Here is a 56,200-nt window from a genome sequence, read left to right as displayed (position 1 = left end):
TCACACATTTACGTCCCGGTTCATTTTTTACCAACCTGTATAGTTTTGTGGGCATGATCAAACATGCAGGATTTATTGGTTCTAATTATGGTGGTGATGATAAGGTAGTGATGGTACATCCAAGAGATATTGCCACTGTTGCGGCAGAGGAGTTAGTGAAAAAAGAAAGCGATCTGGTACGTTATGTAGCCAGAGTAGATATCACTGCCAGTGCTGCTGCAAAGGCCATCGGTGCAGCAATCGGGAAGCCTGATCTGCAATGGGTCACTTTATCAGATGAGCAGGTAACAAAGGCGCTGTTAGAACGAGGGATGCAACCCTTTCAGGTAACACCATTGGTAGAACTGGGTGCAGCGATTCACAGTGGTGCCATGAGGTCTGATTATGATCTGCATCCACCAAAGGAAATGGGACGTACAACTATTGAAGAATTTGCGAAAGAGTTTTCAGCTGCTTTTTAAAAGTAGCTGAAAACTCTTTCGCAGAGGGGGCTTTGTAGATTTGTAGAAAGGGAATCTTTATGTAGACAACCTTTTGAAGAAAGCAACTATCTCAGGTAATATTTATCCCCAGCAGTATACTGGTAAGCAGGCTACTTTAAAAGCAAATATCCGGATGGCATAAAAAATTTTATTTTTATGGTATGAAAGGATGTCCAATACAGACAATGCTCAGTTCGAACAAGGACTGCAACCAGCAACTGGGAGTCGCACACGACATCCTGGATGTGCTGAATGGCAAGTGGAAAATGGAAGTGATTCTCCAGCTCTTACAACATGAGAAACGACGTTTTAAAGACTTACAGACAGCTATTCCAGGTGGGGTTTCTGCCAAGGTATTGTCTTCCGTGCTGAAAGATCTGGAAGAACATCATATTGTAAAACGCGGTCTTGACGATGTCACTGTAGAATACGAACTGACGGAGTATGGACGGTCGATGAGAGGAGTGATTACAAACCTTGTAGAACTGGGGGTAGCGCATAGAAAAGAAGTAATTGGAAAAACAGAGGTTGTGGTCTTTGATGTACCACAACCTCTGTTTTTTTAGAAGCTCCACATGCTGGTTTCCTCTTTCAGATAGAAGTCCTTTTTCCTGTGGTACTTCAATATGTACTTTGGGCCTGGTTCAGTGGTAAAGGAAATGAAGGTGGAATTTGTAGGGTCAGATGTTGACTCCGCCTATTGAATGGGGGATGAGGTCGGTGGTGATATCGATTATTTATTTGGGTGGGTATTCGATGCCTGCTTCCTGGATCAGGTCAAATCCATATTTCATAATTGTTTCGATAACGGGGATGGCTTTCATTCCTTTTTCTGTGAGGGTATATTCTACTTTGGGTGGTACACCTGCATACAGGGTGCGGGTTACGAGTGCTAGCTCTTCCAGTTCTCTCAGTTGTGTGGTAAGCATTTTGTCGGTAATGTGGGGAATATCTTTCTTTAATTCACCATAGCGTAGGGTTTTGTTTTGTAAGCGCCATAGTATCGGCATTTTCCAGGTACCGCCGATGTGTCTGAGTGCAAACTCAATAGGCGTATAATATAGTTTGCTGTCGTGAAAGAATTCAGGCATGTTGTTATTGGTTTACTTTCCTAAAAGTAAGTAGCATACTAAAAAGTATATACGATCAGTTGGGTGATTGTTTCCTGCAAATTTGCGCAAAAAATATGTAAGCGCATGAAAGGGAAATTATATCTATTAGGATTGGGGGTATTGGGGATCACTACTACGGAGTTTAGTGTGATCGGGATATTACCGCAATTAGCAGCGGCGTTCAGGATAGGAACGGATAGGGCTGGGTGGTTATTGAGTGCGTTTGCATTGGTGATTGCATTGTTTGGGCCGTTTATGGTGTCGTTGTTTTCGGGGTTGAATCGTAAGCATGCGATGGTGATGGCATTAGGTGTGTTTGCAGTATCCACATTTTTGTCGGCATGTACGCATAACTTTTATGTTTTGTTGTGTTTGCGGATGTTGCCGGCGTTTTTGCATCCGGTGTTTTGGTCGATTGCATTGACGATCGCGATTAAAAGTGTGCCGGAGCAAGAAGCGCCGAGGGCGGCGGGGATTGTGTTTGGTGGGTTTACGATAGCGAGTGTGTTAGGCGTACCGCTGACTGCTTACATGGCTACTTTGTTTAGCTGGAAGGCAGCGTTTTTGTTGTGTGGAGGTGTGAATGTGTTGTCGATGTTGGGTTTGTGGGTGTTGATGCCTTCTATGCCGGTGGGTGTCAGGCAATCGTATGGCGCACAACTGGCCGTGTTAAAGAGTGTGAGGATGTGGAGACAGTTTGTATTGGCTTGTTTGATGATAGCGGCGATGTATGCGACCTATGGGTATTTTTCTGTGTATTTGAAGGAAGTGACGGGAATGAATGAAATGTGGATAAGTGTGATGTTGTTGTTGTTTGGTGTGGTGGGGATTGGGGGGAACTGGCTTTCCGGAAGGTTATTGAGTAGGAGTATGGAGAAGACTACCTTAGGGTTTATTCTTTTGTTAGGGGGTGTGTTGGGGTTGGTTTATTTTTTCGGAGGGAGTATCTATGCGATGGTGGGGGTGGTGTTGTTATGGGGATTTGTGCATACGGGGGGATTTTTAATATCGAATATGAATGTGATATCGTCGGCACCGGAGGCGCCGGAGTTTATAAGTAGTGTATTTACTTCCTGTGGCAATCTGGCAGTCACAATCGGTACGACGGCAGGCGGCATGGTGATTGTCTATGGAGGGGTACATGCGGTGGTTTGGGTGAGTTTGGGGTTGTTAGGCGGGGCGTTTTTGGTAGGGGTTTATTCGAACAAGCGTCGAACTAGCGTCGAACAAGCGTCGAAGAACACTCGAAGCGGATTCGAACAACACTCGAACAGCATTCGAACAACACTCGAACAACATTCGAAGAAACTGTATAATTAAGCAGCTATTTTGGATTGGATAAATGCCAATTCTTCGGGTGTGAGCAGGTCTTTATCGAAAAGGGTACCATTGGTTCTTGTTGTTTTGAAGAAAAGAAGGTGCTTCATTACCTTCACATTACGGATGGCAGACCATTTTAATTCGGTTTTGAAGTCTTCGCCCTGGATAAGTATGGCTTCGTCGGTAAAGGTATATTGTAATGGGGCGTAAACGTACCTTTTTACGCCTGGTTTCTTCAAAGTGAGGTATATCATCAAACTAGGGAAAATAACGCTGAAAATGATAAAATAAAACTCAAATGAAGGGATACCTGCGGTATCATTTATGATACGGGTCAGAAAGTAGAAAGCAAAGAGGTAGAGAACGAGGATCGTTGGCTTTTTATAGAATTGAGCATAGAGGAATTTTATGTAGGCTGCAGGGGATATTTTAGAAGTATGTGAAAAAGACGTCATTCAAAATATTTTTAATAAAGGTAGAGAATTATGACAGAATTCTGGGAAAAGAGTTTTAATGAAAAGCAGGAGATGTGGGGCTTTGAGCCTGCTCAATCGGCTATATTGACAAAGGAACTCTTCCTGCAGCAAGGGGTGAAAAAAGTGTTGGTACTTGGGTATGGTTATGGCCGGAATGCGGAGATCTTCAGGGAGAATGGGATGCATGTGACGGGGATTGAGATCTCCCAGACTGCCATTGATATGGCGCGGAAACATTATGGAACGGCCATGACGATTTATCATGGTTCTGTTACGGAGATGCCGTTTGATAAAGAGAAATATGACGGGGTGTTTTGTTATGCACTGATTCATTTACTGGATGGTAGTGAGCGGGCGAAATTGATCCGGGATTGTTATGAACAGCTGGAACCGGGTGGGTATATGGTGTTTACGGTGATTTCGAAAGCTGCGCCTACTTATGGGCAGGGGACCAGGTTGAGTGAGGATAGATATGAAATGTTTGGTGGGGTGAATCTGTACTTTTATGACAGGGAGTCTATTCAGGCGGAATTTGGGAATGCGGGGTTGTATGAAGTCAATGAGGTAACGGAGAACTATCCGTTTTACCTGATAAAGTGTAAGAAATCATAGTTTCTTTCCCCGGATCATACTGAGGAATGCGGGTGTAATGCCGAGATACGAAGCGATTTGTTTTTGGGTAATTCTTTGTTCGATGCCGGGGTATAGCTGACTAAAACGGGCATATCTTTCATCGGCTGCCAGTGATAGATTGGAGGTGATACGCCTTTGGTACATGCTGAAGCCGTTTTGAATTAATATACGGAAAAAGCGTTCGATCTTTGGAACGGTGAGATAGAGTTGTTCTAATTCATCATGAGTGAAGTAGAATATTTCTGAATCTTCCATTGTACTGATGCTATAGAATGCAGGTAGTTGTCCCGAAAAACTGGTGATGTCTGTGATCCACCAGTTTTCGGGACAGAATAAAATATTGTGATCTTCACCTTTGCTATCTGTGTGGAATAATCTGATACAGCCTTCATTGACAAAATAAAAATGTCTGCAGATGTCTCCTTCGCGCAGGAGGTAGGTATTCTTTTTTACCTGCCGTGAATGGAGTTTTGCCAGGACGAGGTCTGTTTCAGATGGATCCAGGGAGATGTGTAGTGCTAAATTGGTGAGGAACCGGTTGTGCATGTAGCCTTTTAATGCAAAAGATATTAAAAAAAGCTGACAAGGCGGGTGATCTGGAATTGGTCATTGAATTCGAAATAGTCGAGGCCTTGGCGGGGGCCTTCCGGTAGGGCAACGGTCCAGTAATATCGGCCACTGTTGTGGTGGAAAACGGGCCGTTTGAGGATGTTGAATATTCTGCCGGGGACTTTGTTCCAGGAGGTTTGGGCGAGGTCGGCGAGGGCGTCTACACCCTGGATGTGGGCATGGTTGGGGTCGGTGTAAATGGCGTCCGGCGCCCAGCAGGAGGTGAAGCCTGTTTTGTAGGCGTCGAGGTGGGTCGCATTCCAGGTGTTGACGTATTGCTCTATCATGGTTTCAACTGATGGTATCATGTGATGTTGATTTTGTTAGGGCAAAGGACGGGAATGCGGAGGGGGAAAATGTTTAAGTAGTTGAAGGGTTTTATGACAAAAAGGGTTATACTAACAGATCTTCTATCTGGCCATGTGCCACACTATAAGTTTGATATTCTGTAAACTCAAATGGTGGATTGATTAAAGGATCATTTATTTCAGCTACAAGTGGTATAGGATCGCCAATATGCATAAAATGTCGATAGATGATCTGGTCATGCATACCATAGCCCGTGATAATTTCGAAATCATCTGTTGGTTCAAATGATGTCTGCATATTCACCAGAATAATCGTGTCATCTGTTAATTGAAACAAATATGAGTCACCATCACCAAACTGTTCTCTCACTTTTAGATATCGGGTGGCGCGGATGGGGAGTACTGTGATTCGATTTTTTTGTAAGAAACGCCTGACTTCCCGGTAGTGAAAGTTGATGAAAAACGTGAGCCACGTACCCATTGCCAGAAAGAAAATAATCCCTTGCCAGGCTTGTGTCAATATACCTATTAATATGCCTAGTAATGGCCAGATGGCTATTCTGCAATAGTTGCGGTGTCTTAGTCTGCTTTTAAAGTAGGCTTCTTCCTGTTCGTTTAGTGGCCGTTCATAAGTCATCTTTCATTCATGATTTCTTTGATGGCGTCATGCAGATGTGGGCTTTTTATCCGCTGAATCACCTGCGTTTCATATCGTTGATCTTTGCGCCTCAAAGCTATCAAATGTTGTGCGTAATATAAATGTGATTCATATCGCATGTCACCCAGATTAGAATCAATTTCATCGATGATCTCTGCCCCTAATTTGCCATCCATATAGAAGCGGGTCAGGAGGTCGAGGGCATTTGCCTGGATCCAGTCGTATTCGCCAAAGGCAATCTCTTTCAGCATAGGAACTGCCGGGGTGCCAATATGATAAATGACTTCGAAAATGGTGTACTGACAGGCGGATAACCATCCTGTGAGGCCCAGTTGTGACTGATCTACACCGTCGGGAACGGGTAAGTCCGAATGGAGGTGACTACGTAATAAAGGGAGTGTTTGAGGAGACATTGTTGCTGCGACCGCTTTTGTCTGGGCAAAGAATTTGTCGGGGGCAGTAAACATCAAACCGGTCAGGTGGGGGATCACCTGATTGATGACAAGATTGTTGCTCATAGGAATAGGTCTTTATAGGGATAAATATATAAAAAAATGTAATACTGCGCAAAAAAGCTGCGCAGGAGGGGTGGATATTTGGGTATTAAAAATTGAATAAGATGAACAAATTTGAAAGATTAAAGAGTGAATTGGCCCAAAATGGGACGGGAAAGATGAAAGCCTTTGGGAGTTCGATGTTACCGATTTTGAAGAGTGGGAGTACCTTGACGTTTGTGAGAGCGGAGGGATATCAGATTGGAGATATTGTGTTTTGTAAGGTGAAAGGGAGGTATATTGATGCGCATAAGGTGATTAAGATGGATGCGCATAAGGGGTATTTGATTGCGAATAATCATGGGCATGAGAATGGGTGGACGAGGATTGTGTATGGGAAGGTGGTGCTGGGGGAGTATCAGCACCAGGTGATTTACAGGAGTGAAGTGACGGGGGCGAAATAGCTATTGGGTTATTTACACAGAGCTATTAACTACCAGCGCGTTTCTGGAAATTTACAGGGAACCAACACCATTCCGCTATTCCAGGAATTCTCTCAGTAAAAAGCACTACTATTCCAGGAATTCTCTTAACAAACTCACCACGGCTACCGGCTGTTCTTCCGGGATATAATGCCCACAGTCCGGTATCACCACAGTCCTTCCCGCTTCTGACAACTCCTTTGCTACTGCCCGCATATTTTCTCCTACTGCATACTCCCCTCCTACAGCCATTACCGGTATCTTCAATTTTCTTAGCTGCGCCTTGTTTTGTTCTGCACTTGTATTGAATGCCCTGTAATAATTAAAACCTGCTGCCAGGCGCTCCTTTCCTTTGTAGGCTTTGTAATAGACTTCATTGTCAATCGTACCTTTTACATATGATTTGTGACTGAAATACCAGTTTAAATATTCCTCCTCCTTGCCGATGACCAATATTTCGGGAATATCAGCTACCGCATGGAAATAGAACTGCCATACCTTTCCCGCATTGCCGGGTTGGAACATCTGCAAAGGCATCAATCCGGGAATTCCTGCATCCATCACTGTCAGTGATAAACAGCTTGATTCAAATTGTAAGGCAAAGGCGACGGCTACCCAGCCACCGATATCATGGCCTACTATATGACACTGTTGTACCTGTTCGGCATCGAGATAATCTTTTATTAATTGAGCGATGTGCCCGGTATCATACTGTGTCGCAAAAGGACTAGTGCCTAGTCCAGGCAGATCTGGTGCCAGTAGATGGTATTGTGTAGAAAGGGCAGGTATCACATGCCGCCAGATATGCGAGGTCTGCGGCCATCCATGTAGTAAAAGAATTGTATCCATGTAGCAAAAGTAGAAGGAATGATTGGGTGGCAGGAAGACAAAGAACCTGCAATTCCTGCCAAAATGGTTATTTTTGTGTTCGTAAGGGGGATTGCCGGGTGGGTAATTTTGTGTTCGTGAGGGGCATTTCCGGGTGGGTAACATTGTTTCTGTGAAGGATGTATCTAAGCAGGTAACTTTATGTTAGTGAGGGGTATTGTCAGTGGGTATCTTTGTTTCTGTGAAGGATGTATCAGAGCAGGTAACTTTATGTTCGTGAGAGTATTGCCGGTGGGTAACATTGTTTCTGTGAAGGATGTATCTAAGCAGGTAACTTTATGTTAGTGAGGGGTATTGTCAGTGGGTATCTTTGTTTCTGTGAAGGATGTATCAGAGCAGGTAACTTTGTGTTCGTGAGGGGTATAGCCGGTGGGTAATATGGTTTCTGTGAAGGATGTATCTAAGCAGGTATCTTTGTGTTCGTGAGGGGTATAGCCGGTGGGTAACATTGTTTCAAGCAGGTAACTTTATGTTCGTGAGGTGTATTTCCGGGTAGGTAACATTGTTTCTGTGAAGGATGTATCTGAGCCGGTAACTTTATGTTCGTGAGGCATATTTCCGAACAGCTACATTTGTTTTTTGTGAAGGATATTTCCAACCAGTTACTTTTGTTTTCGTGAAGCACATTGTCTTTTTGATTACGCACAATTCCACCCTGCTGGATTTTGCCGGGCCGCTGGAAGTATTTACCAAAGCCATCGACAAGGCAGGGGCGATATACCAGACACATATTGTATCATTAGAAGCAACGAACCAGATCCGGACTTCATCGGGTATGCATATTACTTGTGAGCATAACTATGCTACATTTCATCAAGCGATCGATACTTTGATTATAGCAGGCTTGCCTAAAGACCTGCCAGCAAATATCCATCCTAAAGCGATTGAATGGATTCAGCAGCAAGCCCCCCGGATCAGAAGAATTTGTTCTGTCTGCTCTGGAGCTTTTATCCTTGCGGAAGCTGGGTTATTAAATGGTAAAAAAGCTACTACCCACTGGAGCTTGTGTGAGCGATTAGTGGCAGCTTATCCTTCAGTTAACGTGGATATTGCGCCGATTTTTGTCAAAGATGGAAATGTGTATACTTCAGCGGGGATTACTACTGGAATGGACCTCGCACTGGCATTGCTGGAAGAAGATATGGGGAAACGGTTTGCTTTGGAGATCGCCAGACAAATGGTGTTGTTTTTAAAAAGACCCGGTAACCAGGCGCAATATAGTACGGTACTTGCTGCGCAGGCAATCGATCATGCCCCTGTGCGGGAGGCGGTAGATTGGATCATGGATAATTTGCAGGTGGAAATAACTGTGGAAGAATTAGCGGAAAAAGTGTTGATGAGCCCAAGGAATTTTGCCAGGGTGTTTGTGAAGGAAATGAACATTACCCCTGTGAAGTTTATGGAAAAGATGCGTGTGGAGGCAGCGTGTCGAAGTTTGACAGCGCAACATCTGACACAGGAAGAGATTGCTGCTGCTTGCGGGTTTAAGAATGCAGAAAATATGCGCAGGGTGTTTTTGAAGGTATTTGATGTGACGCCGTCCGAATACAGGAAACGTTTTCAGACGGCGTTATAAGCGGTACACTTCATCAATACTGAAATTCAAACAGTGCTGTAAGCGGTATACTTCATCAATACTGAAATTCAGACAGTGCTATAATATTTACACCTCATCTTTATTAATCCACTTACCCACCGCAGGTGCCACATAATTCTTCATCTTATCCAACAAGGTATCAATATCATCACTCACCAAAATCATATCCTGATTGATCTCTTTCAAAAACCCTTTATCCACCATAGTTTGCACCAATGTGATCATCGCATCATAATACCCGTTAGTATTCAATATGCCAATCGGTTTTCTATGCAGACCTAACTGCGCCCAGGTGAGCATCTCAAAAAACTCCTCCATGGTACCATACCCACCTGGCAGCGTTATCACCCCTTCGCACAGTTCATTCATCTTCGTCTTACGGGTATGCATACTATCCACAATTAATAATTCTGTCAAACCTGTATGCGCAATTTCTTTTGCTCTCAGAAAGTCGGGAATCACCCCCGTCACCCTACCTCCGGCTGACAGTGCACCATCTGCTACTGCGCCCATAAGGCCTACTTTTGCTCCTCCATATACCAGTCCGATATTATTTTCTCCAAGTGTTTTACCCAGCTGAAATGCTTGTTCCATAAAGATGCTATCTGAACCAGCACTGGATCCACAAAAGACAGTTATACTTTTCATTATTTTGATGGGTTTGATGTTGCAAAGGTACTGGGATTTGTTGTATTTTAATCCCATTAAAAATCATAACTTATGTCTGGAAGAATTGTTATCGTTGGCTACCAACCTAAACCCGGAAAAGAAAAAGAGTTGGATACATTAACCCGTAAACATTACAGTTTATTAAAAGGCGCAGATCTTGTTTCTGACAGAACTCCCATTATCATGAAAGCAAAAAATGGCACTGTCGTTGAAGTTTTTGAATGGAAATCTGATGCTGCCATTGAACAGGCACATACACATCCGGTCGTATTAAAATTATGGGAAGAATATGCCGCTGTATGTGAATATGTACCCGTAGGCGGACTGGAAGAGATGTGTAACCTGTTTTCAACATTCACTCCTTTTGAATAGTAATAACCATGGCATAGTTTCTGCGCTTATATAGTATAGTCCAGTGTTTACTGAAACAAGTAATACTATGCAACGTCTCTTTTTTCTTGCCATCATTATCTTTTATTTACCTGCATTTGCGCAGAATACGCCACAACTCTTTCATGTTACCACTGCTGCTACCGCACCCGGGGAAACTGTGTTAATAAGAGGAGAAGGTATTGACCTGATTTCAAAAATTGAAGTGGGCCGACTCACAGATGACCGGGTGGATAACTCTCCTCCTGCATACGTGCCATTGCCGGAACCAGATCATTTACCCGATTCCAAAGGAAGTAGGATGATCGCCGGCGAAAGAATGATGCCTGTGGATAAGATACAGCAAAATGAAAAGTCTGTTAAAGTAATTATACCCGATGCTTTGCAGCAAGGGGTGTATTGTGTGCGTATGACAGACAATAAAGGTGCTGTCAGTGGCTTTTATGTAAATGTGCCGGTTGTAAACTGGGTGATTAGTGAGGATGGATATAATGCAGCTGCTGCAGGAGATGTATTGAGGATACAAGGGAAGAACCTGTTTCGCAAAGGTGGTAGCGGACAAGTGGTATTGGTTAGCAATGGGAAAATGTTTAAAGTAAAAGTAGATAGCATCTACGATGATTACTCTGTGAAAGTAACCCTCCCCGCTACTATCCAGCAAGGTAAATACCAGTTATTTTATCACAATGGCCTTGGTGGCAAAACAGCATGGAGCACACCGCTCACTGTCAATATCGTGAACAAAGCAATGTGGTCTACGCAGGCCTTCAATGTAAAAACATATGGTGCAAAAGGGAATGGCTCGCAGGATGACACCGAGGCTTTTAAAAAAGCATTGACTGCTGCACATGATGGTGGCATTGTAAATGTTCCCGCTGGCAACTACATATTATCAGAGGGATTAGTTATCCCCAATGGGGTGATGGTAAAAGGACAAAAGGGAACGGTCATCAATTTTGGACCTGTTGCCGCTGCAACCCTTATCAGTGGAGCCGATCACTTTGGTCTCACGGATCTTACTATTCGGGCATCCCGGGCACTGGGCATCATAATGAATAGTGGCGATGGTCATGTGATTTTAGAAAGACTCATCGTACAACAAGACATTGGCAACGCCCTCGCTGAACTGGATAGCAAATGGAATAAGACAGGGATTCAGTTAAAAGGACACGATATCAGGGTAAGAGATTGTGTGTTTAAAACCGCGGGGATGTTTTCATTTGTAGGTGTGAGCGGATTTATTCAGCGTTGTAGATTTGAAAAAGCAGGTGGTAGTGTAAAGACGTATATGAAAATTCATCCGCAGGGGTTGATCTTCGAAGACTGTTATAAACAAACTAACGGCTATGGATATGGAGCTACCATCAATGAAAGCTATGATCTGTACGAAGCCAGAAATGTAACCCCCTTCAATTATATCAATGACCGGGAAGTGATGACGCTGGATGGTGGCAGCGGCGGGTATTTCGGAAAGGTGGGCGGTGCCAGTGGCAACCGTATTTCTCTTAGAAAAGATGGCAGTACCTTTCAATGGGCTGCTAATAAATGGATTGGTGGTGGGCTTTTTATCATCGATGGCAAAGGGTCGGGACAATTCAGAAGAATCGTACAGCATACCATGGACCAGATCGAACTGGATGAACCATTTCTTGTGCAACCAGATACCAGTTCAGTTATTAGTATCACAACGATCCGCGATCATTTATTTTTTGTGAATAACACCGCTACAGATGCAGGTGCTTTTCAATTTTATGGCTCAGCCCAAAACTGTGTGATAGCAGGATTAAAAATGCAACGTAGCGCAGGTATCATAGGCAAAGGCTCTTATGTGAATTATGGCAGACAACCGAATTGGTACATTGACATCGTGGATTGTGAATTAAGTGACGGCACCTATACTCCACAGGTAAATCAGAAAGATAGATTCCGTGGGGATCAACAGATTAACATAATTGGTTCAGGACATTCCGGATTAAACATAGGATCTTTGGTCAGGCGAAATGTCTTAAGTGGGAAAAGCTATATCCGGGTATCTCCGGGGGGCGAAGTGAATGATGTACAGGATGCGATTATAGAGCGAAATAAAGTAAGTGGAGCAAAGAATGGCCTGGCCGTTTACGGCGTAGGTCGGGTGGTGAATAATTTATTTATACATGATAATCAATTCGGTACGATGGATATCCAGAAAGCCTTGAAAGCAGAGGGGTACCAGGTGAGGTAAACTGACAGATTTAAGAGTTGATATTATGTGGGTGAAACGTATGTACCAGACATTACTTTTAAAATAACAGGCAGGGTTACCCATATAGGTGGAGTTATAAAATAAATAATTTTAGAAAGGGCGCTCGTGTGCCTTTTTTTTGTTTATTTGTGCAAGCAAATGCTTGCGTATTTATGGAAGCCAGAAGAGATGTGTTTCAGGCAATAGCAGACCCTACCAGACGGGAAATCATTCACCTGATATCCCGCGAGCCCCGTCATCTCAACGCGATTGCGGAGAACTTTGATGTGAGCAGACAAGCTATTTCCCTGCATATAAAGATCTTAGTAGAATGTGGTTTGATTGAAATCAGGCAACAGGGCAGGGAGCGGTATTGCGCGGCCCGGTTGGAGAAATTAGAAGAAGTACAGGAATGGATCCGTCAATATGAATCGTTCTGGAAACACAAGATGCAGGCATTGAAAAACTTTCTTGAAGACAATTCATCACCCCATAAATCCAAAAAGAAATGAGCAGCCATGTTATTGTAATTGAAGAAACATTCAATGCGCCTGTGGAAAAAGTGTGGGAGGCCCTTACAGATAAGGATAAGATGAAAGAGTGGTATTTCAACCTGGATGATTTTAAAGCAGAGAAAGGCTTTCAATTTAGTTTTCCGGGACAGGGGCATAAGGGTGAACAATACATTCATCTTTGCGAGGTGACGATTGCAGAGCCGCTTCAGAAATTACAATATAGTTGGCAATACAAGGATTATGAAGGTTACTCTACTGTGACGTTTGAACTATTTGATGAAGGAGATCAGACAAGATTAAAATTGACGCACGAAGGATTGGATAGCTTCCCGCAGCATCCTGATTTCGCTGTAGACAGCTTCAGAGGCGGATGGACCCATCTCATGACCATCTCTTTGAAAGACTATCTGAATAAGGTAAGTTAAATTATCATTAAACTTTCAGGTGTTTTGCATATCAAAGATTCTTTAACAACTTGTTATGCAACTATACCGATTACCTTATTATGTAGCGCTGTTTGCAACAGCCCTTTTGTTTACTGCCGGTTGCTCAAAGAACGACACAACGACGACAACTGGCTCCGGTTCCAGCATTGACAGTACATTTACGACAGGTACGGCCGAAGGCTCGACTGAGACGGCTGCTGATGAAGATGACCTGGTGGAAAATTCTACATTTTCCAGTACGGTGACTATTGACTTTGGAACGACTGTTACTGTTACGAATCCGTTAGATGGTAATGGTGTGACAGTCACGACCAGTGGTAACGATGTAACCGTTACTGCCACTACATCGAAAGTAGCGTTTGTTATTTCGGGTACTACTACTGATGGATCTGTGAAGATCTATAGCGACAATAAATATCAAGTGACATTGAATGGTGCGACTATTACCAATAGTGACGGACCTGCATTGAATTTGCAATCCAAGAAGCGTGTGTTTATTGTGTTGGCAGATGGTACGACGAATACATTGGTGGATGGTGCGACCTATGCTACATCTACAGAAGATCAGAAAGGGACATTGTTTGCAGAAGGGCAGGTTATATTTAGTGGTACAGGTACATTGAACCTGACGGGTAAATATAAACATGCGATTTGTTCTGATCAGTATGTACGGATTCGCGAAGGGAATATTACGGTGACAAGTGCAGTGGATGATGGTATTCATACCAATGATGCATTCATTGCGGATGGAGGTACCGTGAAGATAACATCCAGTGATGATGGTATTCAGTGTGAGGAAGGGTATATCGTAGTGAATGATGGTACTTTTGTGATTAATACTGCCGGGAAAGGTATTGGTGCTACTTATGATGATGGGGATGAGACGATTACGCCGTATGTGACGATCAATGGGGGGAATATTACGATTACGACTACAGAGGGTGAGGGTATTGAGAGTAAGAGTGTGTTGACGATCAATGATGGTTATGTGTCTACGAATACAGTGGATGATGGTATAAATGCAGGTACTGCTATTTATATAAATGGTGGGCATATTTATAGTATCAGTTCTGGTAATGATGCGATGGATTCTAATGGGACGTTTACGATTACGGGTGGTATTGTAGTGGCGGCAGGTAGTGGATCGCCGGAGGCGGGGATAGATGTGGATGCACGTACATTAAAGATAACTGGTGGTTTGATAGTAGGTATTGGTGGTGCGACGAGTGAGCCGACTGCGAGTGTGTCTACAGTGAATTCATTGGTGATGGGGAGTGGTAGTGCGAATAAGATTGTGCATATAGAAGCGGCGGATGGAACAGAGGCGATGACGTTTTTGGCACCAAAGGCGTTTAGTACGTTGTTGTTTGCGGGGAGTAAGTTGAAGTCTAATACTACTTATACAGTGTATACAGGTGGGAGTGTGACGGATGGAAGTAGTTTTAATGGGTTATATCTGAGTGGTAGTTATTCTGGGGGAACGAGTGGAACGACGTTTACGACTAGTAGTACGGTGACGCAGATTGGTGGGAGTATTTCGGAAGGATAAATATTTTAAAAATGGCTTTCACCTTCGGCGAAAGCCATTTTTTTGTGTGGTCCTGCGGCGCTACAATTTCGCGTTATTGTACTTGCGATATTTTGTATAATAAAGCAGTTAGTTCTTTTGGCATTGTTATCATCGCATCGTGCCCGGTTGGCAATTCATAATAACTCCAATCCTTGCTACTTTTTGTTTTATCTCCGAATACCTTTAACTGTGCCATTTGTGGCTTTGTACAGGCAATGTAAGTAAGTGGCAGATGATTGCCGTAAACATGCTTTAATGATAATGTTTGATCAAAGCTTCTGAATGGTTGTGGTGTCAGTCTTTCGCTCACCCATTTGATTTGTGCAGGATCAGTTACCCCAAAAACTTCAGGAGACCATACGGGTACTGATAATCCATTGCTGGATGCGGTGGCTGCTCTTACATTGTCAGATAGATTGGCTGGTTGTGATGTGAGTGCACTCTTCCCGTTTTCAATGAGCATCGCATCTAAGAATATTAGTTTTTTCAATCTTGCCGGTATACGATCTGCCACACCTGCGATGACGGCCCCTGCATAGCTATGTCCTACTAATATTACATCATGCAGATCCTGCATGTTAATAAAATTGACAATATCCTGGATATGTGTTTCCAGGTTAATGTTGGTATCGAGTACATTTTGGTGCTCTCCCAATCCGCTTAAAGTAGGTGTGTATACTTCTGCCCCTTGTGCCTGCAATTCTTTGGCTACTTCTTTCCAGCACCAACCCCCATGCCATGCACCATGTACCAGCACGAAAGTCTGGGCATGACTTAAGCCAACCACTGCAAAAGATAGCAGCAGACAATAGAAAAATTTCCTTTTCATTTTTGTGATATTTTTGTACCTCAAAAGTAGACGTAGTCATTTGGGTATTCAATAGCTCACCCGAAAGTGAGTCGCACAATGAATGATTTAATTATGGCAACAAAAGTCAAGACCAGCTCCATGAATGCACACAACCTGCAGGTACTGGCAGAACATTGTCAGGTGTCGGAGGTATTGGAGCTGATTAGTCCAAGATGGAAAATGCAGGTGCTATTTTGTATTTCTCAGGAGGTGTACCAGTTTAGTCAGCTGAAAAAGGTGTTTCCTACTATTTCGGATCAGGTACTGTCAAAGCGGTTAGGAGAGATTGTTACGGAAGGGCTGGCTGTAAAGTTGAATGTGCCGGATACGATGCCTTGCCAGGTGAAGTATGAGGTGACGGAGAAGGGGGCGGCATTGCTGGAGATCGTGCAGGATTTGCATGAGTGGGGGAAAAGGGAATGGGAGTAATAACTTTTAATTTTTTCCTTAGAAAATTCCCATTTCGTTTGTAGTTTTAGCGCCTGTTTCGGGGAGCTACCCCCACTGAGCGTAGCTTTAAACCAATTGATCTGTGAATAAAAACTATTACATTATTGATTTCGACAGCACTTTTACGCAGGTCGAAGCATTGGATGAGCTGGCGCGAATTTCATTACAGGACCACCCGGAGCGGGAGGCCATCTACAAGAAGATTGAAGATCTGACCAACCTGGCCATGGAAGGGAAACTGTCTTTCAGAGAGAGTCTTTCCGGCAGGGTGAAGCTCCTGGAAGCCAACAAAGAGCACCTGGGATTGCTGATCAAACACCTGAAAAAGCAGGTGTCCGTCTCTTTTTCCAGGAATAAGAAGTTTTTCAAGCACCATGCGGACGATGTATTGATTGTTTCTGGTGGGTTCAAGGAGTTCATTACCCCTGTAGTACTGCCTTATCATATCAAAAAAGAGAATATATACGCTAATACTTTTGTGTTCGATGCCGATGGTAAAATCATTGGTTTTGATGAAGCCAACCCGCTTTCTGACGAAGGTGGTAAGGTAAAGCTGTTGAAAGACATGCAATTATCCGGCGATATCTATGGTATTGGGGATGGGCATTCAGACTTCCAGCTGAAGGAGTTTGGGATGATCAAGAAGTTCTTTGCCTTTACGGAGAACATTAAGCGTAAGGCGGTGGCGGAGAAAGCAGATCACGTGACACCGAGTTTTGATGAGTTCCTGTATGTGAATAACTTACCAAGTGCATTGTCTTATCCAAAGAATAGGATTACCTGTGTGGTAGTGGGGGAGGTAGAGCAGGAACCAGTAGATTTTCTGAAAAAAGATGGGTTTGCTATTGAGACTTCTCAGGAAGCGATTGGGGATGCAGGGATACTTTTATTGGCAGCAGGTGTAAAGGTGGATCGGTCGTTGTTAGACCAGGCACCTAAGCTGAAAGTAATAGGTTATATGGGAAATGGTAGTGCACACATTGATTATGATGCTTGTACTACCCGTGGAATTGTGGTATTTGATAACCTGAAGAAACCATTGTCCGTTGCGAAACGCGTAGCAAGGTTTATTAATAATGGCGATACTTTCAAGAGTAGTAACTTCCCTCATCTGCAATTACCGGCGGTGGAGAATGCACATCGTTTGATTGGTATTCATCGGAACGTACCGGGTATGATTGCGAAGGTGAATCAGGTATTTGCCGAGAGAGGGATTAATATTATCAGCCAGTTCCTGATGACGAATGATAAGATCGGGTATGTGATTACGGATGTGACGGCGGAGTATGATAAGCAGGTGCTGAAAGGATTGAAAGAGATAGAAGGAACGATTAAGTTTAGATATTTATACTAAGATTCAAACTAAATATTGAAAAAGCTCTTGTCGTAAGACAGGCGCTTTTTTTTTCTCAAATATAGTACTGTTGCCCCTCTCGTACGACTACTGTGCATACTCATAATAACCATTCCTAAAAAACCAAATAAATGACAACAAAACAAATGATAAGAGCAGGAATACTATCCTGTTTGTTGCTTATCACCTCCTTTTTGTCCCATGCACAGTTCAAAGTAATCGGCTACATGCCCTCCTGGCAGGGAGATGTGAATACTGTACAGTACAGCAAACTGACTCACATTAATTACGCCTTCTTATTACCTACAGCAACAGGTGGATTACAATCCATTGATAATCCGTCTAAATTACAGAGCCTTGTATCATTGGCACATGCCAATGGTGTAAAGGTGATGATCTCTGTAGGTGGCTGGAACAATGGCGATGACAGTGGTTTTGAGACACTGGCCGGCAACAGTACTTACCGTTCTGCATTCGTGACGAACATCATGAACTTCGTTAACCAGTACAACCTGGATGGCGCAGACATTGACTGGGAATATCCGGATGCGGGTACTTCTGCGAACAACTATGTATCTCTCATGACCGCGTTGGCGACTTCGCTGCATGCACAGGGTAAATTATTAACCGCTGCCGTAGTAGGTACTGGCGGCGATGGTGTATTGAGTAGCGTATTTTCTCAGGTAGATTTTCTGAACCTGATGGCGTATGATTATAATAATTATGATCACTCTACCTATACCTATGCTTCTCAATCTATTTCTTACTGGAAAGGCAAAGGTTTGCCAGCAGCTAAGACTGTATTAGGTGTTCCTTTTTACGGACGTCCTTCATGGGAAAGCTATGCTGCGCTGATCGCAAGAGGTGCCAGTCCTTATGCTGATACTTATAATGGTGTAGGTTATAATGGTATTACTACCATCAAGAGTAAAACAGACCTCGCTTATGATCAGGGTGGTGGAATCATGATTTGGGAATTATCTATGGATGCTACGGGTACTTATTCATTGTTGTCTGCAATTCACGATGAAGTGGTTGTGAAAGGCGGTGGCAATACTGGAAACAAGTATCCAACAGTGAGCATTACCTCTCCTGCTAACAACGCTACTTTTACAGCTGGTGCTACAGTCAGCATTACCGCCACTGCTGCTGATGCAGATGGTAGTGTGACGAAAGTGGAATTCTATAATGGATCTACATTGTTAGGTACGTCTACCGCTTCTCCTTATACTTATAGCTGGGCAAGTGTAGCAGCAGGCACTTATTCCCTGACAGCAAAAGCGACTGATAACAGTGGTGCCGTTACAACCAGTTCTACAGTAACGATCACCGTGGGTGGTGGTAGTACAGGTGGTAATTGTAGTGGTGTAGCTACCTGGACGGCTACAGATATTTATCTGGGTGGTGCACAGGTCGTGTACAATAGTAAATTGTATACTGCTAAATGGTGGACACAGAATGAACAGCCTGATACACATACGGGTGATGGTCAGGTGTGGTCTTATGTAAGTGATTGTGGTTCTTCTTCAGGTTCTAACAAAGCGCCTACTGTGAGTTTGACCGCTCCTGCATCAGGGGCATCTTATACAGCGCCGGCATCTGTGAGCATTACAGCAAGTGCTGCTGATGCTGATGGTAGTATTGCGAAGGTAGAGTTTTACAATGGTGCTACCTTGTTAGGTACATCTACAGCTTCTCCTTATAGTTATAGTTGGACAAGTGTAGCAGCGGGTACTTATTCTCTGACAGCAAAAGCAACTGATAACGGTGGTGCTTCTACTACCAGCAGTGCGGTGAGTATTACAGTTTCTGGTTCTACCAGCACGGGTAATTGTGCAGGTGTGGCAACTTACCAGCCTTATCCTTCTGTGTATAATGCGGGTGATAAAGTGGTGTACAATGGCTATCTGTATGTGTCACTGGCAAATGGTTTGTACAATGTAACACCGGGTACTGCTGATTACTGGTGGCAGCCACTGGGTGCTTGTAGCAGCAGTGCAAGAGTAGCGAATACTACTTATGAAACAGCTGATTCTGTTCCTGTGACGGTATATCCTAATCCTGTGACAGGTAGTACGCTGCAGGTGAAAGTAAGTGTGGTGGCTGGTGAGCAGGTGGTACTTGAATTGTGGAGTGTGGATGGTACAGGCCCGGTAGTGAGGAAAGTTTATACAGCCGGGGCGAAAGGTGCACAGATGATAAGTGTAGATATTAGTAAGGTACCGGTAGGTACATGGATAGTGAAGCTTTCTAACGCAGTGGGTACGCGGAAGGAGAGTGTGAAACTGATACGATTGTAATCTTAATTGATAAAACCTGGGAGCGCTTTTGCCGTATGGTGAAAGCGCTTTTTTCTTTGAAAATGGTTTTCATTCCCCGTTGGTGAATGCCTTTTTTTATGAATGTTTTATTGGGGATGCTATCGTTTTTTCTCTACTAGTATCACAGTCAGAATACCTAAAGTATATGCAATCAGGTCGCTCCACGCAAAGCTGGTGCCGATAATAATTCTGGCGGCTTTGTTATGTTGCAGTCCCAGCATGCTGACGAGATTGAAGTATTGACCGATCTCAATCAGGTAAGAAAAGAGTAATACTCCCAGGGCAACACGTTTTACAGGCGCCTGGTAGATGCTTCTTACCACGCAGTAAATGAAGATAACAACGAGATAGTCACCTACATAGGGGCGGATGAAGGAGTCGTGTACATATAGGGCTATTAATACCTCGGTAATAAAGAGGGCAAGGGCCAGCAAAAAATACTTTAGACTAAACTTTAGCATGAGTGCTAAGATAGGAATATAATTGAGCGGATGTATCAGGATTAACGGGAAGGGGTACTTTTTGATTTGCGGGTTACAGCTTAAGGTTCAATTGGTGTTTTTGATAAGGTCTATCCTTCAAATGGTGTTGTCGTTCCGGAACGAAAGGATGAATTTTCGTAACTTTAATAAAAATAACGGAATTATGAGAGCATTCTTAGGTATGGGCCTTTTAGGATCAAATTTCACGAAGGCTTTAATTAAAAAGGGAGAGCAGTTACAGGTATGGAACAGAACGACTTCGAGAGCCACAGCGATGGAGGCTTTTGGCGCGAAGGCTTTTGCGAATGTGGCGGATGCTGTGAAGGGTGCAGATTATGTGCATATAGTCGTGAAGGATGATGCTGCGGTGAATGAAGTGTTGGCAGCAGCGCAACCTGGATTAAAACCGGGTGCTGTGATTATAGATCATACTACCACTACCGTAGAGGGTGCGAAGGCACGTACAAAAGAATGGAAAGAGAAAGGGTTTACTTATCAACATGCACCTGTGTTTATGGGACCGGGGAATGCATTGGAAAGTACGGGTTATATGCTGGTGTCTGGTGATGCTGCTGTGTTGAGTAATTTGGAGCCTGTGTTGGCACCAATGACGGGTAAACTGGTGAATTTTGGAAATGAAGTTGGGAAGGCTGCTGCTATGAAACTGGTAGGAAATTCATTTTTAATATGTTTGACAGCAGGTTTGACGGATATGCTTTCAGTGGGTAAGGCATTGGGTGTAAATGGGGATGATATTCTGACGTTGTTGGGAGATTGGAATCCGGGTTTGTCTGTTACATCCAGGTTGAAGCGGATGTTGTCAGCGCCTTATGATGAGCCATCATGGGAGTTGAATATGGCCAGGAAAGATGCGGGGTTGTTTATGGATGCGACAGCGAGTGCGGGAACGAATCTGAATGTGATACCGGTGGTGGCGAAGGTGATGGATGAGTGGATAGAGAAAGGGTTTGGCAATAAGGATTGGACGGTGATTAGTAAAGATGTGTTATAATAATTGAAAGGCGGCCTTGGTGAAAGCCGCCTTTTTTAATAAGGTTGGTGAATTTAATGAGGTTTGTGATTGGTGGGGTTTAGTGAATTGTAACGTCTTAGATGATTCAAAGGGGTTTGAAGATTTACGGAGACCTTGATGATTCGAAAGCATTTAGTAATTTATGGAGCCTTTGATTATTCACAGGACCTTAGTGATCCACGGAATCTTTTAAAATTTACCTGGCCTTTAATGATTTACTGGATAAGGGCCTTCTGAGAAGGATTCTGAATGATAGCCCTTTGCACCAATCATATCTGCCAGTTTACTTTTTATAGATTGCCCTTGTTTTAGTTTTTGTAACAAAGAACCAAAGTCGTGTTGTGGCTGCCAATGCAATTCTCTGCGTGCTTTTTCATTGACATATACCCTATCTATTTTTGGGAGGAATTGCCAGTTGTGCTGAGCGAAAATGTTCGTAGCTTCCGGATAAATTTGTTTTATTATTTGTGGTGCATGCTCTCTTAATACAGGAAGATCTGCTGTCGTAAAAGGCGTCGTTGCACTGATAATGTATTTCCCGAAACCAATCTCTGGCGCTTTGTGCATTGCAGCGATATGTGCGGATACTACATCTTCCACATCAACACGGCGGTACAGGTATTCGAGTGCTTTTAGATTATCATCTGCAAATGCATCGCGCATACCTTTATTATCATCCTGTTCCGGGAAGAAGCGGGAAGTACGCAGGATCAGAACAGGTAATTTTTGATTGCGGTGAAAGAGCTGGCAAAGATCTTCGGCAGCAGTTTTAGTAACGCCGTAGATGTTCTTGGGTTGAGGTGTTACATCTTCTGTAATCCATGCCGCTGGCTGACCAGGAGGTGGAATCAGAGCATCACCGAATACGCTGGTGGTACTGGTGAAGATGAATGCCTTTACCTTATTGGCAGTTGCCGCTTCCAGCAGTTGCAAGGTGCCGGTGATATTGGTGTCAATAAATTCCTGACGGGAGTGAGTGTCTACATGTGGTTTATGCAGGGTGGCAGTATGGAGTACGATATCTACGCCTTCCATACAGCGTTGTACAAAGGTGGCATTGGCAATATTGCCAACATGGGTGGTGAAAGAGGAAGGTTGTATATCGATGGCCACGATCTCATGTCCTTGCGGAGAGAGGGTTCTGACCAATGCTTCGCCTAGATGTCCGGTACTGCCAGTGATGAGTATTTTCATATAATCAATTGAGGATGTAAATTTACTTTGGGTAAACATTAATCGCGGGACATTTGTCCCAATTTACAATATGATCCAAACAAACCACGCATTATTACAATTATTCAATGACATTCTGCCTGCAGCGGGTGGTGCAATTACCATGAGACAATTTGATGCCGGACAACGGTTTATATTCCAGGAGCAGGAGATGCTGCAGGTATATATCATCCGCTCTGGTGTGGTCAAGCCCCTGATTACGGAAGAGAATGGCAAAGAGTACATACTTGAATTCCTGGGTGAAGGTGAAATGCTGGGTGAGGTAGAGGCGATTCGTGGTACAAAAACCGTTTGTAGCGTAGATGCCGTAACACCTGTGAGTCTGTATGCAATGGGAGTCGGGCAGTTCCATTATTTTTTACAGACCATTCCTGCTTTTAATAATCTGGTGATGCGGTTGCTGGCTACGCGGGTAGCGAATTCTTCTGTGAAGATGGCGAGACAACAACTATATACGATGGCAGCGCTATTGCCCCAATTGCAGAAAATGCTGGCTGCACAGCAGATTGCTTTTACAAAACAGGATCTGGCGGGGTATATGGGGATTAGTGTAAGGAGTTTGAACCGGATATTGAAGGAGAATGCAGGGTAAACTGGGCATTTGACGGGAGGTTAGTTGATCCTTTGTGATAAGGTAAGCAGATTCTTTGTAGTATGGTAATTTGATCTATTGTAATAATGTTAGCTGATCTATTGTAGTAAGGTAACCTTATTCTTTATAGTAAGGTAACCTGATCCATTGTAGTAAGGGGTAACCTTATTCTTTATAGCAGGGTAAGCTGATCCATTGTAGTAAGGTAATCTCCTCCTTTGTAGCAACACAACTTTAATTGATTGTACTATGTAACCTGATCCTTATAACAAAGTAATTTGAGCTTTAGAACAAAACAGCGTGACCCCTTCTCTCCCTACCTTTGATCTATCAAAATATCAATTATGAAAACGATAGATAAAATTTATATCAACGGGGCATTTGTGACTCCACATGGACAGGAAATGTTTGAGCTGATTAATCCAGCTACAAATGCGGTCATTGGTCAGGTAAGACTGGGTGATGAAACAGATACACAGCTGGCGATAGCAAGTGCAAAGGAAGCATTTAAGACGTTTTCTATTTCTTCGAGGGAGACTCGTATTAAATACCTGCAAAAATTACACGATGCGCTTGCTTTGCGTATTGATGATCTGACTGCTGCTACTATCCAGGAATACGGTGCGCCGGTATCCCGTGCCAGGGCAAGTACAGAGATGGCGCTGGCCGCTTTTTTGCATGCACAGGAGGTATTATTTGATTTTGAATTTGAGAGAAAGGTGGGTCGGTCAGTAGTGAGAATGGAGCCATTGGGTGTGGTAGGGATCATTACACCATGGAATGCAAATGCGAACTTCATTTGTGGAAAGCTGGCGACTGCAATATCTGCTGGTTGTACAGTGGTGATTAAACCAAGTGAAATGAGTGCATTGCAAACACAGGTGGTGCTGGAAGCATTTCATGAAGCGGGTTTGCCAGCAGGGATTTACAATGTGGTAAATGGACTGGGCAATATAGTAGGCGCTGAGTTGACACGCCATCCGGATGTGGCGAAGATCTCTTTTACCGGTTCAACAGCTGTGGGAAAGACGATCGCCAGAGGAGCAGTGGATACAATGAAGAGAGTGACGTTGGAATTGGGTGGTAAATCTCCTAATATCATACTTGATGATGCTGATTTTTCAAAGGCAATTCCGATGGCGGTGGCCGCAGGTTTTATGAATAGCGGACAGGCATGTATAGCGGGTACGAGATTGTTGGTGCCGGAGGCGCGTTTGGATGAAGTGAAGGCATTGTTGAAAGAGGAGGTGGCGAATGTGAAGGTGGGTGATCCTGCAGATGCCGGTACTGCCATCGGGCCTATGGTGAGTGTAAAGCAATATGAGCGGGTACAGTCTTATATTCAATTAGGTATAGAGCAGGGTGCTGAGGTATTAGCTGGTGGGCCAGGGCATCCGGAAGGATTGGAAGGTGGTAACTTTGTAAAGCCAACAGTGTTTACAAATGTAACGCCTGATATGCGGATAGCGAGGGAGGAAATCTTTGGACCGGTGATTTCAGTATTGACATATAAAACAGAGGAAGAGGCAATAGCGATGGCGAATGATACGACATATGGATTGGCGGCGTATGTGAGTAGTACGAATGAAGAGCGGGCGAGAAAGGTGGCGGAGCAGATAGTGGCAGGGAGAGTGATGGTGAATAGCTTGCAGCATGATCCGATGGCGCCGTTTGGTGGGTTTAAACAGTCAGGGATAGGGAGAGAATATGGTACCTTTGGATTGGAGGAGTATGTGGAGCCGAAGACGATTATTCGGGATTGAGAGATGTTGAATCCTTAAGCAAGGCTGACAGCTATGTTCAGAGAATGAACAGATCAGAACAATGCTTGAAATAATGAACAGGAATGACCGGCAGGAAGTGAAATTCCTGCCGAAATTTAATTGTAACTTATGTTAGAAAAGGATAGAATACTGGTGTCTTGTTACCATCACGTGAGTAGGGAGGGGGAGAATTTCATTGGAGAACATTCGTTAGGTTATGTAGTCGCGGGTACGCAGGAGGTGTATTTAGATGGAGTGCATTATGTGTTTAAAGAAGGTGATTTCAGGTTTTTTGCAAGAAATCAGCTGGCGAAGTTTGTAAAGATTCCACCAGTTGGAGGAGGTGATTTTAAGACAGTGGGGATTAGGATGGATCAGGAGTTGTTACATAGTTTAAGTCAGGAAACGGGCTTGAAAGCGGATGGCATTTTTCGTGGTGAGAAGAATTTCCATTTGCCAGAGCATCAGCTATTGACACATTATAGAGATTCATTGCAGCCTTATATAGATGGGGAGGGAGTGCATAATCCCATGTTGACAATGATGAAGGTGAAGGAGGCAGCAATGTTGTTATTGCAATTGAAGCCTGAGTTGAAGAATTTGTTGTTTGATTTTAGTGCGCCAGGGAAGATAGATCTGGAGGCGTATATGAATGAGCATTATAAATTTAATGTGGATATTAGCAGGTTTGCGTATTTGACAGGACGGAGTTTGGCGACGTTTAAGAGGGATTTTGAAAAGGTGTTTCATACTACACCGGGGAAGTGGTTGCAGCAGAAGCGATTGGAGGATGCGTATTATTTGATAAAGGAGAAAGGTTGGAAATCTTCTGATGTGTATTTGGAAGTTGGGTTTAAGGATTTGTCACATTTTTCGTTTGTGTTTAAGAAGATGTATGGGGTGGCGCCATCGAGGGTGAGTGCGTGAGTTGGATGAGGTATTCGAAGAAGGCGGGTAGTGAGGGTGAGGGAGAGTGCGTAAGTTTCGTGTATTTATGGATTATCAAAATGATATCGTTCCTTTTGAAGGGGCTGTTCTGGCCAATGCATTATTTATTAAAAAAGCTTAAATTTGATATAGAGGGAAAAGTATTAAAATTTCACAGTGAGTTATTCAATCGTGAGGTAACCATGGTTGTAAGTGAACGACTGAATAAGCTGAAAGGTAAAATACCTGTACCTAAAAAAAATGCAGGAAGTAAATAAAGCAATTGATATCCTGTCCAATAACGGTGCTTTGAGGAGATTCATGGCTATTTAGCAGTAAGAATTATAATATAATTTTATTAAGATTGTCCTCTTCAATAGAGGACTTTTCTATTTTTACCACATGGAAAAACAAAACTATCAAAACCACATCAGGTACTACCCACCTCATCACTTCGTATTCTACCCTGTCCTTTTAGTGGGTATAATATGCAGTATCTTCTTCGCCATTAAACATCCGGATGCATCATGGGAATGGATATTCATTACCCTCCTATTGTTCATTATCGGTTGGCTCGGCTTCATGCTCAGACAGCATTACGCCCTTACTACCCAGGATAGGATCGTCAGATTAGAAGTAAGGTTCAGATACTTCACTATCACCGGCCAGCGGTTTGAGCTATTAGAAAAGAATCTTTCCCTTGGTCAGATCTTAGCCCTAAGGTTCGCATCTGATGGAGAATTGCCTGACCTTGTAAAAAGAGCCATTGCGGAAAACCTCTCACCTGATCAGATTAAGCGTGCAGTTGTAGATTGGCAGGGTGATTATATGAGAGTATAACAAAGAATATTTGTACATTTCTCCCATGTTGGATCAAACATTCCTGCTCTATGGAGCAAATGGCTATACCGGAGAATTAATAGCACGCTACGCGGCAGCATTTGGTTTGCAACCTATATTGGCTGGTAGAAATAAACCGGCATTGGAGAAATTGGGGGCAGCGTTGAACTTGCCTGTCAGGGTATTTGCATTGGAGGATAAACCTGCTATGCAAAAGGCTTTGCAAGAGGTCGCTGTTGTTGTAAATGCTGCCGGACCGTACGACTTTACAGCGAAGCAACTCGTCGAAGCATGTATTACCGAAGGTCGGCATTACCTGGATTTGAATGGTGATGCGATTATTTATGACATGATCCGTACTTATGATAAGGCTGCCCGCGATAGTGGTGTGATGCTGCTGCCGGGTGCAGGTTATGATGTGGTACCGACCGACTGTCTTGCGCTATGGTTGAAACAACAAATGCCAGATGCGCGTTCATTGAAGATTGCATTTGCTATATTGAATAGTGCTTTATCAAGAGGAACAGCTATTAATACCGTGCTTAAATTGGGACTACCCGGTTTGTCAAGAATAGATGGAAAATTGGTGGAAGAACCTGTAGGGAAAAAAGGGATGTATGTGCAATTCCCCGGGGTGAAAAAGAAGTTGTTCACAATGAGTTTGCCATGGGGCGATTTGAGTACGGCTTATGTTTCCACAGGTATACCGAATATTGAGACGTATATTAATATAAACAAAGCGGCCTGGTTTTTCCTGAAAGGACAAGGTGCTTATAATTGGTTGCTGAAGACGCAACTTGTACGTGGCATTGCCAATGCGATTGTTAAAAGACAATCACCGGGGCCGGATCAGGTAATGCGGGATAAAACGAATGCGCTTATCTGGGCACAAGTGAGTAATGCGAAAGGAGATGTGCTTACTGCAAATATGGTGGTGCCTGAAGCTTATACATTGACTGCGTTGGCTGCGCTGTTGATTACAAAGAAAGTATTAAAAAAGGATTTTAAATCAGGATATCAAACACCCGCTACTGCCTATGGGGCGGAGTTGATTATGGAAATAGAAGGTGTAAAAAGAGAACTTATTGCATAAAACCCACATCATTTCAATAGTGAGTCGTACCGGGCCCTGCTACGCCTTCCCCTGTGAATGGCATTCGTATTGGTCATAGAATGGCATTTTGCCCATGCAATCAACCCGGTTGATCGGCATCGGTCATTAAGTTACATTTTTCAGTAACTTAGGGTTCGCACAATATGACCTACAACCATGAAACACATATCTATATTAATTCCCAGAGGTGCCGCGTCCCTGGGCTGTATTGAAGGCACACATAAAATGTTCTTTAACGTGAATCGCTTCCTGACCGACCGGGGAGAAGATCCTTTATTCACTATCCAACTGGTAGGCCTGACCCACGATGCTATGGTATATGATGGATTTTGTAAAGTAACCCCGGATCTGAGTATACAAGATGACTTTACTACTGACCTGATCATTATCCCTGCGGTAAACGGGGAAATGGACAAAGTCATTGCCGCCAACAGCGATTTCTTCCCCTGGATCAGGGCACAGTATGCAGGCGGAGCGGAAGTCGCCAGTCTATGTGTAGGCGCTTTTCTGCTGGCAGCCACTGGTTTGCTGGATGGTAAGAAGTGCAGTACCCACTGGCAGTCTGAGCACCTGTTCAGAAAAATGTTTCCTGATGTGGAAATGGTATCTGACAGGATTATCACCGATGAGAACGGGATTTATTCCAGCGGAGGGGCAAATTCTTTCTGGAATTTACTCCTGTACCTGGTAGAAAAATATACTGACCGGGAAATGGCGATCTTCTGCGCGAAGTTCTTTGCTATTGAAATTGACAGGTTTAGTCAGTCGCCGTTTATCATGTTCCGCGGACAGCGGGATCATCTGGATGATGATATTAAGCGGGCACAGGATTTTATTGAGCAAAACTTTCAGGAGCGGATCACGGTTGATCAATTGGCATCGCTTTGTACGATGGGGAGAAGGAGTTTTGAAAGGAGATTTAAGAAGGCAACCAGCAATACGGTTTCTGAATATATTCAACGGGTGAAGATAGAAGCTGCCAAAAAAGGGTTTGAAACCAGCCGTAAAAATATTAATGAGGTGATGTGTGAGGTGGGGTATGCGGATAATAAGGCGTTTAGAACTGTATTTAAGAGGAAGACGGGGTTATCGCCGGTGGAGTATCGGAATAAGTATAATAAGGAGGCGATTGCGGTGTGAGAGCGTCAGTAGCAGGATAAAGCAACGATTACAGTATAAAGCATGCAGTTGTTGGATAATGGCGGCGATTGCTGTATAAAGAAACGATTGTAATGTAAAGCAGGCAGTTGCAGGATAATGGCTATTGTAATATAAATATGCGGATGCAGTCGTAGTATAAAGTAAAAGGTTGTATCAATAATAAATAAACCTCCTGAGTATCACTTAAACGAATAGTTGATTCCATCAGGTATCTGAATGATGTTTCTATCAGACCTAAAAAAACGAGCGTGTATCAAAAATAAATAAACCTCCTCAGAAGTGCTTAAAGGACTACCTATCTCCATTAGGTATCCGAAAAAACGAGGCCGTATCATACTTAAGATACAGCCTCGTTTTTTTCGGTTCTTGATGGCGCAAGGAAGACCTTGATATAATGCTGGTTTTTGTTTTAGAAAACCAGATTCTAATTTTATTGCTTTACAGCCAGATTTTAATTGTTATTGTTTTACAACCAGTCCTTCGCCTGGCACCCATTTATCATATTCCATTTGTTTCGCTATCTGTATAGCCACATCATGTCCACGTAATTTCTCTACCAGGTGCAGCGCCCCATCTATACCAGCAGAAATTCCTGCGGTTGTTAATACATTTCCATCCTCTACAAAACGTTTATCAGCCAGTACTGTGCTGTTTGGCAATGCTTTTCGCAGGTTTTCAATGCTGTTGTGGAAAGTAGTCACTGTTTTATGATCCAGGATACCGGCTTTGCCAAGGATAAAGGCACCGGTGCATACGGACATAAAGTATTTGGTATTGGGAATCCGGGATTGAATCCATTTAATCACTTCAGGGTCATTGGCTGCTACATCATCATTGCCTCCAAAGGTGACAAAGATATCCGCAGGAGGGGCATTTTCGATACTGTAGGTAGGTAATACCTTGAGTACACCCTGGGCATGAAGCGGGTCAGTCGTCTTGGATACGATATAGATATTGCAGCCTGCATAGGAAAATACTTCCAGTGGGCCTGCAAAGTCCAGGACTTCAATGCCGTCGTAGAGGTAGAAGCAGACGTTTAGTTTCTTGATTTCATCTCCTTTTTTAATCAGCTTCATGCCACAGTGGGGGCATTTGCCGGGTTGGGTGAAGGTGAGGGTGTCACAGCTGGGGCCATTGCAGGGTGGGCAAATATAGGTTTGTGCGCTGGCAAAGGCGGTCAACATGGTAAAAAGCACGATTGAAATGATCCGTTTCATAATGGCGGTAAGTTTATGGGACAAAGGTAGGAGGTGAAAAAAGGAGGAAGAAGGACAAGGAAGGAAAGAATCGGGACATCTTTAAAAGCCATCTTTACGTTTCATCTTAACAAGCCAACTTAACAGCTCACCTTAACAACCCACCTAACAACTCATCTTAACAGCTCACCTAACAACTCATCTTAACAACTCACTTTAACAGCTCACCTTAACAGCTCACCTTAACAACCCACCTTAACAACTCACTTTAACGACCCACTTTAACAACTCACTTTAACGACCACCTTAACAACCTCATTACACCTTGGACGGCAACGCTCCCGTATGTTTTTTCACCATCGTCCTCAACTGCACCACACTTTTAAACCCACATTGCTGCGCCACAATCGTAACCTTGTTTTTCTCCTTTAACAAATTAACCGCTTTCTCCACCCTCAGTTTATCAATATACTGCCCAATAGTAATCCCGGTTGCAGCTTTAAACATCCTGGTCAGATTCCGTGAACCAGTGTGCACCTGCGCCGCTAAAGTATCAAGAGATAGCTTCTGGTCAAGATGATGAATGATAAAATCCTGTACCTGATGAATATGATTATTAATATGCCGGCGATATTGCAGATAAACGCTTTGCTGGGAATCGTCGCCATCACGGCGAATATACACCACCAGCTCAGCAGCCAGTTGCCAGGCAAAAGCCGGACCATGGCGTTCTTCAATAATAAATAGCGCCAGGTCGATACCTGTGGTAATGCCGGCACTGGTGTAGATATTACCACTTTTTACAAAGAGGCGGTTAGTGAAAACCTTTGTATCCGGATATTCCTCCTGCAGGCGTTGGGTATATTTCCAGTGGGTCGTACAGCCATGTCCATTTAGAATACCGGCGGCAGCCAGGGCAAAGGAACCTGTACATACTGAGCAAAGGGTGGCACCAGCGTGAGCAATGTGGATCAACCAATCACTGAGTGCATGATTGTCCGCCTGCAACTGAAACCCGGGAATAAAAATGATGTCATCCTGCCGGATCGTAATATCATTAATGTGTTGGAGCTGGCCAATCATCAAACCGGAAGAGCAGGCTTTTTCCGGTTGATCGGAGAGATAAATAATTTCATAGGGATGCCCATATTCTGCTGCCTCGTAGAACACCTGTACAGGTCCGGCGAGATCGAGAATGTGCGTTTGACTGGCTATGAAAAATATGACCCTGTTGACCATCAGGGTAAAGGTAGCCGATTTTTGTTATAACTTAGAGTTATGAAAACTTTATATCCCTATTTGCTGGCGGCCATGGTGCTGATGATCGCCTGTAAAAAAACAAGATATTATTCGAGATCACAGATTGTTCCCAATATGCTGACGCCGGTGGATGTGAGTAAGAATATCGCGTTTTCGGCAAGTTTTACATTGGCATGGAATGAGATGAGGAAACAGGTAGGTGCGCCAATTAATAATAAGGCGAAGGCGGTGAAGTGGATGAATGATAGTCCGTTATCAGAGGATCTGTTAGGTCCTAAGGAGTATAAAAAGGATGTGAGGATAGATGGGGCGCAAATTACTTTACTGGTTAATTTTCAAAAGGATTTAGGGTTTGAAGTGCCGATGCAACCACTGCATCAGCCATTTACTTTTAATGGTAAGCCAGTGAAAGCATTTGGTATGATAGATTATGATCCGGAAATCATTGGAGAAGCGCACCTTATTTATTATAGAGATGAAGATCATTTTGTCATGAACTTAGATTCAAAGGATAAGTCTTCAGATATGATATTGGCCAAGGGATTTAATAAGGGTGCTAACCTACATGTCATCCTGCAGCAAGTCCAGGGCGCCATCAGAAAGGGAACGACGATTACGGAGTATGCTTCATTGCAGATACCGGTACTGAAATTTATGGAGGAAGAGCACTTTAAGGAACTGGAAGGAATTGATTTTAAGGCAAAAGGACAGAGCTATAAAATAAAAACCGCCCGTCAGAAGACCTCATTTACATTGGATCAGGAAGGCGCGAAAGTAGTGGATGCTGCAGAATTGGCAGTAGCTGCGGCTACATTGGATTCAGGAGAAGTGAAGCGTCCACCCAATCTTATTTTTGATAAGCCATTTGTTGTGTTGTTGCAAAAGAAGAAATCCGCATTCCCTTATTTTATGTTGAAAGTGGAAAATGATGAAATCATGGATGCCAATAATGAAGAATAAGTTTACTTCAATAAATTAAGGATGTAAGCTTTATGATGGTGGATGGCAATGAAGCAGGCTAAGCTTACTTCAATAAATTAAGGATGTAAACTTTATGATGGTGGATGGCAATGAAGCAGGCTAAGCTTACTTCAATAAATTAAGGATGTAAATTTTATGATGGTGGATGGCAATGAAGCAGACTAAGTTTACTTCAATAAATTAAGGATGTAACCTTTATGATAGTGGATGCTAATAAAGCAGGCTAAGCTTAAGTCAATAAATTAAAGGATACAAAAATAATGGTGATGCTGATGCACACCAGTGCGGCAAGAAAGATATAATCAGCTGCCGTCTCCAATTTTTCACTCCACTGTGGCCTGGAAGAACGCAGGGATAGGAAGGAAAACAAACAGCTGGCCATCAGCAATATAGCCGCTATACCTGTTACATCATCAATCACAGTAACGTGATTGAACCGCGCTACCTTGATAGATGTCAATACGATCAGGCAAAAGCCTAACAAATTCGTAGAGGTATTTAGTATATGTGGTGATTTCCGATCCTTAGTCATAACAGTAAATTACGACAAAATTAAGGGTATTGATAATCAATGCCCCCTATGTGGATTTTGTTTTCATAGATATTCTTTATATATTTGCACCATGTTTACTCATAACTCATATCGTACAGTAATAAGGGCAGTAATTGCCAGTACTTGTATCGTCTTTATTTAAGACGGGGAGGCAGCCTTGCACCCGGATATGTTGTATCATCTACTACACACTCCCACAATCGCTTTTATTGTTTTTCAAGTAAGCCTTGTCTCCCCCGTGAGTCAAATTAATCTTTTAGCAATTATATTATTTTACAGCATGATGCTCCTGACAATTAAATTATTGATTATCGTAATTACCAGACTAGTCCGGTAACAGGGAATGCATTTGCACATAGCAAGCGCCTCTCGTTACCAAACGGGAGGCGCTTTTTTTTAACATTTATTTTATGAAACGTTTATCTCAATATAGGAATATAGGAATCATGGCCCATGTCGATGCCGGTAAAACTACCGTCACTGAACGTATGTTGTACTACACGGGTTTGACGCATAAATTAGGTAGTGTCGATGAAGGGAATACTGTCATGGATAGTGATCCGCAGGAAGAAAAACGTGGTATCACGATATCTTCTGCTGCCATTACTACTTATTGGCAAGATCATCAGATTAATCTGATCGATACCCCCGGTCACATTGACTTTACGGCGGAAGTAGAACGTTCACTGCGCGTGTTGGATGGTGGTGTCGTGGTGTTCTGTGCGAAGTCCGGTGTACAACCACAATCTGAAACGGTGTGGAGACAAGCGGATAAGTATGGAGTGCCGAGAATTGTGCTCATCAATAAGATGGATAGACAGGGTGCGGACTTCCAGCATGTAGTCCGGGAGATTAGAAATATGTTGCAGGCGAATGTGGTGCCGGTGCAGATACCGATTGGTGCAGAGGATAATTTCTCTGGTGTGATTGATCTGATCACTATGGAGGCATATGTGTGGAATAGTGATGATGGTAAACAATTTGTGGTTACTGAGATACCTGCTACTTTGCAACAGGCTGCTTTGCAGGCAAGGCAAACATTGCTGGAAGAGTTGTCATTGGTTGATGAGCATATCTTTGAAAAGTACACAGATGATCCGGCTAGTGTAACGAATGAGGATTTAGTTACTGCTGTCAGAAAGGCTACGCTGAGTCGTGTGTTGATACCTGTGCTGGCAGCGGCGGCGTATCGGAATAAGGGTGTACAGCCTTTGCTGGATGCGGTGGTGCGTTATTTGCCTTCTCCTGTGGACGTCGAAAGCCCATTGGCTGAAGAAGGTGAAGGTCGATCTTCTGTGGGAAGTGAAAGTTCGTTTTCAGCAGAACGCGAAGGTCAATCTCTTGCGGGAAGTGAAAGTCCGTTGGCAGCAAAAAGTGAACGTCTTTCTCCTACTATAATCGAAAGCCCGTTGGCAGCGTTAGCATTCAAGATCATGGCAGATGAGTATGCCGGCAAGTTGACTTTGGTGAGAGTGTATACTGGTGCGTTGCGTACTGGTGACATGGTGTGGAATAGTCGTACGAATAAGAAAGTACGTGTCAGCAGATTGCTGCGTATTATGTCTGACAAGTTTGAAGCCGTGGAAGAAATTGGTGCTGGTGATATTGGTGCGGTAGTAGGTTTGAAAGAAGTGCGTACGGGTGATACGCTGTCTGATCCTGCGCATCCTGTTTCTTTGGAAAGCATTCATTTCCCTGAGCCAATGATTGGTTATGCGGTGGAAGCGAAACTGGCGAAAGATGCGAACAGGTTGGGTGAGGTGCTGGCAAGATTGGTGGATGAAGATCCTACATTGCAGGTAAGTGTGGATGCGGCTTCCGGACAGACGATCCTGAAAGGTATGGGTGAGTTGCACCTGGAAGTTGTACTTGAAAAGATAGCGACGAATTATCAGTTGGAAGTGAGTAAGGGTCAACCGCAGATTGCTTATAAGGAGGTGTTTACATCTTCTGTTATCCACAAGGAAGTGTATAAGAAGCAGAATGGTGGTAGTGGTAGTTTTGCGGTGATTCAGTTTGAACTGGGACCTCGTGCGGATGGGTTAGCTGGTTTGGAGTTTGTGAATGAGATTAAGGGTGGTGCAATTCCCAGAGAATATATTCCTGCTGTGCAGAAAGGTTTTGAAGAGGCAATGAAGACGGGTGTATTGGCTGGGTATCCGATGCAGTCTATGAGAGTGCGGTTGTTGGATGGTGTGATACATGATAATGATTCTCATGCGCTGGATTTTGAACATGCTGCGATTATTGGTTTTAAGAGTGTGGCGGCGCAGGCAAGGCCAAGGTTGTTGGAGCCAGTGATGAGTGTGGAGGTGACTACGCCTGAAGAATATACAGGTGTGGTGACGGGGGATATGAATAGAAGACGTGGTATGATAAGGAATATGGAAATGAGAGGGAATGCGCAGGTGATTACTGCAGATGTGCCGTTGGCAGAGTTGTTTGGGTATGTGGATACGTTGAGATCGTTGTGTGCGGGAAGGGCTGCTGTGTCGATTACGTTTGAAGGGTATGAGCAGGCGCCGGCTAGTGTGGTGGTGTGATGGAATATCGTTCCAGATTATGTAAAATCCCGATAAATCAGGAGGTCAGCCGAATCTTTTTGGCTGGCCTCTTGTATATTGAATATGAGCGTATTATATTTGTCTTCCTAGCTATCCAACTTTTATTAGCATGATTGTTGTTTAATGTCAGCCAAATATATGCATTCTATGAAACGGTATCTCTATGCGCTATTACCTCTATTGTATATACTTCCAGCCTGCCAACCGCATAAACAACCCATTGTTCATAATGATAGCACTGTTACAGATACTATGGTAGCTGCAGATACTGCAGAGACTTATCCTGCTGTTGCACGTGCTGCATTTAATATGAGCAAGGTACCAAAGACGAATTTAGATTTGGGGGATTTCCCTTTTTTCCCTGCGCCGAAGGGGTATCAGTATAGGAATGTGAAGTTGAAAGATAGAGGTGAGGAATATTTTCTCGCTGATGGGAAATTGATGCCGGTGGAAGGGAAGACGTTTAAGGCGGAGTTGGTGAGGGAGGAAAGTAAACCGGCAATGTTTAGTATTTCGAAGGTGGAGAAGAGTTATGATAAGATGATAACGAGTGTGGGAGGTGTGAAAGTAAGTACCGATATACCAACAAAGGCGGAGATGGAGAGAGTGGGTGATGATGAGATTTATGATAAGGAGAGAGGATTTACTGTGGGGTTCGGGGGGATTGAGTTGAATACGTATGTGTTGAGGAATAGAGGTGCAGAGGTGTGGGTACAGTTGAGTATGAATAATGTGTATGGGGCGATTTGTATTATACAGAAAGGGGAATTTGTGAAGGGGATGAAAGAGGGGGATGTGAGGAGGGATTTGTCGGAGACGAGTAGGATTGAGTATAATGATTTGATGGTGGATAGTGAGGGGGTGGTACCGGAGGTGGATACGCTGTTACAACAATAGATGGGGGGATTGAGAAGATAGGGGAGTCATGGTTTGGTTGATAGAAGTTAGTGTGTTAAATGGTTAGGTTGATTGAGGTGTGTATTGAATGTTTCGATTGATAGAAATTAGCGCAGTAAGTCGTTTGATTAAGATGCGTATTCAATGTTTTGATTGATACAAGAACGTATAAAATAGTTTTCTTTATAGAAGAGCGCATTTGCACGAAAGCAAATGCGCTCTTTTTAATATGGGTAAGTTAATATTACTTTCCCATTTGGTAATATGAACTTACCCGGAGTGATTTTGCCAGTCCAGAAATTAATAAACCCAAGTTCTACTTTTATCTGCTGGTCTTCAGGAATACCAAAGAACATGGTTCCTTCATTAGGTTTAGATTCAGGTTGCAGTTTAAAATCTGAAATCCTTCTTTCACTTTTTTTATTCATTTTGTTGGTTTTTATTTATGACTTAAATAAAATATGATGCATATGATGAATGGGAATATGCAAAATATTGCATGTTTTAATGCTTTGTTGTAATATCCTTGTTTGCGTATAACAACCTTACTATTAAAATCAATGGAGCCTTTTAATTCCTCTAAATACGAGTTTTTTATTTGCTGATTTATCTGCTCTTTTATTTCATCTGTAAGCTCAGACTCATTAGAGAAAGCAGCTTCCATCTCTGATCGTACTTTTCCGAAGTACCATTGGGGTACCAAAAGAAATGGAATGACGATTGGAAATAAGAATCGAATCGCATACACAAATGATATCAGGAAAAGAATTCCAAATAACATCAATGCAATAAAATACCAGGTATTAAATGGTAAAGAAAAAAAATCTTTGCATATTGAAACCAGAAATGCAGATATGCCTGAATAAATAATTAAAATGTTTGATACCCGACTAATCGTTTTATCATATTCGGTTCTTATTGCTGTATCCCGTTTTTCATTTGCTTCTATGTAATGATCAAAATTGTAAAATGAGGTTGACATGTTGTGAATTTTGGTTTTTCTACAATGGAATTGTCTATCTAAAGCTAACGAATATAGGTTGAAAAAAACGCAACTAATTCAATATTTTTTTCAGTTTATAATGTGGTTTTTTAAATGATAATGCCATTGTTATTTATAAGAAAAAGCGTTACTTACTGCAAGTAAGTAACGCTTTTTCTTAAGGTAAATCACCTGAGAATTATTTCTGCAGAACCATCATGCTATTCATGATAAACGTCCCCTCTCCTTCTGCTACAATATTATATACAGGCTGCGTACCATTCGCTTTTTCTGTTTTATTTACCACTACATAAGTGAGTACCTGTTTGCTTTGCTCATCTATACACAACAACTCTTCTCCATCTCTCACCTCTCCCATCTTCTTCTTCCCTGCTGATGTTTGTATGGGATGATTCGGTGTTGCCTGTAGTATCTTTCCAGAAATACTTACTACATGTGCATCCTGTGTATCATTCGCTACTACATGCACCGCCAGTAATTGCGTAATTGCATAATTTGCCGGTTGATGTACCACCAGTTCTTTTACTTTCATAATACTGGTCGTATGTGTCACCGCATCAAGACTAATGATTTTATCTCCGGGCAGAATGTTCTTTAGTGTCTTCTGCGAACCATCGGCAAGTGTCACCTGTTCATCTCCCGGAAAACAAATGTCGGTACCATACGTTGCGCCTTCTGCTTTTACATCTTTCCCCGCATTCATGGATTTATATAATTGGAAACTAAACTCGCGCGAGAGCACGTAGGATAATTTCAATACATAGTTTTTCTCTACTTTGTCTATCGCATGAATATCTTCGAAATACTTATTCCAGATTTCAGGATTACTGTTGAACAAAGGCAATACCGCTGTGTATAAAGTACCTTTCTCATTTGTGTAGAATATTACAGTGCCAATATCCATCATACTGTCTTTGGCCACCAGGCGATAAAGGTCGATACGTTTCTTCAATCCATCATCTCCCGTGATGATATACGGTTTGCGCATTTCATAGCGATCCAGTACGTACGCGTTGTTGAACTTTACATACGTATCGTTATCCAGGTCTTTTACTGTAAATGTCTTTGCTCTGTCGTATTCGTCCGTGCGAATGGGTCTTGATTGTGCGAATGCTGTGTATATCCAACCAAAACAAAAATATAATAATAGTAGTGTGCGCATAATTCTATTTAAGATAATTCTTTAAAAGCAGCTGCAAATGCCTGCATTTCATCCAGACGACCAATGCTGATCCTGCACCAATCCTCGTTATTTAGTTTCCAGTTGCGCAGCCCTACACCCCTTTTGCCCATTTCTTCTACAAATCGCTGGCCTTCCATTTTTAAGGGGAACATGACGAAGTTGGTATGAGATGGAATATACGTATACCCCTCTTTCTTCAGTGTTTCATACAAGAAGCGCTTGCTGGCTTCCATCTTCTTTTTCACTTCATCTATATAAGGTTTGTCATTATAACTTGCCAATGCAGCAGTTATAGCTGGTAATGACAATGCATATCCACCGGCAGCGGAATAATGGCTTAATAGATCGATCATAGCTGGTTGGGCGATGACATAACCAATACGAAGTCCGGCCAGCCCATATACTTTTGAAAAGGTGCGCGCGATGATGAGGTTCTGTCCTTTCTTTACGCTTTCTATAAGTGTAGTAGCCGCTGGATCAGGGAGGTAATCAATGTAGGCTTCATCTACAAAGACAGGGACTTTTTTAGATACCCGCTCGCAGAAGTCTTTTAATTTTGCTACGTCTACAATGGTGCCCGTAGGGTTGTTGGGATTGCAGATGTAAACGAGTTTCGTGTCTTTATTAATCGCCTTTTCCATTGCATCCAGATCATGTGTGTAATCTGCTTTTAACGGCACTTTGATCCAGGTAGCTTTTATTTTTTCACAGCGGGTGGGTAAGTCATCGTAAGTAGGGTCTGCGCTGACGACATTTCCACCATTACTTAATAATGTAATAGCAGTTCCTAATAGTAAAGGAGATGATCCCGCACTTGTCATGAGCATTTTTGCATCGAGACCTTCATAGGCGCAAATTTTTGCTTCCAGGTCTTTGAGTAGCATGAATGGATATTGATAGCCATTGTCCATACTGTCTATCATCGCTTTTTTAGCAATTGTGGAAGGGCCGAATGGGTTTTCATTGGCAAATAAGCGGGCTTTGAGTATGCCGGGAATGCGGGGCTCAATAGCGGCATCGGCATGTAAACCCGTGAGCGGAGATGTCGTTTCTGCAGATAAACTGGTCAATGAGGTCTGTAGGTTGTTGGCCGCTAACCCGGAATGACCTAAAGCTGAAACGGGAGGTTCTAACGTTGTAACAGAAGCCTCCGCAGCAGGCGCCGCCTGCAACCCTTGCAACATAGGTGGCAACATTGTCAACCCTCCCGTAAATAGGGCGGTGGCCTTTAACCAATCCCGCCTGTTAATTGATTTGTTGGTGGTACGCATCATCATAAGTTTTTAGATGTTGGTTGTAATTGGATAAGAGATCCGTTGTTCTGATACCCTCGCATGTAAATCCGTCACTGTCCTTCTTGCAGATTCTAACGCTCCTGCCATCCATGCATTCAGATAAGTTGTATGCTCCCCTGCAAAGTATACCCGCTTATCTGCCTTCAACAGGCTTTTATAATGTGATTGTCTGGTTGCACTATTATACAAGGCCCATCCGCCCATGCTATAAGGTGTCTTATGCCAGCTCACTGAAAATGAACTTTCAAATTCTTTATCATATTGCGGATGTATCAACCGCCCCTTATCCATCGCTAATTTTTCTCTTTGCTGGTGCGACAGGCTCCCTGTCTGTCGCGCTTTCTCATTAAAGTTGTAATAACCTAGCAGTATTCCTTTCTTAGATAGATAATCATATGACGGATAAAAGATCTGGGTGAGTTCATTGTTCGTATGTGTAATACCTCCGTAGATGTGTTCATCTTCTTCCCAGAACCTTCTCTTGAACTGCATGCCTATTTTGCCCGTGATCATGTAAGGAATGTAGTCAATCGCGCGACTCACATCTGAAGAGAAGTTGTTATCCACATTACTCAGCACTGGTGTGGGGATCGTACAAATACAATAGTCGGCAACGATTTCTTTGGCGCCTTTGCTGTCTTTATAACTAATCTTCACACTTTCTGCCTGGTTGTGAATGCCCGTCACTTCGCAGCCAAAATGTATACATTGCCCTACCTTCTTCTCAAAAGCTTTTGGAATCTGGTCATTGCCGCCAATCGCCTGGAACATGGTCATCTGTAGTTCATATACATATTCTGATACATTGTAGAAGTCAGGATCAGCAAGACCGGAATTGATAATATCCGCCAGACTATGCGCCGGTGCGATTTTGCCGGGAAGTTCGCCGGCGCCGGGACCCTCGATGTACCCTCTTCTGTCGGAGGCTTTGTACAATTTATCGATGTCCAATCCTCCTTCTGCCCTTAGGTATTCCAGTATTTTCTGGGTATCTTCAGTTGTAAGACCTGTGTCGAGTTTGTGCTGATCTATCGCTTTGGCAAGTAGTTCCGCTGTATATCCCCGGAGATCGTTGTGAATTTCCCGGACCCGGATCTTCCTGTTGGAAAGCGATCCTTTGCCTTCGGCGAAGAAATAGGCCGCTTCGTTGATGTTGTTATACACCTGGATCGGCACCTGCAACTCTCTACAGTAATGCAATGTCAATGCATGGTGATGCGGGATACGCGATGGCCCCGCATTGAAATAAAGCCCTTCGTCGAATGTAGCCGTTTGTACAGGAAGATCGGTTTCAGTATGCGTCGCTCCCTTTCGGATACTCCATACACGCCCTCCTGATCGCTGCCGGGCTTCAAGAATGGTGCATTGGTAGCCGAGTTTTAATAGTTCATAAGCCGCTGCCATTCCTGCAAGACCGGCGCCTAGAATGATAATGTGTTTACCCTTGCCACTGCCATTGAGCGAAAAGGCATGCGCAGGCGCTTCCTGTAACATCCCTAAAGCCAGCATGGCCGGATAGGCGGCAGCCATTGTTCCTGTTCTGGTGAGGAACTCCCTTCTGGAAATTGACATTTTGGTTGATATATGGGTTGTTCTGGTAATACTTCCTTGCTGGTATTAAAATAAGAATAATTAAGGAGGATTTATAGTAACTTGATTGTATGATTTAAATTTATATATATGGTAGATGAGATTCTTGGTACCTGGGAAAATGACCTGGACGATGGTAGTGGTTTACATGGCATATGGGGATGGGCTTATGAATTTAAAGCTGATGGGAGTGGTACTTATTACTCCTGGGAAAAACAAACGCTGACTCATCAGGACAAATTTTCCTGGGAACGGATCGGTGATAAGGCTATCAGGAAAAAGGATGCCGATGATTATCAATGGGAAACGATCGAATATGCTATTACAATTGTATCCGCGCCTTATAGTGGCAGGTTGCGAAAATTGACTTATAGGGAAGTGGAATTGTTTCAATATGTAAAATAAAACCTCCCCCTGCGAAGGTTTACTGGCAAAAAGAGAAATCCTTTCAACACGTAAAATAAAACCTCGCCCCTGCCAACAGACAAAAGGCGAGGTCTATCCATTATTGTTTGACCAGTTTCAGGGTATTACTACCTGCTGAATTTTCTACTTTTATTAAATACAGGGATTGTGGCAAACTACTCACATCCATCGTCAACTGATTATTACCTGCCGGAAACTCTTTATCCACCACTGTCTTTAGCAACTGCCCATTCGAACTGTACATCCTAATCTGTACCCGATCTGTCTTTTCATTATAAAAACTAATAGCAGCGGTATTGCTAGCTGGATTAGGGTACACCTTTGTATCTGTCAATTCAGGTTTTACAGCTGCTACTGCTCTTGCTGATGAACTACAAGCACCTGCAGTGGGTGTTGTGCCTGTTACTTCCAACCAGTCTATCAATGCAAATTCTGTAGAAGAGAGTGTTTCAATCCTAATCGTATTCACACCTGCTGCCAATGTAGCTGTCACTGCTGCTGTCGTGGTCCATGCCGTCCAGCTGGTAGTTTTGGGGAATGATACACTTGATACTGCGGTGCTGCCATTGACTAATAACCGTGCAGTGGTCGATACGGTTGCACCTCCATTTGAATAACGGAATACAAATGAATAAGTTCCTGCGGCAGGCACGCTCACACTGTAATTCACACCTTTGCCACTTGCGTTACTCAGGTTGATATAATATCCGCCATCAGCACCTGAATAGGTATTTTGTCTGCTGCCATCAGCACTACAATATCCACCGGTACTTGTTGCAGCATCGTCTATATGCAGGGTAGAACCTCCACCAGTACTGGTACTGGTGAAACTGGCGGTTACAGATAGGTTTGAAGTGACTGTTACTGTAGTCGTAGTAGAAGTACCACTCGCACTACCTCCCCAGCTGCTAAATGTATATCCACTGGCAGGTGTAGCTGTTAAGGTTACTACAGTGCCTGAAGTGTATGAACCGCCACTTGGACTCAAAGTAACTGTTCCCCCTGCTGATGGAGATACTGTTACGCTCACGGTATAAGTAGAAGGATTCGTACTACCACCGGATTCACGAGCACCAATATCAGGTGCAGAACCGGAATAGGTAATGCCTGTAGTAGTTACACCTTTGTCTATCATATCACTACCACTTGCCAGTGCGAGGAAGGTGCCCAGGTTTGGACTGCCATCACTGTTTTTAGTTACAGCAGGAGAAAGACTCTGGAAGTCGGCACTGCTTACTACCAGGCCTCCTGTGTTAGAGCTGGCGCCACTCTTCCACCATACATTCGTTGGCGTTACATCTGTACCATTGGTGGCATCAGATGAACCTGCATTGTAAGAAAGGTTGTTTTTGAAAGTAGCTGTACTACCCGTGCGGAAGTTGAAATTAGATTCCGCATTGTTGTAACTGGTGTTGTTGGTCACTTCGATCGCCCCTGGGTTGTTGTTGTCCGTAAAGCCATGGTGGCCATTGTTGAATGATACACAACGACGCACGATATGTGCTACTGCAATACCGCTACCACCTAATTTAAATCCATTCTTATCACCATCGCCGGAGGTACCGCCGCTACTCAGCGTACCATTGCCATATGCGAGGCAATTAATGAGGGTGACAGGACCAATAGGGCCTGTGTCATCTTTTGCATAAAGATCGTATCCATCATCGATGTTGTTGTGAGAGATACAACCATTGAATACATTGCCTGTGCCACAGGTGAGTTTAGCAGCAAACCCATCGGCGTCTTCATTGTCTGGGTCCTGGTTGTCGTACGCTTCGCAATTGAGGATGGTGTTGTTCGTAGGCCATGAAGCGAGGGTGGTGTTTGACGTCACGTAGCGACTCAATTGCAGACCGCTATCGTGGTTGCCTTTAAAGATACATTTTTCGATGATGTTGCTGTTGCCCGCCAACAGCATGCCATTGTCGCCAGCACCCTGGATGGTGATACCTGTCCAATGCCAGTAGTCGCCATCGAGGATGACGCCACGATTGGCATCGGCAATCGCCATGCTGGAAAAATCTAATACAGGGGTTTCCCCAGTATAGGCAACGACACTCTTGTACGCAGAAGAAGTACCATTGTTACTGGCAGTGATAATCACGGAAGCAGATAAGCTATAGGTGCCTCCTCTTAAGTAAATGGTGTTGCCAGCGGTTACCGTTGCCAGTGCGTTGGCAAGTGTAGTCGGGGCACTGATGCTGGTGCCGGTGTTCGAGGCTGATCCGCTGGGGGAAACATAGAGGGTTTGCGCATAGGAGAGGTTAGCTCCTGCCAAACATAGCAGCGCTAGTAGAAGTGTTTTCATAACGGAGAGTTATTTTACCTGAATTTACATGGATTTGTTTGGCAGGTGATCAGGTATGGGTAGATATATTTACGCAAACGTTTGCGGGTCAAGGGTTTTCGGTGATAGCATGGCGCAGTGAGATGCGGCTATTGCATTGAGTGATAAGGGCATGAAAAGGAAACATTCATCTGTATGAAGTGAAAAATCATGCATAAGCAACGTGTGATTTCCGAAAAAAAATGAGTAAATAACCGGGGTTAAATATCCAATAACCTCCTGTGATAATTTACCTGGCCTAAATGATACATTAAATGTCCGCTTAAGTGTACTAAAAAATGTCCTGTATATATCGGTCCGCCAAATACTTCTATCGGATATAATGCTTCTACCTGTTCAGGTGTCAGCTCATCCATTACTTTATCAATCACCACAATCGTATCCTCAATCATTTTAATCAATGTAGTTCTCGCTACATCTTTCTGAGAAAATTCCAATTCACGGTGACGGACATATCCTGTGTTCCCCAGGTGTAAACCTATAAATGTATTCAGATTGCCAACAAGATGCAATGCGAGATTTCCCGCACTGTTACTAATCCCTTTCTCTGTATACCAGATTTTACTTTCATTAGTATATTGTGATAGTTCCTGAACCAATTTTTCAAGGTCTCTGCGAAAGAGTGTTTTAAGAGTAGTAGTGAGCATATGTATTATGTATTATCAAAATGAAATTAATACTTTTGCCTGAATAAGCTAAATCCATGTATAAAAGCCTTCTATTTATCCTTCTCGCAGGCGTAGTCGCATGTAACTCCTCTGGGAAAAAATCAGTCAATACCCCAGATTCCTTGTTAAGTCATTCAGTAAGCGTTGATACAGGCATTATGACTGAAGGCGCGCCTCCTGTAAATCCGGAAGCTGTACCTGATACTGTCAGGATCGAAGGGGATTTTAATGGAGATGGAAATTTGGATTTGGCATATGGCGTATTGTACAGAAAAGCAATGGAAAAAGAAGGTCAGGATGAGTATGTGATCCGGTTTTCAAATCCGGATATCAAACCTTTGGTAACAGGTTTTGGGGAAATCAGGTTGATTAATGAAGGGGATTTAAATAATGATGGCAGAGATGATCTTTCTGTATACCAGGCGCCTTTGCATGGATGTACCTATGTGATGAGTAGTTGGTCGTTTACGAAAAGTGGATGGAAACAGTTAACAGATCCATGGCTGGTGTATAACGGGTGTAATTATTTAAGTGATGAGGATTTGCAGAACAGGATTGTGTTGGAAGATGGAATTCTGTATTATTATCAGGAAGATCCGAATGATGAGCACATGACTTTAGTCAAGAAAGAAATGGGGGTAAAATAAAAGACGGACACCCGTCTTTTATTTGTTTCGACCTTTTTCGCCCGGGTAAAAAACATAGGCGGGTTCACTCTGCCAATACTCTTTTGTATCGATATTCATGGCAGAGATCCTTCCCATAAATGCCGCGCCTGTATCCACATTCCACACATTGCAGGCATTCATTGGTGTGGTGATATCATAATTCACCGTGGGCGTATGGCCAATGAAAATCTCTTCAAATAGTAATAATCTTTTCGGGTAGAGTATTGAATCTTTTTTGATCCGCTTATCCATACACAGCGCCATTTCCCACAGCGACCGGTCCCAGTAAAAGTTTGTATCGTAATGTTCTTTCTCTGGACCATGCATACTTGCAAACCCTGCATGCAGGAATAACCTGTTCTGATCATCTACATAATACAAGGTAAGCCTGTTAAACCATTCCAGGTGTACTAACCGGCGTTCATAAGATATATTTTCATAACTGGCTATGGTTTGCTTACCACCGTTCCTGTACCACACCGGGTCCGGATCTTCTCCATTCAGCCAGCGTTCGCACCAGGCATCGTGATTCCCTTTGATGATAAGGCAGTCATATTTTTCCTGCAGCACCATCAGGTATTCAACCACCTGTGCGGATTGCGACCATCCATCTACATAATCGCCCAGGAATATAAGTCTGTCCGTTGGTTGCAACAGGAGTTGACCTAGTAGTTGTTCCAATGCTTTTAATGCGCCATGAATATCTCCAATTACAAACGTCCGGGCCATTAGATATTGAATTTGACCTGCAAGTTAGCAATCAGTTCTTCAATTCTATCCTTTCCTGCTAAAATGTTTAACCATTCGGCAGGAATTTCTTCCCAACCGTAGTGCATGCCAGCGAGTCCACCCGCTACTGCTGCGGTAGTATCGGTGTCATTGCCGAGATTGACAGCGGTGAGCACAGCTTCTGCATATGTATTTGTATGGATGAGTATCCAGATAGCTGCTTCAAGTGTGCGTACCACATAGCCGGTACCGTGAATCTCACTGATTGGTTTATCTAACAGTGAGCCGGAAAGTGTAGTTGCCAATATGTCCTGTTCTTTCTCGTCGGGTAAATTGTTCTCTTTGAAGTATTTGTTTACTTCATTGATGGCATTGAGATAGGCATCTACAGGTGGCTCGCCTTTCAGTATATGGAGAGCTACTTCCAGGTAAATAAAACAACAGGCGATGGAACGAATATGACGGTGTGTAAGACTTGATACATCCCGTACATGACAATAGCGATCATGTATATCCAGGTCCTTTATATAAAATAAGAGGGGAAGAATACGCATGAGGGAGCCATTGCCATTACAATCTTCATCGTTACCTCCTGCAGTGGTGGGAGGAGCACCCTGTGACAAATAATATATAGCGGTATTTGTGGCGTTACCTACGTCAAACACTTTACCGTGAGCCGTCCAATAAGCATGGTAGCGCCAGTTGACAAAGCGGTTCGCCAGGTCCTGGAGGTCATATCCTTTCACGAGTGTTTCTGCGAGACAGAAAGTTAGCGAACTATCGTCGGACCATGTACCTGCGGGTTGGCCGTGTGTACCAAATTCCCGCATGTTGGTGACAGGGTATTTTTCAAGTATGTCGCGTGACTGAAATTCAACGGGTACGCCCAGGGCATCGCCGACAGCGAGGCCCAAAAGGGCGTTTTTAATGGGAGTACTCATTGTGAAATGTATTTAGCCGGTACATGGTCTGTCAACCAAACACCGTTTGCAGATACAAAAAATGGGATGCCATCTCTGTGCATGTCACCACTCCGGATCGTTAAAATAACAGGTATGCCTCTGCGGCTGCCTATTTTGGTGGCAGTGGCTTTATCGATACTGAGGTGTACGTGTTGACGGCTCATTTTTTTAATACCGGTTTTCAGAATTTCGTCTACGAATGCGCCGGTGGTACCGTGGTAAAGGAACTCCGGTGGCGTAGTGACAGGGAGTTCCAGGTCTACCTGAACAGAATGTCCCTGGTTGGCTCTTATTTTAGAATGGTCTTCATTAAAAGCAAAGCGTTGTTTATCGCTTTCAGCCACGATGGTTTCGAGTTCTTCTCTGGTAATGCGTTTACGGCGTGCGGCAAGGGCAAGCAGGGTATCTACATCTGCCCAGCCGTTGTTATCGAGTTGCAGTCCGATGAGCTCCGGTTGATGGCGAAGGATGAGACTGAGAAATTTGGATGTTTCTTTTTGATTCATGGGATTATGATTTAAGTAGATCTCTCACGGCCATGAGTGCATAGCCGAGGAGATTCTGTCCCCGCCATTTTTCAGGGTATGGGGCGTTTACATTTGTAGCGGCCATGCCGATGCCCCAGATTCTATCCATGGGACTTGCTTCGACGATCACTTCTTTGCCTGTGTCGAGCAGGAATGCTTTGAGATCCGGGTGTTGTGAGAATTTGTGAAAATTCCCCTGGGTCACGATCTCTCTTTTGGCAGCATCCCATTTAGCAGGGTCGAAGTTGGCTACTTTTCTTCCGAGTGCTTTTACCGAAGCAGGGGAAGGTGTATTGAGAATTTGTTTTTCAATTTCAGTATCTCCGAACAGGGTGGCTTTGCCAGCCATCATCCAATGTTCGGCGGTGGGGTATGTCTTTTCATTTACGGTAAAGGGGGCATACCACCATTGGCTGAAACAGGATTTGGTAATACTGCCATCTTTGGAGGGTTGGTGGCCCCAGAAGAAGCAGAGGGTGGGGGTTGGTTTTTGGGCGATGAGCCAATTGTTGTCGTATGTCATCTTAATAAAATTTTGAAAGAGTATGGTGTAAAATGGGTGTTGTTGGCCGGATGAAATTTTCTCCGAAGAAGGCGTTGACGATGTGAATACCATTTAAAATATGATCGTTGAAATTCGCTAATTCTTCGGCGGGTACCCAGAGCTCCTGGTGAATGTCATCACCGACAGTTTGCGGAGCGTATTGTTGATAATAGGCGTCATCGATGTTGAAGGATGTGACGATACCACAATAGTCTGAGTTTTCATCCTGTGTATTCCATTCTCTGGCAATCTGTTCAGCATAGGCCTGGTTTAAAACAGGGTAAAAGATGGGCTGCCAGCTTAATCGGGGTGGAAAGCGGGTGCAGTTACTGTCAAGGATGAGTTGCAACTCTTTGATGCCTACGGGTCTGAATAATTTCATGGCTTAACCCAAATTCAGGTGAATACTTTTTAATTCCTTATTAAATTGATAGAGGTCGGGATGGCGGTTGTGCAATCCTTCCCTCTTATTGCCTGTATTAATAATGTATCCGGCATCGAGAATTTTGCGGCGAAAGTTCCTTCTGTCGATGTTGATATCCAGAATGCATTCATACAGTTCGTGCAGTTCCGGCATGGTAAAGAGGTCGTTGAGCAGTTCGAAGCCTACAGGGTAATAGAGGATCTGGTGCTGTAGTCTTTTCAATGCATCGGCGGCGATGATATCATGGTCAAAGCCGAGGGGTGGTAACTCTTTCACATTGAACCATTTCACATCATTAGCCATTGTGCCTGCGGTGATAGCGAATCGCGCGGGGTTGACCAGTGCATAGTGGGCAACGGCGATGGCGCGGCCTCTTGGGTCACGGTCGGGTTCGTCGTAGGTAGAGAGTTGCTCGAGATAGAGGTCGTCCATACCTAGTTTGGTTTTCAGAATGCGGGCACATGTATCACGGAGGCGTTCTTCCATGAGGAGGAAGGCGCCGGGGAGTACCCATTGATCTTTGAAAGGCGCTGTATTCCTGTTTAGCAGCAGGATGGAAAGGGTGCCCTGTTGATAACCAAACACGACGAGATCCGCTGCCAGCGATGGGTTTCTATAACTATGAAATGATGGCATTGGTCTTTGTGTTATTTTGACGCAAAGGTAGGGCGAGATTTTGATATGGAGAAATTATTTTATAGACGGGTGTTTTTAACGAGGGTATAAAATACACTTATTGAGCTGGGAATTCCTGGTTGGGTGCATGCGGTGTAATTGTCGTAAAGCTCAATATTATTCCGTTTTAGCAGTGAAGTCCCGACATAAAAAGTTAAAAATGATGATTACCTGGTACTGCGGCAGCATTGCAGCAGACTCTTATATCTTCGTTACATTGTTTTTCGGCCTTGATCATCCATATTTTAAAGTACGTACCCAGTTTTGTTAACCCTGTCACCCGCAAAATGTAAACCCATGACTCAAAATTTAAAATTATCGTTAATGACACTGGCTGTTGTAATTGGTGCCGGTTCCGCTATTGCCAGCTCTTTCACCAGAGATCACCGTGAGGAAACTCAATATTATAAGTACGGTAACAATTATTATGAAGCAGGTGTAGAAGGTTATGATTACGAATGCCAATTCGATCACTTTGGTACCTGTACGTACTATTTTGATGCTGCTACCGGTACTTACAAATCCAGCAAGGCTGGGAAGATCGTTTGGATCAGATGATCTAATTACTGTAATCTATATGACAGCTAGCGAAATTGATATGTAAGCGCATTACCGATGACTTATATATCTGGTGGGCTATGCCTTATGGTGTAGCTCACCTTCTATTGATTTGTTGACCCCATATTTTGCGTATTTCTACGTTGTGAAAACAGGTGTTTTTCTGCTTGTGGGCAAGAGGTAATTCCATGACTTTTGTGCCGTAAACAATTGTTATTTAAAAACCTCAAACCCCAAAAGATGAAACGCAAACTATTAGCGGGTGTAGCTGGATTAGCTGCACTGACCTTGTTTTCCTGCACAAAAGAGAAAGCTTCACTGCGTCCTGCTTCGGAAGTGGCTGTGGCTGCTGCCACAGGTAGTGATGAGATGGATGCCATATTGAAAGACCTTTCACCGGAGACCTATCTGCTTACTTTTGACGGATTACCAGGAAATAATTACATCACCAAAGCAAGTTATGGAAGTCTATCCGATGAAACCCAATTCGGCGGTGGCGGTATTCCTTTTCCTTATTTGGAGAAGATAGGGTATACCAAAGCACCGTTTAAGAAGATCTGGATAAAGACGTGTCCTACCATGATTCCCTATTTGGATATTGCTAAAAGAGCGGCTTCGTTAATACAAAAAGTTGATAGTAAGACTTTTGCTGATCTGACGATTACGGAATTGTCTACTAAACAGCAGGTGTTGGCGACGAAGACGTTTTTGACAGCGGTGAGCAGGTTGCAACCGGATGTGGTGGATACGAAGGTATTGGCGAAGTCTCCGTTGGAGCAATTTAGATTATCACTGCCACAGGGTACGGCGCTGCCTTATTTTACGAGAGGATTTTATGGATTGGGAGATATTACACAGGTGCCAGGTGCAGGGAGTAAGCTGACGATTTATACCAGTTTGAGATGGGAGGATATTTTGAGGAGGAAGTTCCCGAATATGATTGGCTGTTTTGATCCGCAGGTGTTGAAAGATATCAGGGCGAATTTTGTTTTGCTTGATAGAGGGTTTGAGAAGTTGAATGTGGAGGAGGTAGCCGGAGGAGCGATATTAGGGATTAATTAGTTCATCAATGATGGAAGGTCGGGAATAAATTGGTATAGATCGAAGTTGAGCGCGAATGGGGTATCTGAAGATGTATGCATATTTGGCTTGAGTGGATTAGTTGCTTTGAGGAGATTGATTGTATTGAAGTGATTGGTTGTATTGAAGTGATTGGTTGTATTGAGGTGATTGGTGTATTGAGGAGATTGGTTGTATTGAAACATTTTGGACCAGCTTTTTTTCATTAACCCCTTTGAACTGTTTGTTTTTGATGTCGGACTTTGATTAACCCCTATTACATTTTTGGCCCTTCATCCATTTATTACTACTTAACCCCGGGGCCAGCCGGAAATCTTACACGCTGTTTTCAGCTGGCTCCTTCTTTTAACTTTTTTCCTGCTTCATTTTAACCTTTTTTATGATAACGTGGAAGCATATTTGTTGGATGAGTATCGCGCTGTTCCACTTGACGGTTGCTGCTTTGCATGCAGCTCATTTTAAGGAGTGGACAAAGCATGCTACCTGGTTATCCGGGTATGGCGACTTTACAGGTGCGGGAAACATTTTTAGTTTTTTCGCTCCGCATATCGGGAATGAAATTGCGGTATTGTATACAGTGGCGGATGGTAAATCTCAGCATGTGATGAGATTGGAAGGACAGAATACCGAGTGTAACAGACGGATACAGACGGTTTATAATTTTTTCAGTATTGAAGAAGCGCAGCCTTTGCTGGCGAGGAGTTGTGCGGCATATGTGTTAAAAAAGTGTGCGGATGGTACGATGGTGAGAGTGACGGTGATTAGTAAACTGGTGCCGGAGATGAAGGATTTTAGAGAAGGCGTACAGCCAAAATGGGAGGCGTTTTTGGTGAAAGATTATAGGAAGAACAGTCAATAATTAAACATGTCCGGTAGGAGGATTAGGAATTATCTTAAGGTTCATTAAGGTTTTTTAAAGATTCCCTAAAGGTTTTCTGAAGATTCCCTAAAGGTTTTCTGAAGATTTCCTAAAGGATTTCTAACGGTTTACATAACGGTTTTCTAAAGATTCCTTAAAGGCTTTTTAAAGATTTCCTGAAGGTTTTCTAATACCCCCTGCCAGAGATGATTACTTCATCTATAAATATATTTTATGAACAGGTATTCCGGTGTGTTACAGCGATTTTTTTTATCGCCTACGTCTGGCGAGCCATTGGCGTTTTTTAGAATTGGGATTGCTTTTATTGGATTGGTGCAGGGATGTTGGTTGTTGGGAAATGTGGTGATGTTGTATGGTGTGGATGGTTTGATTCCATGGTCATTGAGTAAGGGGATTGTGTCGCCCCTGATGCCACAGTTATCCTGGTTACAGCCACTGGTGGCAGCGACGGGGATACCTGGGGATAGTATGGTGTATCTGTTGATGGGGGCGTATTTGGCATGTCTGATCTTTTTGTTGATGGGGATGTTTACAAGAGTGGCGGCAATTGTAGCATGGGGCTTGCACCTGATGTTTATTAATACAGGATTTATGGCGGCGTATGGGGTAGAGACGTTTTTGCATATTGCATTGTTTTATTGTATTCTCATGCCGGTGGGTGAGTCATTTACGTGGAAGAATAATGAGAGTAGTGTGAGTGAGTGGAATAGGTTGTCGATAAGGGTATTGCAGATACATTTATGTATTGTGTATCTGGCTTCTGGTGTGGAAAAGGCGATGGGTGCACAGTGGTGGAATGGAGAGGCGATCTGGCAGACATTTATGCAGGGGCAGTTTGCGAGGTTTGATATGAAGTGGCTGGCAGGGTATCCGTGGGTGGCGAAGTTGATTTGCTGGAGTACGTTGTTGATTGAGATGGGGTATCCTTTATTTATCTGGTGGAGGAAGACGAGGGTGTATGCGTATGTGGCGGTGGTGTTGTTACATGTGGGGATATCTGTGGTGATGGGATTGCAGTTATTTGCAGGGATTATGATTGTGTTTAGTACGGCGGCGTTTGGATGGGAGTATATAGCACAGGTGTATTGGGGTATAGTGAGGCCATTGAGGGAGAGGAGGATGTTGAGGAGGGCAGAGTTGCTGGCGACACAGGCGTTTTGGAGTTTGGAGTGAGGGCTAAGAAATTAGCCCTGCTAGAGTTAATTGCTTTGGCCTGTTACGGTTAATTCCTTAGCCTTGCTAGTGTTAATTTTTTTGGCTTGTTATTATTAATTCCGAAGTCATGTTGCCTGTTAATAGCCTGGGCTTGTTACTCTTAATTCCTTAACCCTGCTACCAGGTTTATCGTTAATGCTACAACAAATGTATTCAGGCCGAAGGCCAGTAACCCATGGAGTAATGCAATTCTTCTTAATTTTTTATTGCTGATTTCTACGTCAGATACCTGGAATGTCATGCCGATTACAAAAGAGAAATAAGCAAAGTCAAGATAGTCAGGGTTCTTTTCTTCCGGGAATTCTAATCCCCCTACATGGCGGGTGTCGTCATCTTCAGCATCGTCATAATAGATATGGGCGTAGTGAATGGCAAACATACAGTGGACCATGGCCCAGGAAAGCAGTATGCCGGCCACAGCGACAGGTAGGTAGAGTGCGAGTCCGGCTTCCCTGGATTCTGATGATAGCATGAGTAGTAATACCATGAGCATGCTGGCGAAGCAGGCGAGGATGATTAAGATGAATACCATAAGGCGGCTGCCATCTTCCTGTCTGGCATATGCGCGAATTTCTTTGGTGGTGCGGTTGAAGAAAATGTAAAGGCATTCGATGCAGAAGACGAAGGAGAACACGTCCCAGAGGATCATGGTTTTGAGAAGGGTAGTGATGTCTCCGTTTTTGATAAAGAGCCAGACGATGGTGCAGGAGAGCAGGGCGATGAGGACTCTTTTGATTGGGTGAAGGTTGATGAAGAATCGGGAGAGGGGGGAGCGTGATGGTATGCCGGAGTCTATTTTTGCCTTTGCCAATGTGGAAGAGTTTTGTGAATGAGCAAGTTAGGCATTATGAGGGAGAAAAATTAGGGGTTAAATGCTACATTTTTCACTAATCATTAATTCTTGACATAATACTTGTAGGCAAAGCATTCACCATTGCTCTAACTATTATGGGAGCAGTTGCGCCGGTATGGAAATAAATTACCTTATTCCCAATTGTTTCATCCTCAAAATATATATAACCAAATATGGCTGCTAATAAAAGCATAAGGCCACCTCTGATATAGTAGAGAGGTGATAGGTAATTAGGCCTATCCTCAGGCAACAACCTTGAATCGTCAATAAATTTTACTAATTGGACGGCTATAGCGCCTAAAAGGCAGCAAAAAATGGGAATTGGAATACTATACATTGGCATGTTTTAAAGTTCGTAATGCTTTATTCCAGTAGGAGGCTCTTTCTTTATACAACTTCCTGGATGTGAATAAGGGTAATCCATCTTCACTCCTGAGCGCGCATTGCATAAACTCCCGGGAATTATAGATAACCCTTAATACCATTTCCAAATCCACACCTGAGTACCTGGCAATTTCTGGCGCCGTAGCCCACACACCACTTCGGGTGCGATCCAAAGCATCCAAAATTGTCTGCTTTTCCTGTTGCAAATTGACATTCATAATTTAATTTGTTTTTATTTTAAAACCTTTACTGGTATTGAATTTACAGCGATTGTTCTAAATAAAAAAACAAAAATTATCCCTTTCTCAACCTGATTTTTTCGTATTCAAATTGATGAAAAATCATCTCAGATCCAACCCCCGAAAATCACTTTTACCCCCCACATTCGGTACATTCCCCCTACACCCATATCTTTGCACTATGAAATTTGAACAATATCGTATTTCCCCGGAGATTAAAAGAAGCCTGGAGGAATTGGGATTTAAACGCCCGACTGATATCCAATTTAAGGCGATCCCATCTATATTGAAGGGGGACGATGTAATGGCGATAGCCCAGACCGGTACCGGAAAAACCGCGGCTTTTGCCATCCCGGTGCTGCATCTGCTGCAACAAAAGCTCGATAGGCTACCCAGAAAGGCGAAAGGAGAGGTAAGATGTGTCGTGATGGTGCCCACCCGTGAACTGGCGATCCAGATCGCCGAGGTATTTACTGTAATCGCAAAGTATACCAAACTGAATATATTAGGCCTTTTCGGTGGAGTAGACGAAGGTCCTCAGCTGAAAAAGCTGGCCCAGGGGGTAGATGTACTCATTGCCACCCCTGGTAGGATGTTTGACCTCATCAGCAGGGGATTTATTGACCTGAATTTTACCGAGACCCTGATCCTGGATGAAGCGGATCATATGCTGGATATGGGTTTTATCAGGGATATCAGAGATGTATTGAAACATATGTCCCGCAGGCACCAGACTTTGTTCTTCTCTGCGACTATTGATAAGGATATCAAGGACCTGGCTTATTCTGTGGTGACGAATCCGATCAGGATCCAGATTTCCCCTGAAGATCCGGTGTCAAAGAATGTACAGCATGCGGTCGCGTTTGTGGGGATGGATGATAAGCGGTTCTTCCTGGAGCGGTTGGTGAAGGAGTTTCCGGAAGGGAAGATCCTGGTGTTTGTGAGAACAAAGGTGCGTGCAGAACGTGTGCAGGCGGCGATGGCAAGGGTAGAGGTGCCGGCGTTGGTGATGCATGGTGGTAAGGAGCAGGAGAACAGGTTAGAGGCGATGGAGGATTTTAAGACGGGAAAGGTGAAGTTGTTGATTACTACTGATGTGAATGCGAGAGGGATTGATATTCCGAATGTGGATTATGTGGTGAATTATGACTTGCCGGATGTGCCGGAGAATTATGTGCATAGAGTAGGGCGTACAGGTCGTGGCGTACAGAAAGGACAGGCAGTGTCTTTTTGTAGTGATGAGGAAAAGCCAGTGCTGGAGGAGATTCAAAAGTATTTAGGGAAGGAGATTACGGTGATGAAGATTGATAAGAATGATTATAGGGAGACGATTAAGTTTTCTGAGGATATACCGAATGATAACTGGCAGTTGTTGATTGACCAGCATCATGCGGAGATGGAGAAGGTGAAGAAGAAAAAGAAGAAGAAGTGAGAAATTGGAATTCAGATTAAGATTCAGAAATCTAAACTGGAATTTGGAATCAGGAACCTAAACTGGAATAAGATTCA

General features: G+C 43.5%; 61 protein-coding genes (1 of these 61 running past the window's edge). 31 read left to right on the top strand and 30 right to left on the bottom strand.

What is annotated here, in order from left to right; genetic code table 11:
* Both BW716_RS25475 and BW716_RS25470 read left to right on the top strand, forming a co-directional pair.
* Positions 1-461, top strand: partial view of an NAD(P)H-binding protein gene (locus tag BW716_RS25475; protein WP_083727384.1) — the 3' portion only. It extends 415 nt beyond the left edge of the window; the window shows 461 of its 876 coding nt (coding positions 416-876); the start codon falls outside the window, past its left edge; it ends in the stop codon at positions 459-461.
* Between the two features lie 182 nt (positions 462-643).
* The gene (locus BW716_RS25470) at positions 644-1,048 is read left to right on the top strand and encodes a helix-turn-helix domain-containing protein (RefSeq protein ID WP_083727382.1); all 405 of its coding nucleotides are present in this window, start codon (positions 644-646) and stop codon (positions 1,046-1,048) included.
* A 171-nt stretch (positions 1,049-1,219) separates the two neighbouring features.
* Here the strand turns inward: BW716_RS25470 and BW716_RS25465 are convergent, their stop codons facing one another.
* Positions 1,220-1,573 (bottom strand): helix-turn-helix domain-containing protein, encoded by a 354-nt coding sequence (locus tag BW716_RS25465; protein ID WP_083727380.1) that lies wholly within the window; start codon positions 1,571-1,573, stop codon positions 1,220-1,222.
* 105 nt (positions 1,574-1,678) lie between these two features.
* On the opposite strand from BW716_RS25465, the gene BW716_RS25460 reads away from it, so the two are divergent.
* Positions 1,679-2,914, top strand: coding sequence for an MFS transporter (locus tag BW716_RS25460; RefSeq protein WP_083727378.1), 1,236 nt, complete (start codon positions 1,679-1,681; stop codon positions 2,912-2,914).
* Here the strand turns inward: BW716_RS25460 and BW716_RS25455 are convergent.
* Positions 2,911-3,369, bottom strand: coding sequence for a YcxB family protein (locus tag BW716_RS25455; RefSeq protein ID WP_083727376.1), 459 nt, complete (start codon positions 3,367-3,369; stop codon positions 2,911-2,913). The two genes, BW716_RS25460 and BW716_RS25455, sit on opposite strands and share 4 nt — an antisense overlap.
* 30 nt (positions 3,370-3,399) lie before the next feature.
* Here BW716_RS25455 and BW716_RS25450 point away from each other — a divergent pair, with 30 nt between their 5' ends.
* The gene (locus tag BW716_RS25450) at positions 3,400-4,002 is read left to right on the top strand and encodes a class I SAM-dependent methyltransferase (protein ID WP_083727374.1); all 603 of its coding nucleotides are present in this window, start codon (positions 3,400-3,402) and stop codon (positions 4,000-4,002) included.
* Here the strand turns inward: BW716_RS25450 and BW716_RS25445 are convergent.
* The 4 genes from BW716_RS25445 to BW716_RS25430 all read right to left on the bottom strand — a co-directional run bounded on the left by BW716_RS25445 (position 3,997) and on the right by BW716_RS25430 (position 6,116).
* Positions 3,997-4,569: a Crp/Fnr family transcriptional regulator gene (locus tag BW716_RS25445; RefSeq protein WP_083727372.1), complete on the bottom strand. Its 573-nt coding sequence runs from the start codon at positions 4,567-4,569 to the stop codon at positions 3,997-3,999. The genes BW716_RS25450 and BW716_RS25445 overlap by 6 nt on opposite strands.
* Positions 4,570-4,592: 23 nt before the next feature.
* A complete protein-coding gene (locus tag BW716_RS25440; protein WP_083727370.1) occupies positions 4,593-4,940 on the bottom strand; it encodes a nuclear transport factor 2 family protein in 348 nt (115 codons plus the stop codon).
* 85 nt (positions 4,941-5,025) lie between these two features.
* A complete protein-coding gene (locus BW716_RS25435) occupies positions 5,026-5,577 on the bottom strand; it encodes a hypothetical protein (protein WP_143709028.1) in 552 nt (183 codons plus the stop codon).
* Positions 5,574-6,116, bottom strand: coding sequence for a hypothetical protein (locus BW716_RS25430; RefSeq protein ID WP_083727367.1), 543 nt, complete (start codon positions 6,114-6,116; stop codon positions 5,574-5,576). The genes BW716_RS25435 and BW716_RS25430 overlap by 4 nt, the downstream gene beginning before the upstream one ends.
* Before the next feature lie 101 nt (positions 6,117-6,217).
* Here BW716_RS25430 and BW716_RS25425 point away from each other — a divergent pair, with 101 nt between their 5' ends.
* Positions 6,218-6,556 carry a S24/S26 family peptidase gene (locus tag BW716_RS25425; RefSeq protein ID WP_083727365.1) on the top strand — a complete coding sequence of 113 codons (339 nt, stop codon included), beginning with the start codon at positions 6,218-6,220 and terminating at the stop codon, positions 6,554-6,556.
* A 108-nt stretch (positions 6,557-6,664) separates the two neighbouring features.
* Here the strand turns inward: BW716_RS25425 and BW716_RS25420 are convergent, their stop codons facing one another.
* A complete protein-coding gene (locus tag BW716_RS25420) occupies positions 6,665-7,423 on the bottom strand; it encodes an alpha/beta fold hydrolase (protein WP_143709027.1) in 759 nt (252 codons plus the stop codon).
* 655 nt (positions 7,424-8,078) lie between these two features.
* Here BW716_RS25420 and BW716_RS25415 point away from each other — a divergent pair.
* Positions 8,079-9,038, top strand: a complete 960-nt coding sequence (locus BW716_RS25415) for a GlxA family transcriptional regulator (RefSeq protein ID WP_083727361.1) — start codon at positions 8,079-8,081, stop codon at positions 9,036-9,038.
* A gap of 87 nt (positions 9,039-9,125) precedes the next feature.
* Here the strand turns inward: BW716_RS25415 and BW716_RS25410 are convergent, their stop codons facing one another.
* Complete coding sequence (locus BW716_RS25410; RefSeq protein ID WP_083727404.1) at positions 9,126-9,707, bottom strand: TIGR00730 family Rossman fold protein; 582 nt, start codon at positions 9,705-9,707, stop codon at positions 9,126-9,128.
* A 72-nt stretch (positions 9,708-9,779) separates the two neighbouring features.
* Here BW716_RS25410 and BW716_RS25405 point away from each other — a divergent pair, with 72 nt between their 5' ends.
* The 5 genes from BW716_RS25405 to BW716_RS25385 all read left to right on the top strand — a co-directional run bounded on the left by BW716_RS25405 (position 9,780) and on the right by BW716_RS25385 (position 14,849).
* The gene (locus BW716_RS25405) at positions 9,780-10,100 is read left to right on the top strand and encodes a hypothetical protein (RefSeq protein WP_083727359.1); all 321 of its coding nucleotides are present in this window, start codon (positions 9,780-9,782) and stop codon (positions 10,098-10,100) included.
* A 67-nt stretch (positions 10,101-10,167) separates the two neighbouring features.
* Entirely contained in the window at positions 10,168-12,339 is a 2,172-nt protein-coding gene (locus BW716_RS25400) for a glycosyl hydrolase family 28-related protein (protein WP_083727357.1), read from the top strand.
* 173 nt (positions 12,340-12,512) lie between these two features.
* A complete protein-coding gene (locus tag BW716_RS25395; RefSeq protein ID WP_083727355.1) occupies positions 12,513-12,851 on the top strand; it encodes a helix-turn-helix transcriptional regulator in 339 nt (112 codons plus the stop codon).
* The gene (locus BW716_RS25390; RefSeq protein WP_083727353.1) at positions 12,848-13,279 is read left to right on the top strand and encodes an SRPBCC domain-containing protein; all 432 of its coding nucleotides are present in this window, start codon (positions 12,848-12,850) and stop codon (positions 13,277-13,279) included. Before BW716_RS25395 ends, BW716_RS25390 begins: the two co-directional genes overlap by 4 nt.
* Before the next feature lie 55 nt (positions 13,280-13,334).
* Positions 13,335-14,849 carry a carbohydrate-binding domain-containing protein gene (locus BW716_RS25385; protein ID WP_083727351.1) on the top strand — a complete coding sequence of 505 codons (1,515 nt, stop codon included), beginning with the start codon at positions 13,335-13,337 and terminating at the stop codon, positions 14,847-14,849.
* Between the two features lie 73 nt (positions 14,850-14,922).
* Here the strand turns inward: BW716_RS25385 and BW716_RS25380 are convergent, their stop codons facing one another.
* Complete coding sequence (locus BW716_RS25380; RefSeq protein ID WP_083727349.1) at positions 14,923-15,699, bottom strand: alpha/beta hydrolase family protein; 777 nt, start codon at positions 15,697-15,699, stop codon at positions 14,923-14,925.
* Between the two features lie 93 nt (positions 15,700-15,792).
* Between BW716_RS25380 and BW716_RS25375 the strand changes: the two genes are divergently transcribed.
* From BW716_RS25375 to BW716_RS37735, 3 genes are all read left to right on the top strand, one after another.
* Complete coding sequence (locus BW716_RS25375; protein ID WP_220388829.1) at positions 15,793-16,149, top strand: helix-turn-helix domain-containing protein; 357 nt, start codon at positions 15,793-15,795, stop codon at positions 16,147-16,149.
* Positions 16,150-16,252: 103 nt separating this feature from the next.
* Positions 16,253-17,524, top strand: a complete 1,272-nt coding sequence (locus BW716_RS25370) for an HAD-IB family phosphatase (protein ID WP_083727345.1) — start codon at positions 16,253-16,255, stop codon at positions 17,522-17,524.
* Positions 17,525-17,655: 131 nt separating this feature from the next.
* Positions 17,656-19,824: a glycosyl hydrolase family 18 protein gene (locus BW716_RS37735; RefSeq protein WP_083727343.1), complete on the top strand. Its 2,169-nt coding sequence runs from the start codon at positions 17,656-17,658 to the stop codon at positions 19,822-19,824.
* Positions 19,825-19,943: 119 nt separating this feature from the next.
* Here the strand turns inward: BW716_RS37735 and BW716_RS25360 are convergent, their stop codons facing one another.
* Positions 19,944-20,306, bottom strand: coding sequence for a DUF2809 domain-containing protein (locus BW716_RS25360; protein WP_083727341.1), 363 nt, complete (start codon positions 20,304-20,306; stop codon positions 19,944-19,946).
* A gap of 184 nt (positions 20,307-20,490) precedes the next feature.
* Here BW716_RS25360 and BW716_RS25355 point away from each other — a divergent pair, with 184 nt between their 5' ends.
* On the top strand, positions 20,491-21,339 hold the full coding sequence (locus BW716_RS25355) for an NAD(P)-dependent oxidoreductase (RefSeq protein ID WP_083727339.1): 849 nt from the start codon (positions 20,491-20,493) through the stop codon (positions 21,337-21,339).
* A 228-nt stretch (positions 21,340-21,567) separates the two neighbouring features.
* Here the strand turns inward: BW716_RS25355 and BW716_RS25350 are convergent, their stop codons facing one another.
* Complete coding sequence (locus BW716_RS25350) at positions 21,568-22,554, bottom strand: NAD(P)-dependent oxidoreductase (protein ID WP_083727402.1); 987 nt, start codon at positions 22,552-22,554, stop codon at positions 21,568-21,570.
* A 70-nt stretch (positions 22,555-22,624) separates the two neighbouring features.
* On the opposite strand from BW716_RS25350, the gene BW716_RS25345 reads away from it, so the two are divergent.
* The 6 genes from BW716_RS25345 (at position 22,625) to BW716_RS25315 (ending at position 28,969) form a co-directional block, all read left to right on the top strand.
* On the top strand, positions 22,625-23,185 hold the full coding sequence (locus BW716_RS25345; RefSeq protein ID WP_083727337.1) for a Crp/Fnr family transcriptional regulator: 561 nt from the start codon (positions 22,625-22,627) through the stop codon (positions 23,183-23,185).
* 344 nt (positions 23,186-23,529) lie between these two features.
* On the top strand, positions 23,530-24,948 hold the full coding sequence (locus BW716_RS25340) for an aldehyde dehydrogenase family protein (RefSeq protein ID WP_083727335.1): 1,419 nt from the start codon (positions 23,530-23,532) through the stop codon (positions 24,946-24,948).
* 129 nt (positions 24,949-25,077) lie between these two features.
* Positions 25,078-25,875, top strand: coding sequence for an AraC family transcriptional regulator (locus BW716_RS25335; RefSeq protein WP_083727333.1), 798 nt, complete (start codon positions 25,078-25,080; stop codon positions 25,873-25,875).
* A 402-nt stretch (positions 25,876-26,277) separates the two neighbouring features.
* On the top strand, positions 26,278-26,715 hold the full coding sequence (locus BW716_RS25325) for a DUF6526 family protein (RefSeq protein ID WP_083727329.1): 438 nt from the start codon (positions 26,278-26,280) through the stop codon (positions 26,713-26,715).
* 25 nt (positions 26,716-26,740) lie between these two features.
* The gene (locus BW716_RS25320) at positions 26,741-27,808 is read left to right on the top strand and encodes a trans-acting enoyl reductase family protein (protein WP_083727327.1); all 1,068 of its coding nucleotides are present in this window, start codon (positions 26,741-26,743) and stop codon (positions 27,806-27,808) included.
* A gap of 177 nt (positions 27,809-27,985) precedes the next feature.
* Positions 27,986-28,969 (top strand): GlxA family transcriptional regulator, encoded by a 984-nt coding sequence (locus BW716_RS25315; RefSeq protein WP_083727325.1) that lies wholly within the window; start codon positions 27,986-27,988, stop codon positions 28,967-28,969.
* A gap of 479 nt (positions 28,970-29,448) precedes the next feature.
* Here the strand turns inward: BW716_RS25315 and BW716_RS25310 are convergent, their stop codons facing one another.
* Together BW716_RS25310 and BW716_RS25305 are read right to left on the bottom strand one after the other, a co-directional pair.
* On the bottom strand, positions 29,449-30,207 hold the full coding sequence (locus BW716_RS25310) for a DJ-1/PfpI family protein (protein ID WP_083727323.1): 759 nt from the start codon (positions 30,205-30,207) through the stop codon (positions 29,449-29,451).
* A 297-nt stretch (positions 30,208-30,504) separates the two neighbouring features.
* The gene (locus BW716_RS25305) at positions 30,505-31,425 is read right to left on the bottom strand and encodes a GlxA family transcriptional regulator (RefSeq protein ID WP_083727321.1); all 921 of its coding nucleotides are present in this window, start codon (positions 31,423-31,425) and stop codon (positions 30,505-30,507) included.
* Between the two features lie 39 nt (positions 31,426-31,464).
* Between BW716_RS25305 and BW716_RS25300 the strand changes: the two genes are divergently transcribed.
* Positions 31,465-32,406 carry a serpin family protein gene (locus BW716_RS25300; RefSeq protein WP_083727319.1) on the top strand — a complete coding sequence of 314 codons (942 nt, stop codon included), beginning with the start codon at positions 31,465-31,467 and terminating at the stop codon, positions 32,404-32,406.
* A gap of 250 nt (positions 32,407-32,656) precedes the next feature.
* On the opposite strand, the gene BW716_RS25295 is transcribed toward BW716_RS25300, so the two are convergent.
* Positions 32,657-32,959 (bottom strand): hypothetical protein, encoded by a 303-nt coding sequence (locus BW716_RS25295; RefSeq protein WP_083727317.1) that lies wholly within the window; start codon positions 32,957-32,959, stop codon positions 32,657-32,659.
* A 431-nt stretch (positions 32,960-33,390) separates the two neighbouring features.
* Here BW716_RS25295 and BW716_RS25290 point away from each other — a divergent pair, with 431 nt between their 5' ends.
* Together BW716_RS25290 and BW716_RS25285 are read left to right on the top strand one after the other, a co-directional pair.
* A complete protein-coding gene (locus BW716_RS25290) occupies positions 33,391-35,523 on the top strand; it encodes a translation factor GTPase family protein (protein WP_083727315.1) in 2,133 nt (710 codons plus the stop codon).
* A gap of 168 nt (positions 35,524-35,691) precedes the next feature.
* Complete coding sequence (locus BW716_RS25285) at positions 35,692-36,441, top strand: hypothetical protein (protein ID WP_143709026.1); 750 nt, start codon at positions 35,692-35,694, stop codon at positions 36,439-36,441.
* Between the two features lie 224 nt (positions 36,442-36,665).
* On the opposite strand, the gene BW716_RS25280 is transcribed toward BW716_RS25285, so the two are convergent.
* From BW716_RS25280 to BW716_RS25260, 5 genes are all read right to left on the bottom strand, one after another.
* Positions 36,666-36,869, bottom strand: coding sequence for a hypothetical protein (locus BW716_RS25280; protein ID WP_083727311.1), 204 nt, complete (start codon positions 36,867-36,869; stop codon positions 36,666-36,668).
* 11 nt (positions 36,870-36,880) lie between these two features.
* Entirely contained in the window at positions 36,881-37,423 is a 543-nt protein-coding gene (locus BW716_RS36270) for a hypothetical protein (RefSeq protein ID WP_143709025.1), read from the bottom strand.
* Positions 37,424-37,622: 199 nt separating this feature from the next.
* Positions 37,623-38,606, bottom strand: coding sequence for a Hint domain-containing protein (locus BW716_RS25270; RefSeq protein WP_083727307.1), 984 nt, complete (start codon positions 38,604-38,606; stop codon positions 37,623-37,625).
* An 8-nt stretch (positions 38,607-38,614) separates the two neighbouring features.
* Positions 38,615-39,904, bottom strand: a complete 1,290-nt coding sequence (locus BW716_RS25265) for a histidinol-phosphate transaminase (protein ID WP_083727305.1) — start codon at positions 39,902-39,904, stop codon at positions 38,615-38,617.
* A 6-nt stretch (positions 39,905-39,910) separates the two neighbouring features.
* Positions 39,911-41,494, bottom strand: a complete 1,584-nt coding sequence (locus BW716_RS25260) for a flavin monoamine oxidase family protein (protein WP_179091263.1) — start codon at positions 41,492-41,494, stop codon at positions 39,911-39,913.
* A 108-nt stretch (positions 41,495-41,602) separates the two neighbouring features.
* On the opposite strand from BW716_RS25260, the gene BW716_RS25255 reads away from it, so the two are divergent.
* Positions 41,603-41,917 carry a hypothetical protein gene (locus BW716_RS25255; protein WP_083727303.1) on the top strand — a complete coding sequence of 105 codons (315 nt, stop codon included), beginning with the start codon at positions 41,603-41,605 and terminating at the stop codon, positions 41,915-41,917.
* A gap of 100 nt (positions 41,918-42,017) precedes the next feature.
* Here BW716_RS25255 and BW716_RS25250 read toward each other — a convergent pair whose 3' ends face one another.
* Entirely contained in the window at positions 42,018-44,246 is a 2,229-nt protein-coding gene (locus tag BW716_RS25250; RefSeq protein WP_083727301.1) for a T9SS type A sorting domain-containing protein, read from the bottom strand.
* A 239-nt stretch (positions 44,247-44,485) separates the two neighbouring features.
* The gene (locus BW716_RS25245) at positions 44,486-44,932 is read right to left on the bottom strand and encodes a DUF1572 family protein (RefSeq protein WP_083727299.1); all 447 of its coding nucleotides are present in this window, start codon (positions 44,930-44,932) and stop codon (positions 44,486-44,488) included.
* A 179-nt stretch (positions 44,933-45,111) separates the two neighbouring features.
* Here BW716_RS25245 and BW716_RS25240 point away from each other — a divergent pair, with 179 nt between their 5' ends.
* Positions 45,112-45,600, top strand: coding sequence for a hypothetical protein (locus BW716_RS25240; RefSeq protein WP_143709024.1), 489 nt, complete (start codon positions 45,112-45,114; stop codon positions 45,598-45,600).
* An 18-nt stretch (positions 45,601-45,618) separates the two neighbouring features.
* On the opposite strand, the gene BW716_RS25235 is transcribed toward BW716_RS25240, so the two are convergent.
* From BW716_RS25235 to BW716_RS25210, 6 genes are read right to left on the bottom strand one after another with little or no spacing between them, the layout of a single operon-like run.
* A complete protein-coding gene (locus BW716_RS25235; RefSeq protein WP_083727295.1) occupies positions 45,619-46,350 on the bottom strand; it encodes a metallophosphoesterase in 732 nt (243 codons plus the stop codon).
* The gene (locus BW716_RS25230) at positions 46,350-47,291 is read right to left on the bottom strand and encodes an ADP-ribosylglycohydrolase family protein (protein WP_083727293.1); all 942 of its coding nucleotides are present in this window, start codon (positions 47,289-47,291) and stop codon (positions 46,350-46,352) included. The genes BW716_RS25235 and BW716_RS25230 overlap by 1 nt, the downstream gene beginning before the upstream one ends.
* Positions 47,288-47,818: an RNA 2'-phosphotransferase gene (locus BW716_RS25225; RefSeq protein ID WP_083727291.1), complete on the bottom strand. Its 531-nt coding sequence runs from the start codon at positions 47,816-47,818 to the stop codon at positions 47,288-47,290. The genes BW716_RS25230 and BW716_RS25225 overlap by 4 nt, the downstream gene beginning before the upstream one ends.
* A gap of 4 nt (positions 47,819-47,822) precedes the next feature.
* Positions 47,823-48,362, bottom strand: a complete 540-nt coding sequence (locus BW716_RS25220) for an NADAR family protein (protein ID WP_083727289.1) — start codon at positions 48,360-48,362, stop codon at positions 47,823-47,825.
* Position 48,363: 1 nt separating this feature from the next.
* The gene (locus BW716_RS25215; protein WP_083727288.1) at positions 48,364-48,765 is read right to left on the bottom strand and encodes an ADP-ribosylation/crystallin J1; all 402 of its coding nucleotides are present in this window, start codon (positions 48,763-48,765) and stop codon (positions 48,364-48,366) included.
* Between the two features lie 3 nt (positions 48,766-48,768).
* On the bottom strand, positions 48,769-49,443 hold the full coding sequence (locus BW716_RS25210; protein WP_083727286.1) for an NUDIX domain-containing protein: 675 nt from the start codon (positions 49,441-49,443) through the stop codon (positions 48,769-48,771).
* A gap of 336 nt (positions 49,444-49,779) precedes the next feature.
* On the opposite strand from BW716_RS25210, the gene BW716_RS25205 reads away from it, so the two are divergent.
* Positions 49,780-50,040: a hypothetical protein gene (locus BW716_RS25205; protein WP_083727284.1), complete on the top strand. Its 261-nt coding sequence runs from the start codon at positions 49,780-49,782 to the stop codon at positions 50,038-50,040.
* Between the two features lie 240 nt (positions 50,041-50,280).
* Positions 50,281-51,102: a hypothetical protein gene (locus BW716_RS25200; protein ID WP_083727282.1), complete on the top strand. Its 822-nt coding sequence runs from the start codon at positions 50,281-50,283 to the stop codon at positions 51,100-51,102.
* Here BW716_RS25200 and BW716_RS36265 read toward each other — a convergent pair.
* Entirely contained in the window at positions 51,099-51,305 is a 207-nt protein-coding gene (locus BW716_RS36265) for a hypothetical protein (RefSeq protein WP_143709023.1), read from the bottom strand. The two genes, BW716_RS25200 and BW716_RS36265, sit on opposite strands and share 4 nt — an antisense overlap.
* Positions 51,306-51,499: 194 nt before the next feature.
* Between BW716_RS36265 and BW716_RS25195 the strand changes: the two genes are divergently transcribed.
* Together BW716_RS25195 and BW716_RS25190 are read left to right on the top strand one after the other, a co-directional pair.
* Positions 51,500-51,979: a hypothetical protein gene (locus tag BW716_RS25195; protein WP_143709022.1), complete on the top strand. Its 480-nt coding sequence runs from the start codon at positions 51,500-51,502 to the stop codon at positions 51,977-51,979.
* Positions 51,980-52,213: 234 nt separating this feature from the next.
* The gene (locus BW716_RS25190) at positions 52,214-53,173 is read left to right on the top strand and encodes an HTTM domain-containing protein (RefSeq protein ID WP_143709021.1); all 960 of its coding nucleotides are present in this window, start codon (positions 52,214-52,216) and stop codon (positions 53,171-53,173) included.
* 142 nt (positions 53,174-53,315) lie between these two features.
* On the opposite strand, the gene BW716_RS25185 is transcribed toward BW716_RS25190, so the two are convergent.
* On the bottom strand, positions 53,316-54,026 hold the full coding sequence (locus BW716_RS25185) for a DUF1345 domain-containing protein (protein WP_235643945.1): 711 nt from the start codon (positions 54,024-54,026) through the stop codon (positions 53,316-53,318).
* Positions 54,027-54,397: 371 nt separating this feature from the next.
* Complete coding sequence (locus tag BW716_RS25175; protein ID WP_083727271.1) at positions 54,398-54,670, bottom strand: hypothetical protein; 273 nt, start codon at positions 54,668-54,670, stop codon at positions 54,398-54,400.
* Between the two features lie 202 nt (positions 54,671-54,872).
* On the opposite strand from BW716_RS25175, the gene BW716_RS25170 reads away from it, so the two are divergent.
* Entirely contained in the window at positions 54,873-56,123 is a 1,251-nt protein-coding gene (locus BW716_RS25170; RefSeq protein ID WP_083727269.1) for a DEAD/DEAH box helicase, read from the top strand.
* The last annotated feature ends 77 nt before the right edge of the window (positions 56,124-56,200 follow it).

The organism is [Flexibacter] sp. ATCC 35208 (assembly GCF_001975825.1).
Taxonomy (GTDB): domain Bacteria; phylum Bacteroidota; class Bacteroidia; order Chitinophagales; family Chitinophagaceae; genus Chitinophaga.
Note: the sequence above shows the minus strand (reverse complement) of the source record. Positions and strands in the feature narration are given on the sequence as shown.

Excerpts from the sequence above, each read along its gene's own strand:
- BW716_RS25470 (WP_083727382.1), top strand. The coding sequence starts at position 644 with ATGAAAGGATGTCCAATACAGACAATGCTCAGTTCGAACAAGGACTGC.
- BW716_RS25465 (WP_083727380.1), bottom strand. The coding sequence starts at position 1,573 with ATGCCTGAATTCTTTCACGACAGCAAACTATATTATACGCCTATTGAG.
- BW716_RS25460 (WP_083727378.1), top strand. The coding sequence starts at position 1,679 with ATGAAAGGGAAATTATATCTATTAGGATTGGGGGTATTGGGGATCACT.
- BW716_RS25455 (WP_083727376.1), bottom strand. The coding sequence starts at position 3,369 with ATGACGTCTTTTTCACATACTTCTAAAATATCCCCTGCAGCCTACATA.
- BW716_RS25450 (WP_083727374.1), top strand. The coding sequence starts at position 3,400 with ATGACAGAATTCTGGGAAAAGAGTTTTAATGAAAAGCAGGAGATGTGG.
- BW716_RS25445 (WP_083727372.1), bottom strand. The coding sequence starts at position 4,569 with ATGCACAACCGGTTCCTCACCAATTTAGCACTACACATCTCCCTGGAT.
- BW716_RS25440 (WP_083727370.1), bottom strand. The coding sequence starts at position 4,940 with ATGATACCATCAGTTGAAACCATGATAGAGCAATACGTCAACACCTGG.
- BW716_RS25435 (WP_143709028.1), bottom strand. The coding sequence starts at position 5,577 with ATGACTTATGAACGGCCACTAAACGAACAGGAAGAAGCCTACTTTAAA.
- BW716_RS25430 (WP_083727367.1), bottom strand. The coding sequence starts at position 6,116 with ATGAGCAACAATCTTGTCATCAATCAGGTGATCCCCCACCTGACCGGT.
- BW716_RS25425 (WP_083727365.1), top strand. The coding sequence starts at position 6,218 with ATGAACAAATTTGAAAGATTAAAGAGTGAATTGGCCCAAAATGGGACG.
- BW716_RS25420 (WP_143709027.1), bottom strand. The coding sequence starts at position 7,423 with ATGGATACAATTCTTTTACTACATGGATGGCCGCAGACCTCGCATATC.
- BW716_RS25410 (WP_083727404.1), bottom strand. The coding sequence starts at position 9,707 with ATGAAAAGTATAACTGTCTTTTGTGGATCCAGTGCTGGTTCAGATAGC.
- BW716_RS25405 (WP_083727359.1), top strand. The coding sequence starts at position 9,780 with ATGTCTGGAAGAATTGTTATCGTTGGCTACCAACCTAAACCCGGAAAA.
- BW716_RS25400 (WP_083727357.1), top strand. The coding sequence starts at position 10,168 with ATGCAACGTCTCTTTTTTCTTGCCATCATTATCTTTTATTTACCTGCA.
- BW716_RS25395 (WP_083727355.1), top strand. The coding sequence starts at position 12,513 with ATGGAAGCCAGAAGAGATGTGTTTCAGGCAATAGCAGACCCTACCAGA.
- BW716_RS25390 (WP_083727353.1), top strand. The coding sequence starts at position 12,848 with ATGAGCAGCCATGTTATTGTAATTGAAGAAACATTCAATGCGCCTGTG.
- BW716_RS25385 (WP_083727351.1), top strand. The coding sequence starts at position 13,335 with ATGCAACTATACCGATTACCTTATTATGTAGCGCTGTTTGCAACAGCC.
- BW716_RS25380 (WP_083727349.1), bottom strand. The coding sequence starts at position 15,699 with ATGAAAAGGAAATTTTTCTATTGTCTGCTGCTATCTTTTGCAGTGGTT.
- BW716_RS25375 (WP_220388829.1), top strand. The coding sequence starts at position 15,793 with ATGGCAACAAAAGTCAAGACCAGCTCCATGAATGCACACAACCTGCAG.
- BW716_RS37735 (WP_083727343.1), top strand. The coding sequence starts at position 17,656 with ATGACAACAAAACAAATGATAAGAGCAGGAATACTATCCTGTTTGTTG.
- BW716_RS25360 (WP_083727341.1), bottom strand. The coding sequence starts at position 20,306 with ATGCTAAAGTTTAGTCTAAAGTATTTTTTGCTGGCCCTTGCCCTCTTT.
- BW716_RS25355 (WP_083727339.1), top strand. The coding sequence starts at position 20,491 with ATGAGAGCATTCTTAGGTATGGGCCTTTTAGGATCAAATTTCACGAAG.
- BW716_RS25350 (WP_083727402.1), bottom strand. The coding sequence starts at position 22,554 with ATGAAAATACTCATCACTGGCAGTACCGGACATCTAGGCGAAGCATTG.
- BW716_RS25345 (WP_083727337.1), top strand. The coding sequence starts at position 22,625 with ATGATCCAAACAAACCACGCATTATTACAATTATTCAATGACATTCTG.
- BW716_RS25340 (WP_083727335.1), top strand. The coding sequence starts at position 23,530 with ATGAAAACGATAGATAAAATTTATATCAACGGGGCATTTGTGACTCCA.
- BW716_RS25335 (WP_083727333.1), top strand. The coding sequence starts at position 25,078 with ATGTTAGAAAAGGATAGAATACTGGTGTCTTGTTACCATCACGTGAGT.
- BW716_RS25325 (WP_083727329.1), top strand. The coding sequence starts at position 26,278 with ATGGAAAAACAAAACTATCAAAACCACATCAGGTACTACCCACCTCAT.
- BW716_RS25320 (WP_083727327.1), top strand. The coding sequence starts at position 26,741 with ATGTTGGATCAAACATTCCTGCTCTATGGAGCAAATGGCTATACCGGA.
- BW716_RS25315 (WP_083727325.1), top strand. The coding sequence starts at position 27,986 with ATGAAACACATATCTATATTAATTCCCAGAGGTGCCGCGTCCCTGGGC.
- BW716_RS25310 (WP_083727323.1), bottom strand. The coding sequence starts at position 30,207 with ATGAAACGGATCATTTCAATCGTGCTTTTTACCATGTTGACCGCCTTT.
- BW716_RS25305 (WP_083727321.1), bottom strand. The coding sequence starts at position 31,425 with ATGGTCAACAGGGTCATATTTTTCATAGCCAGTCAAACGCACATTCTC.
- BW716_RS25300 (WP_083727319.1), top strand. The coding sequence starts at position 31,465 with ATGAAAACTTTATATCCCTATTTGCTGGCGGCCATGGTGCTGATGATC.
- BW716_RS25295 (WP_083727317.1), bottom strand. The coding sequence starts at position 32,959 with ATGACTAAGGATCGGAAATCACCACATATACTAAATACCTCTACGAAT.
- BW716_RS25290 (WP_083727315.1), top strand. The coding sequence starts at position 33,391 with ATGAAACGTTTATCTCAATATAGGAATATAGGAATCATGGCCCATGTC.
- BW716_RS25285 (WP_143709026.1), top strand. The coding sequence starts at position 35,692 with ATGAAACGGTATCTCTATGCGCTATTACCTCTATTGTATATACTTCCA.
- BW716_RS25280 (WP_083727311.1), bottom strand. The coding sequence starts at position 36,869 with ATGAATAAAAAAAGTGAAAGAAGGATTTCAGATTTTAAACTGCAACCT.
- BW716_RS36270 (WP_143709025.1), bottom strand. The coding sequence starts at position 37,423 with ATGTCAACCTCATTTTACAATTTTGATCATTACATAGAAGCAAATGAA.
- BW716_RS25270 (WP_083727307.1), bottom strand. The coding sequence starts at position 38,606 with ATGCGCACACTACTATTATTATATTTTTGTTTTGGTTGGATATACACA.
- BW716_RS25265 (WP_083727305.1), bottom strand. The coding sequence starts at position 39,904 with ATGATGATGCGTACCACCAACAAATCAATTAACAGGCGGGATTGGTTA.
- BW716_RS25260 (WP_179091263.1), bottom strand. The coding sequence starts at position 41,494 with ATGTCAATTTCCAGAAGGGAGTTCCTCACCAGAACAGGAACAATGGCT.
- BW716_RS25255 (WP_083727303.1), top strand. The coding sequence starts at position 41,603 with ATGGTAGATGAGATTCTTGGTACCTGGGAAAATGACCTGGACGATGGT.
- BW716_RS25250 (WP_083727301.1), bottom strand. The coding sequence starts at position 44,246 with ATGAAAACACTTCTACTAGCGCTGCTATGTTTGGCAGGAGCTAACCTC.
- BW716_RS25245 (WP_083727299.1), bottom strand. The coding sequence starts at position 44,932 with ATGCTCACTACTACTCTTAAAACACTCTTTCGCAGAGACCTTGAAAAA.
- BW716_RS25240 (WP_143709024.1), top strand. The coding sequence starts at position 45,112 with ATGACTGAAGGCGCGCCTCCTGTAAATCCGGAAGCTGTACCTGATACT.
- BW716_RS25235 (WP_083727295.1), bottom strand. The coding sequence starts at position 46,350 with ATGGCCCGGACGTTTGTAATTGGAGATATTCATGGCGCATTAAAAGCA.
- BW716_RS25230 (WP_083727293.1), bottom strand. The coding sequence starts at position 47,291 with ATGAGTACTCCCATTAAAAACGCCCTTTTGGGCCTCGCTGTCGGCGAT.
- BW716_RS25225 (WP_083727291.1), bottom strand. The coding sequence starts at position 47,818 with ATGAATCAAAAAGAAACATCCAAATTTCTCAGTCTCATCCTTCGCCAT.
- BW716_RS25220 (WP_083727289.1), bottom strand. The coding sequence starts at position 48,362 with ATGACATACGACAACAATTGGCTCATCGCCCAAAAACCAACCCCCACC.
- BW716_RS25215 (WP_083727288.1), bottom strand. The coding sequence starts at position 48,765 with ATGAAATTATTCAGACCCGTAGGCATCAAAGAGTTGCAACTCATCCTT.
- BW716_RS25210 (WP_083727286.1), bottom strand. The coding sequence starts at position 49,443 with ATGCCATCATTTCATAGTTATAGAAACCCATCGCTGGCAGCGGATCTC.
- BW716_RS25205 (WP_083727284.1), top strand. The coding sequence starts at position 49,780 with ATGACTCAAAATTTAAAATTATCGTTAATGACACTGGCTGTTGTAATT.
- BW716_RS25200 (WP_083727282.1), top strand. The coding sequence starts at position 50,281 with ATGAAACGCAAACTATTAGCGGGTGTAGCTGGATTAGCTGCACTGACC.
- BW716_RS36265 (WP_143709023.1), bottom strand. The coding sequence starts at position 51,305 with ATGTTTCAATACAACCAATCTCCTCAATACACCAATCACCTCAATACA.
- BW716_RS25195 (WP_143709022.1), top strand. The coding sequence starts at position 51,500 with ATGATAACGTGGAAGCATATTTGTTGGATGAGTATCGCGCTGTTCCAC.
- BW716_RS25190 (WP_143709021.1), top strand. The coding sequence starts at position 52,214 with ATGAACAGGTATTCCGGTGTGTTACAGCGATTTTTTTTATCGCCTACG.
- BW716_RS25175 (WP_083727271.1), bottom strand. The coding sequence starts at position 54,670 with ATGAATGTCAATTTGCAACAGGAAAAGCAGACAATTTTGGATGCTTTG.
- BW716_RS25170 (WP_083727269.1), top strand. The coding sequence starts at position 54,873 with ATGAAATTTGAACAATATCGTATTTCCCCGGAGATTAAAAGAAGCCTG.